This window comes from Pseudomonas sp. 39004 (assembly GCF_028682155.1).
GTDB lineage: Bacteria > Pseudomonadota > Gammaproteobacteria > Pseudomonadales > Pseudomonadaceae > Aquipseudomonas > Aquipseudomonas capeferrum.
Genome location: NZ_JANIAG010000005.1, coordinates 1 through 57,671 on the forward strand (window position 1 = coordinate 1; position 57,671 = coordinate 57,671).

48 protein-coding genes (1 of these 48 running past the window's edge) are annotated in these 57,671 nt (G+C 63.5%); 28 read left to right on the forward strand and 20 right to left on the reverse strand.

Annotation, left to right across the window (positions count from 1 at the left end):
* The first annotated feature begins 115 nt into the window (after window positions 1-115).
* Both NP534_RS01500 and NP534_RS01505 read left to right on the forward strand, forming a co-directional pair.
* On the forward strand, window positions 116-949 hold the full coding sequence (locus NP534_RS01500) for a DMT family transporter (protein ID WP_274097514.1): 834 nt from the start codon (window positions 116-118) through the stop codon (window positions 947-949).
* Between the two features lie 28 nt (window positions 950-977).
* A complete protein-coding gene (locus NP534_RS01505; RefSeq protein WP_033701891.1) occupies window positions 978-1,364 on the forward strand; it encodes an MAPEG family protein in 387 nt (128 codons plus the stop codon).
* A gap of 92 nt (window positions 1,365-1,456) precedes the next feature.
* Here NP534_RS01505 and mltA read toward each other — a convergent pair whose 3' ends face one another.
* On the reverse strand, window positions 1,457-2,608 hold the full coding sequence (gene mltA, locus NP534_RS01510; protein ID WP_033701889.1) for a murein transglycosylase A: 1,152 nt from the start codon (window positions 2,606-2,608) through the stop codon (window positions 1,457-1,459).
* Window positions 2,609-2,727: 119 nt separating this feature from the next.
* Here mltA and NP534_RS01515 point away from each other — a divergent pair, with 119 nt between their 5' ends.
* On the forward strand, window positions 2,728-3,174 hold the full coding sequence (locus NP534_RS01515) for a c-type cytochrome (RefSeq protein WP_274097515.1): 447 nt from the start codon (window positions 2,728-2,730) through the stop codon (window positions 3,172-3,174).
* A 71-nt stretch (window positions 3,175-3,245) separates the two neighbouring features.
* Here NP534_RS01515 and NP534_RS01520 read toward each other — a convergent pair whose 3' ends face one another.
* The 4 genes from NP534_RS01520 to NP534_RS01535 all read right to left on the reverse strand — a co-directional run bounded on the left by NP534_RS01520 (window position 3,246) and on the right by NP534_RS01535 (window position 7,840).
* Window positions 3,246-3,638 (reverse strand): DUF1090 domain-containing protein, encoded by a 393-nt coding sequence (locus NP534_RS01520; protein WP_274097516.1) that lies wholly within the window; start codon window positions 3,636-3,638, stop codon window positions 3,246-3,248.
* A 130-nt stretch (window positions 3,639-3,768) separates the two neighbouring features.
* A complete protein-coding gene (gene ligB, locus NP534_RS01525; protein ID WP_274097517.1) occupies window positions 3,769-5,469 on the reverse strand; it encodes an NAD-dependent DNA ligase LigB in 1,701 nt (566 codons plus the stop codon).
* A gap of 168 nt (window positions 5,470-5,637) precedes the next feature.
* Window positions 5,638-6,828, reverse strand: a complete 1,191-nt coding sequence (metK, locus tag NP534_RS01530; protein WP_033701884.1) for a methionine adenosyltransferase — start codon at window positions 6,826-6,828, stop codon at window positions 5,638-5,640.
* Between the two features lie 19 nt (window positions 6,829-6,847).
* Window positions 6,848-7,840, reverse strand: coding sequence for an ArsR/SmtB family transcription factor (locus NP534_RS01535; RefSeq protein ID WP_274097518.1), 993 nt, complete (start codon window positions 7,838-7,840; stop codon window positions 6,848-6,850).
* Window positions 7,841-8,088: 248 nt separating this feature from the next.
* On the opposite strand from NP534_RS01535, the gene tkt reads away from it, so the two are divergent.
* From tkt to NP534_RS01580, 9 genes are all read left to right on the forward strand, one after another.
* The gene (tkt, locus tag NP534_RS01540) at window positions 8,089-10,086 is read left to right on the forward strand and encodes a transketolase (protein ID WP_274097519.1); all 1,998 of its coding nucleotides are present in this window, start codon (window positions 8,089-8,091) and stop codon (window positions 10,084-10,086) included.
* A gap of 152 nt (window positions 10,087-10,238) precedes the next feature.
* Window positions 10,239-11,300: an erythrose-4-phosphate dehydrogenase gene (gene epd, locus NP534_RS01545; RefSeq protein WP_274097520.1), complete on the forward strand. Its 1,062-nt coding sequence runs from the start codon at window positions 10,239-10,241 to the stop codon at window positions 11,298-11,300.
* Between the two features lie 12 nt (window positions 11,301-11,312).
* Complete coding sequence (locus NP534_RS01550; RefSeq protein WP_274097521.1) at window positions 11,313-12,476, forward strand: phosphoglycerate kinase; 1,164 nt, start codon at window positions 11,313-11,315, stop codon at window positions 12,474-12,476.
* Window positions 12,477-12,508: 32 nt separating this feature from the next.
* Complete coding sequence (locus tag NP534_RS01555; RefSeq protein WP_033702581.1) at window positions 12,509-12,727, forward strand: hypothetical protein; 219 nt, start codon at window positions 12,509-12,511, stop codon at window positions 12,725-12,727.
* Window positions 12,728-12,791: 64 nt separating this feature from the next.
* Window positions 12,792-13,121 (forward strand): MliC family protein, encoded by a 330-nt coding sequence (locus NP534_RS01560; RefSeq protein ID WP_274097522.1) that lies wholly within the window; start codon window positions 12,792-12,794, stop codon window positions 13,119-13,121.
* Between the two features lie 100 nt (window positions 13,122-13,221).
* A complete protein-coding gene (gene fba / locus NP534_RS01565) occupies window positions 13,222-14,286 on the forward strand; it encodes a class II fructose-bisphosphate aldolase (RefSeq protein WP_016501943.1) in 1,065 nt (354 codons plus the stop codon).
* 214 nt (window positions 14,287-14,500) lie between these two features.
* Window positions 14,501-16,627 (forward strand): putative bifunctional diguanylate cyclase/phosphodiesterase, encoded by a 2,127-nt coding sequence (locus tag NP534_RS01570; RefSeq protein ID WP_274097523.1) that lies wholly within the window; start codon window positions 14,501-14,503, stop codon window positions 16,625-16,627.
* A gap of 39 nt (window positions 16,628-16,666) precedes the next feature.
* Window positions 16,667-17,167, forward strand: a complete 501-nt coding sequence (locus NP534_RS01575) for a M48 metallopeptidase family protein (RefSeq protein WP_227696501.1) — start codon at window positions 16,667-16,669, stop codon at window positions 17,165-17,167.
* Window positions 17,168-17,179: 12 nt separating this feature from the next.
* Window positions 17,180-17,476, forward strand: a complete 297-nt coding sequence (locus NP534_RS01580) for a winged helix-turn-helix domain-containing protein (protein WP_274097524.1) — start codon at window positions 17,180-17,182, stop codon at window positions 17,474-17,476.
* A gap of 29 nt (window positions 17,477-17,505) precedes the next feature.
* Here the strand turns inward: NP534_RS01580 and NP534_RS01585 are convergent, their stop codons facing one another.
* Window positions 17,506-17,958 carry a GNAT family N-acetyltransferase gene (locus NP534_RS01585; RefSeq protein ID WP_186652821.1) on the reverse strand — a complete coding sequence of 151 codons (453 nt, stop codon included), beginning with the start codon at window positions 17,956-17,958 and terminating at the stop codon, window positions 17,506-17,508.
* A 218-nt stretch (window positions 17,959-18,176) separates the two neighbouring features.
* Between NP534_RS01585 and NP534_RS01590 the strand changes: the two genes are divergently transcribed.
* The gene (locus NP534_RS01590; protein ID WP_274097525.1) at window positions 18,177-18,914 is read left to right on the forward strand and encodes a substrate-binding periplasmic protein; all 738 of its coding nucleotides are present in this window, start codon (window positions 18,177-18,179) and stop codon (window positions 18,912-18,914) included.
* Between the two features lie 17 nt (window positions 18,915-18,931).
* Here NP534_RS01590 and yccS read toward each other — a convergent pair whose 3' ends face one another.
* The 4 genes from yccS to mdtD form a co-directional block, all read right to left on the reverse strand.
* The gene (gene yccS, locus NP534_RS01595; protein WP_274097526.1) at window positions 18,932-21,115 is read right to left on the reverse strand and encodes a YccS family putative transporter; all 2,184 of its coding nucleotides are present in this window, start codon (window positions 21,113-21,115) and stop codon (window positions 18,932-18,934) included.
* 82 nt (window positions 21,116-21,197) lie between these two features.
* Window positions 21,198-22,379: an NAD(P)/FAD-dependent oxidoreductase gene (locus NP534_RS01600; protein WP_033701867.1), complete on the reverse strand. Its 1,182-nt coding sequence runs from the start codon at window positions 22,377-22,379 to the stop codon at window positions 21,198-21,200.
* 119 nt (window positions 22,380-22,498) lie between these two features.
* Window positions 22,499-23,836, reverse strand: a complete 1,338-nt coding sequence (dbpA, locus tag NP534_RS01605; RefSeq protein WP_236643895.1) for an ATP-dependent RNA helicase DbpA — start codon at window positions 23,834-23,836, stop codon at window positions 22,499-22,501.
* Window positions 23,837-23,948: 112 nt separating this feature from the next.
* Complete coding sequence (gene mdtD / locus NP534_RS01610; RefSeq protein WP_274097527.1) at window positions 23,949-25,376, reverse strand: multidrug transporter subunit MdtD; 1,428 nt, start codon at window positions 25,374-25,376, stop codon at window positions 23,949-23,951.
* A 198-nt stretch (window positions 25,377-25,574) separates the two neighbouring features.
* Here mdtD and NP534_RS01615 point away from each other — a divergent pair, with 198 nt between their 5' ends.
* Window positions 25,575-26,660, forward strand: a complete 1,086-nt coding sequence (locus NP534_RS01615) for an RHS repeat-associated core domain-containing protein (RefSeq protein WP_274097528.1) — start codon at window positions 25,575-25,577, stop codon at window positions 26,658-26,660.
* 112 nt (window positions 26,661-26,772) lie between these two features.
* Here NP534_RS01615 and NP534_RS01620 read toward each other — a convergent pair whose 3' ends face one another.
* From NP534_RS01620 to putA, 4 genes are all read right to left on the reverse strand, one after another.
* Complete coding sequence (locus NP534_RS01620; RefSeq protein ID WP_274097529.1) at window positions 26,773-28,104, reverse strand: TldD/PmbA family protein; 1,332 nt, start codon at window positions 28,102-28,104, stop codon at window positions 26,773-26,775.
* Entirely contained in the window at window positions 28,104-29,546 is a 1,443-nt protein-coding gene (locus tag NP534_RS01625) for a TldD/PmbA family protein (RefSeq protein WP_274097530.1), read from the reverse strand. Before NP534_RS01625 ends, NP534_RS01620 begins: the two co-directional genes overlap by 1 nt.
* A 31-nt stretch (window positions 29,547-29,577) precedes the next feature.
* Window positions 29,578-31,380: an acyl-CoA dehydrogenase gene (locus tag NP534_RS01630; protein WP_274097531.1), complete on the reverse strand. Its 1,803-nt coding sequence runs from the start codon at window positions 31,378-31,380 to the stop codon at window positions 29,578-29,580.
* 462 nt (window positions 31,381-31,842) lie between these two features.
* Window positions 31,843-35,796 carry a trifunctional transcriptional regulator/proline dehydrogenase/L-glutamate gamma-semialdehyde dehydrogenase gene (putA, locus tag NP534_RS01635; RefSeq protein ID WP_274097532.1) on the reverse strand — a complete coding sequence of 1,318 codons (3,954 nt, stop codon included), beginning with the start codon at window positions 35,794-35,796 and terminating at the stop codon, window positions 31,843-31,845.
* 356 nt (window positions 35,797-36,152) lie between these two features.
* On the opposite strand from putA, the gene putP reads away from it, so the two are divergent.
* Window positions 36,153-37,631 carry a sodium/proline symporter PutP gene (gene putP / locus NP534_RS01640; protein WP_274097533.1) on the forward strand — a complete coding sequence of 493 codons (1,479 nt, stop codon included), beginning with the start codon at window positions 36,153-36,155 and terminating at the stop codon, window positions 37,629-37,631.
* 126 nt (window positions 37,632-37,757) lie between these two features.
* Here the strand turns inward: putP and NP534_RS01645 are convergent, their stop codons facing one another.
* Window positions 37,758-38,015 (reverse strand): hypothetical protein, encoded by a 258-nt coding sequence (locus NP534_RS01645; RefSeq protein ID WP_274097534.1) that lies wholly within the window; start codon window positions 38,013-38,015, stop codon window positions 37,758-37,760.
* Between the two features lie 167 nt (window positions 38,016-38,182).
* Here NP534_RS01645 and NP534_RS01650 point away from each other — a divergent pair, with 167 nt between their 5' ends.
* The 8 genes from NP534_RS01650 (at window position 38,183) to NP534_RS01685 (ending at window position 47,316) form a co-directional block, all read left to right on the forward strand.
* Complete coding sequence (locus NP534_RS01650) at window positions 38,183-39,019, forward strand: 23S rRNA (adenine(2030)-N(6))-methyltransferase RlmJ (RefSeq protein ID WP_274097535.1); 837 nt, start codon at window positions 38,183-38,185, stop codon at window positions 39,017-39,019.
* 147 nt (window positions 39,020-39,166) lie between these two features.
* A complete protein-coding gene (locus NP534_RS01655; RefSeq protein WP_027592485.1) occupies window positions 39,167-40,924 on the forward strand; it encodes a carbamoyltransferase family protein in 1,758 nt (585 codons plus the stop codon).
* The gene (locus NP534_RS01660) at window positions 40,908-42,038 is read left to right on the forward strand and encodes a glycosyltransferase (RefSeq protein WP_274097536.1); all 1,131 of its coding nucleotides are present in this window, start codon (window positions 40,908-40,910) and stop codon (window positions 42,036-42,038) included. The genes NP534_RS01655 and NP534_RS01660 overlap by 17 nt, the downstream gene beginning before the upstream one ends.
* The gene (locus NP534_RS01665) at window positions 42,038-42,934 is read left to right on the forward strand and encodes an antimicrobial resistance protein Mig-14 (protein WP_274097537.1); all 897 of its coding nucleotides are present in this window, start codon (window positions 42,038-42,040) and stop codon (window positions 42,932-42,934) included. The genes NP534_RS01660 and NP534_RS01665 overlap by 1 nt, the downstream gene beginning before the upstream one ends.
* The gene (locus NP534_RS01670) at window positions 42,931-44,334 is read left to right on the forward strand and encodes a PIG-L deacetylase family protein (RefSeq protein ID WP_274097554.1); all 1,404 of its coding nucleotides are present in this window, start codon (window positions 42,931-42,933) and stop codon (window positions 44,332-44,334) included. The genes NP534_RS01665 and NP534_RS01670 overlap by 4 nt, the downstream gene beginning before the upstream one ends.
* 48 nt (window positions 44,335-44,382) lie before the next feature.
* Window positions 44,383-45,339: a glycosyltransferase family protein gene (locus tag NP534_RS01675; RefSeq protein WP_095063881.1), complete on the forward strand. Its 957-nt coding sequence runs from the start codon at window positions 44,383-44,385 to the stop codon at window positions 45,337-45,339.
* A gap of 65 nt (window positions 45,340-45,404) precedes the next feature.
* A complete protein-coding gene (locus NP534_RS01680; protein WP_033701853.1) occupies window positions 45,405-46,178 on the forward strand; it encodes a glycosyltransferase family 2 protein in 774 nt (257 codons plus the stop codon).
* Window positions 46,179-46,224: 46 nt separating this feature from the next.
* Window positions 46,225-47,316, forward strand: coding sequence for a glycosyltransferase (locus NP534_RS01685; RefSeq protein WP_274097538.1), 1,092 nt, complete (start codon window positions 46,225-46,227; stop codon window positions 47,314-47,316).
* 3 nt (window positions 47,317-47,319) lie between these two features.
* Here NP534_RS01685 and NP534_RS01690 read toward each other — a convergent pair whose 3' ends face one another.
* A complete protein-coding gene (locus NP534_RS01690; protein ID WP_033701851.1) occupies window positions 47,320-47,925 on the reverse strand; it encodes a lipopolysaccharide kinase InaA family protein in 606 nt (201 codons plus the stop codon).
* Window positions 47,926-48,026: 101 nt separating this feature from the next.
* Here NP534_RS01690 and NP534_RS01695 point away from each other — a divergent pair, with 101 nt between their 5' ends.
* From NP534_RS01695 to hldE, 3 genes are all read left to right on the forward strand, one after another.
* Window positions 48,027-49,202 (forward strand): O-antigen ligase family protein, encoded by a 1,176-nt coding sequence (locus tag NP534_RS01695; RefSeq protein ID WP_274097539.1) that lies wholly within the window; start codon window positions 48,027-48,029, stop codon window positions 49,200-49,202.
* A gap of 15 nt (window positions 49,203-49,217) precedes the next feature.
* Complete coding sequence (msbA, locus tag NP534_RS01700) at window positions 49,218-51,026, forward strand: lipid A export permease/ATP-binding protein MsbA (protein WP_274097540.1); 1,809 nt, start codon at window positions 49,218-49,220, stop codon at window positions 51,024-51,026.
* Window positions 51,027-51,156: 130 nt separating this feature from the next.
* Window positions 51,157-52,578, forward strand: coding sequence for a bifunctional D-glycero-beta-D-manno-heptose-7-phosphate kinase/D-glycero-beta-D-manno-heptose 1-phosphate adenylyltransferase HldE (gene hldE, locus NP534_RS01705; protein ID WP_033701849.1), 1,422 nt, complete (start codon window positions 51,157-51,159; stop codon window positions 52,576-52,578).
* A gap of 30 nt (window positions 52,579-52,608) precedes the next feature.
* Here the strand turns inward: hldE and NP534_RS01710 are convergent, their stop codons facing one another.
* The 4 genes from NP534_RS01710 to NP534_RS01725 are packed head-to-tail and all read right to left on the reverse strand — an operon-like array spanning window position 52,609 to window position 55,978.
* Window positions 52,609-53,577, reverse strand: a complete 969-nt coding sequence (locus tag NP534_RS01710; RefSeq protein WP_274097541.1) for a metal ABC transporter ATPase — start codon at window positions 53,575-53,577, stop codon at window positions 52,609-52,611.
* A 37-nt stretch (window positions 53,578-53,614) separates the two neighbouring features.
* The gene (locus NP534_RS01715) at window positions 53,615-54,427 is read right to left on the reverse strand and encodes an aldo/keto reductase (RefSeq protein WP_274097542.1); all 813 of its coding nucleotides are present in this window, start codon (window positions 54,425-54,427) and stop codon (window positions 53,615-53,617) included.
* Window positions 54,424-55,599 carry an NAD(P)/FAD-dependent oxidoreductase gene (locus NP534_RS01720; protein WP_274097543.1) on the reverse strand — a complete coding sequence of 392 codons (1,176 nt, stop codon included), beginning with the start codon at window positions 55,597-55,599 and terminating at the stop codon, window positions 54,424-54,426. Before NP534_RS01720 ends, NP534_RS01715 begins: the two co-directional genes overlap by 4 nt.
* Before the next feature lie 46 nt (window positions 55,600-55,645).
* Window positions 55,646-55,978, reverse strand: a complete 333-nt coding sequence (locus tag NP534_RS01725) for a DMT family transporter (RefSeq protein WP_033701845.1) — start codon at window positions 55,976-55,978, stop codon at window positions 55,646-55,648.
* An 85-nt stretch (window positions 55,979-56,063) separates the two neighbouring features.
* Between NP534_RS01725 and NP534_RS01730 the strand changes: the two genes are divergently transcribed.
* Window positions 56,064-56,954, forward strand: a complete 891-nt coding sequence (locus tag NP534_RS01730; protein WP_274097544.1) for a LysR family transcriptional regulator — start codon at window positions 56,064-56,066, stop codon at window positions 56,952-56,954.
* A gap of 11 nt (window positions 56,955-56,965) precedes the next feature.
* Window positions 56,966-57,671 carry the 5' portion of a lipid IV(A) 3-deoxy-D-manno-octulosonic acid transferase gene (waaA, locus tag NP534_RS01735; RefSeq protein ID WP_274097545.1) on the forward strand. It continues 566 nt past the right edge of the window, so 706 of the gene's 1,272 nt are visible here — the first part of the coding sequence; it begins with the start codon at window positions 56,966-56,968; its stop codon lies beyond the right edge, outside the window.

Sequence of the window (57,671 nt, forward strand, 5' to 3'; positions counted from 1 at the left end):
ACTTGAAGCCGGTGAGGTCCCTGTGGGAGCTGGCTTGCCGGCGATTGGGGCGCGCAGCGGCCCCCTGGAACGCTATATATTCAACCCTCGAGAAACCTCACAAGGATAAGAAGGCGTGTTGGCAACATCCCTGGTACTGGTCGCCGCCTTGCTGCATGCGACGTGGAATACCCTGATCAAATTCAGCGGCGAGCGCTTGCTGGTGATCGCCAGCATGGACACGGTGGCACTGGTGTTCGCGGTGCTGGCGGTGGCGTTCGTCGATGTGCCGCCGGCGCAGATATGGCCCTGGCTGATAGCCTCGGCGCTGGCCGAGCAGTTGTACCGCTACCTGCTGATCAAAGCCTACCGCGTGGGCGACCTGGGGCTGGTCTATCCTCTGATGCGCGGGCTGTCGCCGTTGGTGGTGCTGGGGCTGACCCTGGCGTTTGCTGGGGAGTCGCTGAGCCAGCAGCAGATCATCGGCATCCTGCTCATCCCTTGCGGCATGGCGTGCCTTCTATGGCAGGGGGGAGGGGGCGATCGCCTGCCCTGGTCGATGCTGCCGGTGGTGGCTCTGATCGGCCTGTGCATCGGTTGCTACACCTGGTTCGATGGCCAGGCGGTACGGCTGTGGGGCAAGCCGTGGGACTACCTGGTCTGGCTGACCTTGCTCAGTGCCTGGCCCTTCCCGCTGGTGGCCAGTGTGGCGCGGCGGGCCCCCTTCGTGCTGTTCTGGCGAACCCAGTGGCGGCTGGGGTTGGCCGTGGGGTTTTGCGTGTTGTTCAGTTACGCCCTGGTGCTGTGGGCCATGCACCTGGGATCGGTGGCCGAAGCGGCAGCGTTGCGAGAGTTGAGCGTAATCCTGGTGGTGCTGTTTGGCATGCGCTACCTCAAAGAACCTTTTGGCGGGCCAAGACTCCTAGCTTGCGGGCTGGTGCTGGCAGGTATGCTGGTAATGAAGCTCTAACCCGATTATTGAACAAGGAGTCCTGTCCATGACCGTTGCCCTGTGGTGCATCCTGATCGCGCTGGCACTGCCGCCGCTTTGTGCGTTGATCGCCAAGGTGAGCAGTGGCCGTTTCGGCCTCAAGGACAATCACGACCCGCGCGCCTTCCTCGACACGCTATCGGGCCTGCCGCGCCGTGCCCACGCCGCGCAGCAGAACAGCTACGAGGCGTTTCCGGCATTTGCGGCGGCCGTGCTGGTGGCCGATATCGTCGGCAATGCCGAACAAGTGACGCAGGACGTGCTGGGCGTGATGTACATCACCAGTCGGCTGCTCTACATCATCTGCTACCTGGCGGACTGGGCGGCGTTGCGCTCGCTGGTGTGGTTTGCCGGGTTGGCGCTGATCGTGTCGTTCTTCGTCGTTTCGGCCTGAGTCGTCGCGCTTTTCGCGGGTAAACCCGCTCCCACAGCGGCCATTGCGATCCCTGTGGGGGCGGTTTTATCCGCGCAGCATTCAGCACCGTATCAAAGGACTTTCGGCACTTCAGGCAGCGGTTTGCCTTTCGGCCACAACATCCAGATCTGCCCCTGCTGCTTCATGTTACCGGCCAGCTCGCCTGCTTCAGGCCCGGTGCCCCAGAACAGGTCCGCACGTACTTCGCCAGCAATAGCTCCACCCGTATCCTGAGCGCCTACCGGCCGCACCACCGGCGTACCGTCCGGGCGCGTGGTCGACAGCCAGAGCAGGCTGCCCAGCGGAATCACCTTGCGGTCGATCGCCACACTGTAACCGGCCGTCAATGGCACATTGAGCGAGCCGCGCGGGCCTTCGTTACTGTCGGGGCGGGTGCTGAAGAACACGTAGCTGGGGTTGCTGGCGAGCAATTCCGGTACCCGCTGTGGGTTGGCCTGGGCCCAGGCGTGAATGGCGCCCATACTCACCTCTTCCTTCTTCAATTGGCCCTGCTCCACCAGCCAGCGGCCGATCGGCCGATAGGGGTGGCCGTTCTGGTCGGCGTAGCCCAGGCGCAGTTGGCGGCCATCTTCCAGTTGTACCCGGCCCGAACCCTGGATCTGCAGGAACTGCAGGTCCATCGGGTCGGTCAGCCAGGCCAGCACCGGGGCCTTGACGCCCTCACGGTTGATCACCTCGGCGGTGTCGTAAGGCTTGAGCACGCGGCCGTCCAAGCGCCCACGCAAGCGCTTGCCCTTGAGCTCTGGGTACACGCTGGCCAGGTCGACCACAATCATGTCGTCGGGCACGCCATAAACCGCGACGTGGTTGGCCTCGGTAGGCTTCAGGCTGCCGGGGTAGACCGGCTCGTAGTAACCGGTGATCAGGCCGTTGGCATTGTTTTCGGCCGAGCGCAGGCCATAGACCTGCAGGTTCTGCTGCAGGAAGGCGCGTATTTGCAGGGCGTCGTCGGGCACGCTGGCAGCGGCCTCGCAGGTGGCGGCCCAGACTGTGTCGCGCTTGAGCTTCTCGCAACCATTACGCCACGCGTGGAAGCCGGCAACCAGATCGGCGTCGCTGACGCTGGGCAGGTCCTGCCAGGTGGCGTTGGCATAGGTGGCAATGGCATGGGGCTCTGGCTTGGCGCTTTCGCCGCCGTTGCAGCCGGCCAGCAGGGCCAGCGCCGGGAGTGTCCAGGCCAGGTGGCGCAGGGCAGATTTCATGTGTGGGTTCCTGTCACGGGCGAAGATGAATATTCGCCCCTGTTATTTATGTGGCTATTGGTCTTTGGCCCTCGGGCGGCGATACTGGCTGCCCATTTTCGTAGGCCGTATTGACCGTGATGTTCAAGCGATTGACCGTTGTTCTGCTCGCAGCCCTGGCCCTGAACGCCTGTGACCGTGTTGACCCGAATTCGCCGTTGGGCAAGCGTAAGGTGATCTTCAAGGACATGCTCAAGACCAGCGAAGACCTGGGTGGCATGTTGCGCGGTCGTTTGCCCTTCGACGGGGAGAAGTTTGCCGAGGGGGCCGTGAAGCTCGACGCCCTGTCGCAGCAGCCGTGGCAGCACTTCCCGCAGGCGCGCGATGGCGGCGACAGCAGTGCACGAGCAGAGGTGTGGGAGCGTCAGGCGCGTTTCCATGACCTTGCCCGGCAACTGGAGGGCGTGACTGGCGAGCTGGTCGATGCGACTCGGGGCCAGCCGCTGGACGCCGCGCAATTGAAAGGGCCGATGGACAAGGTCGAGGCAGCATGCAAGGCCTGTCATACCGAGTTTCGCAATCATTGAGGGTAAATGCCTTGGCCCCATCACCGGGAAACCGCTGATGGAGCCAGGGCAGGCAGCATAAGCAGGGCCTGTCAGCGGTCCAGTTCGTCCACTGCTTCCTGCAGTTCCTTCCTGGACTCTGCGAGCTTGTCTTTACGCTTGTTTATCCTTTCGGCGTCGCCTTTTTTCTCGGCTTTTTTCAGGTCTTTTTCGCGCTGTGCGACTTCATGGCGTGCATCGAGCACTTTTTGTTCGCGCTCTTTGCGCAGGCTGTTATCGGTGCAGTTCTTGGCGCCTTCCAGTGCCTGTTCGAGCCCCGCGACCTGGTCGCTGTTGCCATGTTCACGGGCAATCTTCAGCTGGTTCTCGATGGCACTGCGTTTGGCGTCGCAGCCCGTCAGGCCGGCATCCGGCTGGGCGGCCTGCACGGCGCCAGCGGTCAGACCAAGGGTTGCGAGCAGGAAAAGAGTCGAAATACGTTTCATGAAAAGCCTCCTGAACGGGGCGGGCAGAAAAGTTGGGGGAAATCCTGCCTTGGTTTTTCCTATTTAGAAACCCTTGTTGGTTTTTTCTGGTCGATACTCAGACTTTGCTTACATGGATTTTGGTAATAATTCATTGCGCGGGGGCTTTGTCGCTGAATTGGAATGCGTTGACGCCGGCCTCGTTCAACCGCGCTGCGATGGCTTGAACCTCGTTGGCCATGAAAAATGCCTCAAGCTGATGCGCGCGTACGGCGCCGATACCCGGCAATGCCTGCCAGTCACCGGCAGTACGCAAGGATAGCTGAGCCCACTCACCTTCCAGTTGCATGCCGCCGGGTGCGGGTACGCCAAGCGCCCGCAACCAGCGGGCAAAGGGTTGGGAGCGCGCGCTTTCGAAGCTGTTCATCAGCTGTGTGGCAGTCGCTTCGCTGATACCCGGCACCTCACCCATTCGCTGGGTATCGAGGTGCAGCCAGTCAGTCATCGAGGTAACTACCCCCGCATCGACCAGGCGCCGCCACGTACCCGGCCCGGTGCGTGGCATGGCCAGCCCCTGCTTGCCACTGAGCCATGTGAGCCGTGCGATGAACTGCTCGTTGCAGCCATCGCCTGCGTGCCAACAGCTGTGCGGGTGATAGCGCCCTGGCGGCGGCACCGCCACCGGCTGGCGCAGGGCCGCGCGATGCACCACGCGCTCGAAACGCGGGATGGTCAGCCCTGCCAGGCTGATTGCCACCTGGTCACCCGGGGCAATGTCGAGGCGCTGCCAGCGGTCCAGTGAGCCCAGGCTTACCTGGGTGATCAGTCGGTCGTCCAGTTTGACCGGTTGAAGCTGCAGCACCGGTGTGATCCTCCCGGTGCGGCCGACCCGCAAGCGGACTTCGCGTACGTCTGCCAGGGCCTGGGCGTAGGGGTGCTTCCAGGCTGCGAGCCAGTAAGGCGCCTTGGCCTGCCAGCGCTCAGCGGGTGGCCGTGCGTCCTGGCGCAGAATCACGCCATCGGTGGCGAAGGGCAGGGGTGAGCGGTACCAGTGCTGGCGCCAGTGCGCGGCCTGGGTGGCGGAGTCGATCGCGATGCTGTAGCGCTGGCTGTCGGGGAAGCCCAGTTGCGCCAGTTGCGAAACCCGTTCGGCCTGGCTATCGGGGCCTTGCGGCCAGTCCCAGACGAACAGGCCGATGCCGGCCCCTTGTTCTGCGCTGAACAGCTTGCGGGCGAGTAGCCCGGCCACGGTCCCGCGCGCATTGACGCTGCCAGCCTGGGCTTGGATATGTGCGTCCAGGCGCAGGTAGAGTTCACCTTGCAGCACCAGGTCACGCGCTTGGGGCAGTTGCCGGGTGATGGCGCCGAGCTGAGCGATATGGCGACTCCAGTCGTGCCCTTGCACCCCATCACCGCGGCTCAGCAACTGCACCAGTTGCCCCTGCCGATAGCGAACAGAGACCGCCACGCCATCGACCTTGGGCTGTATCCACAGGCCCGTCTTGCCAGCCATCCAGCGGCCCACGGCCTGCTCGTCGGCGAGCTTGTCGACGCCGGTATGCGGAATGGGGTGGGGAACCGGGCCACGTGCCGTCGTCAGGGGGGCAAGTCCTGCCAGCAGGCCGAAACATTGCTGCAAGTGGTGCAGGCGTTGTCGGCTTTGGTCATACAGCTCATCTGCCACCAGCGCGATGCCCTGGCGGTGGTAGTGGTCATCCCAGTGGGAAAGCGTATCGCGCAGGTGGGCAACTTCGGTTTCGGCTTGTTGCATGGGCCAGTCGGGGCATGAGGCGGCCCTTGCAAGCGAGGCCTGCAGTGAGAGCAGCAGTGCAAATAGCAGCATGAACGGCATGGCCAGCATCCTTGCATGGCGGGAGGAGCCTTCAGCCTAGGCAGGTAGCGCGCTGGTTGCTGTGAGCAGTTGTCAGTCGATATGTCACAACGCTCACGGCGGAAACCTGAAAAGCAAAAGCCCCTGCCGATCGCTCGGCAGGGGCTTTCGTTTACCGCTGTAGGAAAATTACAGCCCGGCAGCGTCACGCAGCGACTGGGCGCGGTCGGTGCGCTCCCAGGTGAAGGTGGTGAAGGTGTCGTCGCCGACAGTCTTCTGCTGTGGCGTGCGGCCGAAGTGGCCGTAGGCAGCGGTTTCCTGGTACATCGGGTGCAGCAGGTCGAGCATCTTGGTGATGGCGTACGGGCGCAGGTCGAAGCACTCGCGCACCAGTTGTACGATCTTCTCGTCCGACACTTTACCTGTGCCGAAGGTGTTGATCGAAATGGAGGTCGGCTGGGCCACGCCGATGGCGTAGGACACCTGGATCTCGCAGCGCTCGGCCAGGCCGGCAGCAACGATGTTCTTGGCCACGTAGCGGCCGGCATAGGCGGCCGAACGGTCGACCTTGGACGGGTCCTTGCCGGAGAACGCGCCACCACCGTGACGGGCCATGCCGCCGTAGGAGTCGACGATGATCTTGCGGCCAGTCAGGCCGCAGTCACCCACCGGGCCACCGATGATGAAGTTGCCGGTCGGGTTGATGTGGTACTGGGTGCCCTTGTGCAGCAGCTCGGCCGGCAGGGTGTGCTTGACGATCAGCTCCATCACCGCTTCCTGCAGGTCTTTCTGCGAGACCTCAGGGTTGTGCTGGGTGGACAGGACGACGGCGTCGATGCCGACCACCTTGCCATTTTCGTAGCGGCAGGTGACCTGCGACTTGGCGTCCGGGCGCAGCCACGGCAGCAGCTTGGACTTGCGCGCTTCGGCCTGGCGCTCGACCAGACGGTGCGAGAAGCAGATCGGCGCCGGCATCAGCACGTCGGTTTCGTTGCTGGCGTAGCCGAACATCAGGCCCTGGTCGCCCGCGCCCTGGTCTTCCGGCTTGGAGCGGTCGACGCCTTGGGCGATGTCGACCGACTGCTTGCCGATGATGTTCATCACGGCGCAGGTGGCACCGTCGAAGCCGACGTCGGAGCTGTTGTAGCCGATGTCGATGATGACCTTGCGTACCAGCTCTTCGAGGTCGACCCAGGCGGAAGTGGAGACTTCGCCGGCGATGATGGCGACTCCGGTCTTGACCAGGGTTTCGCAGGCTACGCGGGCGTATTTGTCCTGAGCGATGATGGCATCAAGGACAGCGTCCGAAATCTGGTCGGCGATCTTGTCCGGATGCCCTTCGGACACGGACTCGGAGGTGAAAAGGGAGTATTCGCTCATCTCGAAGGGTTCCTAAAATTTACCGATGGTGTATGTCGCCAGTCGCCCGCTGAAAGTGGCGGACCTGTATCTGGAAACCGTTACGCAAGCCCACGTAGAGGCTGTCCCCGGGGACCAGCCCGGCAACGTTGGCCCAACGGGCCAGGTCGTCCTGTTCGAAGCCCAGCCAGAGGTCGCCGCAGGCATCCCGCGCCCACCCCTGGTCATGGCTGCACAGCTCGGTGACCAGCAGGCTGCCGCCCGCTTTCACCCGTTTGGCCAGCAGGCGCAGGGCCAGGGCCGGGTCGCTGAAGTGGTGCAGGACCATGTTCAGCACAACGCAGTCGGCTGCCACATCCGTTGCATCCAGTGCATCGGCCAACTGCAGGTTCACATTGTCCAGGCCTTCACGCTGGCAGACCTGGCGGGCCAGCTCGAGCATGGTCGGGCTGTTGTCCAGCGCGGTCACCGTGCCGAAGCGCCGCGCCAGGTCCGGCAGGAAGCCGCCGTCGCCGGGGCCTACCTCCAGTGCACTGGCAGCCGGGCCGAAATTCAGTTTGTCGAGCATGGCCAGCAGGCTTTCGCGGTACTGCGGCAGGCCGGCGATCAGGTCTTGCTGGGCGCGGAATTTTTCTTCCACGCGCTGGAAGAAGTCCTGGCTGGTGGCCGCACGACGCTGCTGCACCTGGGCGATCCGTGCCTGTACCGCCGGCGGCAAGGTCAGGTCGTCGACCTCGTCGAGCAGCGCCGTGTGCAGGCGCCCGCCAAGGCGCAGGCTGTCGGGCAGGGCGCGGCGGTAGAAGATGGCGTTGCCTTCGCGGCGGGTAGCCACCAGTTCGGCCTGGGCCAGTACCTTGAGGTGGTGGCTCATGCCGGACTGGCCGATGTCAAAGATTTGCGCCAGTTCCAGCACGCCAAACGAATCGCTGGCCAGCGCGCGCAAGACATTCAGGCGCAGCGCATCGCCACTGGCTTTGCACAGGGCAGCCAGTGTGTCGCTTCGCTCGGGGATCGATTGCGCACGGAGGTTCATGGGGCGGCAGTCTAGACAGGCATCGTTGCCCCCGCAAGACCAATATCAAAAAGTTTTGATATTGGCGATGAGCTGCAAGCCGCAAGGCTCAAGCTGCAAGAATAGAGCGTTCCGCGCGCGGGTCTGCTTTCGCTTGCAGCTTAAAGCTTGCCGCTCGCAGCTTTAATGTTTGCCCCCAGCCCCCCCAGTGGGCGAAAATGGCCGCCTTTTTTCGTTTCACTACTTATTCAAGCCCCAGGAGATCAGCGATGCCCAGCCGTCGTGAACGTGCCAACGCCATTCGTGCACTCAGCATGGATGCCGTGCAAAAGGCCAACAGCGGCCACCCAGGTGCCCCTATGGGCATGGCGGATATCGCCGAAGTGCTTTGGCGCGACTATCTGAAGCACAACCCGAGCAACCCGAGCTTCGCCGACCGTGACCGCTTCGTGCTGTCCAACGGCCACGGCTCGATGCTGATCTACTCGCTGCTGCACCTGACCGGCTACGACCTGTCGATCGACGACCTCAAGGCCTTCCGCCAGCTGCACAGCCGTACCCCGGGCCACCCGGAATACGGCTACACCCCGGGTGTCGAGACCACCACCGGCCCGTTGGGCCAAGGCCTGGCCAACGCCGTGGGCTTTGCCCTGGCAGAAAAAGTGTTGGGCGCGCAGTTCAACCGTGACGGCCACAACATCGTCGACCACAACACTTACGTGTTCCTCGGCGACGGCTGCATGATGGAAGGCATCTCCCACGAAGTCGCCGCCTTGGCTGGCACCCTGGGCCTGGGCAAGCTGATCGCGTTCTACGACGACAACGGTATCTCCATCGACGGCGAAGTCGAAGGCTGGTTCACCGACGACACGCCCAAGCGTTTCGAAGCCTACAATTGGCAGGTGATCCGCAACGTCGACGGCCACGATGCCGAAGAGATCAAGATGGCGATCGAGACTGCGCGCAAGAGCGAGCAGCCGACCCTGATCTGCTGCAAGACCATCATCGGCTTCGGTTCGCCGAACAAGCAGGGCAAGGAAGACTGCCACGGTGCCCCGCTGGGCAACGACGAAATCGCCCTGGCCCGCAAAGCACTGAACTGGAACCACGGCCCGTTCGAAATCCCGGCCGACATCTATGCCGAATGGGACGCCAAGGCCGCCGGTGCCAAGGCTGAGGCCGAGTGGAACCAGCGCTTCGACGCCTACGCCAAGGCGCACCCGGAGCTGGCTGCCGAGTTCAAGCGCCGTGACAGCGGCGAGCTGCCGGCCGACTTCTCGGAAAAGGCCCAGGCCTACATCAATGAAGTCGCTGCCAAAGGCGAGACCATCGCCAGCCGCAAGGCCAGCCAGAATGCCCTGAACGCTTTCGGCCCGCTGCTGCCTGAGTTCCTCGGCGGTTCGGCTGACCTGGCCGGTTCCAACCTGACCCTGTGGAAAGGCTGCAAGGGCGTCGAAGCCCATGACGCCAGCGGCAACTACGTGTACTACGGCGTGCGCGAGTTCGGCATGACCGCGATCATGAACGGCGTTGCCCTGCACGGCGGCCTGGTGCCTTACGGCGCGACCTTCCTGATGTTCATGGAATACGCCCGCAATGCAGTGCGCATGTCGGCCCTGATGAAGCAGCGCGTGATCCATGTCTACACCCACGACTCCATCGGCCTGGGCGAAGACGGCCCGACTCACCAGCCGATCGAGCAGCTGACCAGCCTGCGCAGCACGCCGAACCTGGACACCTGGCGCCCAGCCGACGCGGTCGAAGCGGCCGTGTCCTGGAAAAACGCCCTGGAGCGCAACGACGGCCCATCGGCGCTGATCTTCTCGCGCCAGAACCTGCAGCACCAGGACCGCGACGCCCAGCAGATCGCCGACATCAGCCGCGGTGGCTACATCCTCAAGGACTGCGCTGGCGAGCCTGAGCTGATCCTGATTGCCACCGGTTCCGAAGTGGGCCTGGCGGTTCAGGCCTTCGACAAGCTGACCGAGCAGGGCCGCAAGGCCCGCGTGGTCTCCATGCCGTGCACCAGCGTGTTCGATGCCCAGGACGCTGCCTACAAGCAGTCGGTACTGCCACTGGAAGTGGGCGCGCGCATCGCCATCGAAGCTGCCCATGCCGACTTCTGGTACAAGTACGTCGGCCTGGAAGGTCGTATCATCGGCATGACCACCTACGGTGAGTCGGCCCCGGCCTCTGCCCTGTTCGAAGAGTTCGGCTTCACCCTGGAGAACATCCTGGGTACCGCCGAAGAGCTGCTGGAAGACTGATACAGGCAAAGTGAGGGCCGCAGGCCCTCATTCGCGGCACAAGGCCGCTCCCAGAGGATCTGCATAAACCGCAGTACCCTGTGGGAGCGGCCTTGTGCCGCGAATGGGCCGCATGGCGGCTCCGTTCAACCGCCGGAGTTCAAGAGCTACCTATGTCCCACCCGCGTCCCTACAAAGTTGCACTCAACGGTTATGGCCGCATCGGCCGCTGTGTCCTGCGCGCGTTGTTCGAGCGGGGGGCGAAGGCCGGTTTCGAGATTGTCGCGCTGAACGACCTGGCCGATCAGGCCAGCCTTGAATACCTGACACGCTTCGACTCCACCCACGGGCGTTTCCCCGGTGAGGTGAAGGTCGACGGCGATTGTCTGCATATCAATGGTGACTGCGTGAAGGTAATGCGCAGTGCCACCCCGGAAGGCATCGACTGGGCCGCCCTGGGCATCGACCTGGTGCTGGAGTGCTCCGGCGCCTACAACACCCGCGCCGATGGCCAGCGTTTTCTGGATGCCGGCGCGCCACGGGTACTGTTCTCGCAGCCCATGGCCAGTGAGGCGGACGTGGACGCCACGGTGGTCTACGGCATCAACCAGGCGTGCCTGACCGGCAGCGAGCGCCTGGTGTCCAACGCGTCGTGCACCACCAACTGCGGCGTGCCGCTGTTGCGCGTGCTGGACCAGGCGTTCGGCATCGAATACGTGCAGATCACCACCATCCACTCGGCGATGAACGACCAGCCGGTGATCGACGCCTACCACCACGAAGACCTGCGCCGCACGCGTTCGGCGTTTCAGTCGGTGATCCCGGTGTCCACCGGGCTGGCACGCGGCATCGAGCGGTTGCTGCCGGAACTTGCCGGGCGAATCCAGGCCAAAGCGGTACGCGTGCCGACCGTCAACGTGTCGTGCCTGGACATCACCCTGCAGACCGCCCGCGACACCAGTGCCGCCGAGGTCAACCGGGTGCTGCGCGAGGCAGCGCTGGAAGGCCCGCTCAAAGGATTGCTGGCCTACACCGAGCTGCCCCACGCCAGCTGTGATTTCAACCACGACCCGCATTCGGCGATCGTCGATGCCAGCCAGACCCGTGTTTCAGGCCCCCGCCTGGTGAACCTGCTGGCCTGGTTCGACAACGAATGGGGGTTCGCCAACCGTATGCTCGACGTCGCCGAACACTATCTGCACGTCGTTCACCCAACCCGCAACAAACAGCCCTGAAGGACTGCATTCATGACCGTGTTGAAGATGACCGACCTCGACCTGCAAGGTAAACGCGTACTGATCCGCGAAGACCTCAACGTGCCTGTGAAGGACGGTGTGGTAACCAGCGACGCGCGTATCCTGGCAGCGCTGCCGACCATCAAGCTGGCCCTGGAAAAGGGTGCGGCGGTAATGGTCTGCTCGCACCTGGGCCGCCCTACCGAAGGTGAATTCTCGGCCGAAAACAGCCTCAAGCCGGTCGCCGAGTACCTGAGCAAGGCCCTGGGCCGAGACGTGCCGCTGGTCGCCGACTACCTGAACGGTGTCGAGGTCAAGGCCGGTGACCTGGTGCTGTTCGAGAACGTGCGCTTCAACAAGGGCGAGAAAAAGAACGCCGACGAACTGGCGCAGCAATACGCTGCCCTGTGCGACGTGTTCGTGATGGACGCCTTTGGTACTGCCCACCGCGCCGAGGGTTCGACCCATGGCGTGGCCAAGTTCGCCAAGGTCGCCGCTGCTGGCCCGCTGCTGGCTGCCGAGCTGGATGCCCTGGGCAAGGCGCTGAAAGCCCCGGCCAAGCCGATGGCGGCCATCGTTGCCGGCTCCAAGGTTTCCACCAAGCTGGACGTGCTGAACAGCCTGAGCAGCGTCTGCGACCAACTGATCGTTGGTGGCGGTATTGCCAACACTTTCCTGGCCGCTGCTGGTCACCCTGTGGGCAAGTCGCTGTATGAGCCTGACCTGGTCGACACCGCAAAAGCCATCGCCGCCAAGGTCAGCGTGCCGCTGCCAGTCGACGTGGTGGTCGCCAAGGAATTCGCCGAAAGCGCCGAAGCCACCGTCAAGGCTATCGCCGACGTTGCTGCTGACGACATGATCCTGGACATCGGCCCACAGACTGCAGCCAATTTCGCCGAGCTGCTGAAGTCGTCGAAGACCATCCTGTGGAACGGCCCGGTCGGCGTGTTCGAGTTCGACCAGTTCGGCAATGGCACCAAGGTGCTGGCCAAGGCCATCGCCGAAAGCCCTGCGTTCTCCATCGCCGGTGGCGGTGACACCCTGGCGGCCATCGACAAATATGGCGTCAGCAAGGAAATCTCCTACATTTCTACCGGTGGTGGTGCCTTCCTCGAGTTCGTCGAGGGCAAGGTACTGCCGGCTGTGGCGATCCTGGAAGAGCGGGCTAAAGCCTGACAATGGCGGCGCCTGGCAAAGGGAGCGACCTGATGGTCAAGCAATTGCCTGTGATGATCCTGGCCGGCCTGCTGAGCGCCTGCTCCGGCAGCCCCTCTTCGGACGATGACCCGGCGCAGCCGCCCAAGGGCGGTTGCTACCAGTCCGAGTGGCAGGCCGAAACCGTGCCGGTCATCAACAAGCGCGTGGGCCCTGAAGGCCTGGAGAAGTATGACGAAGACCACCAGCGCAAGGCTCCAGGCTGCCCTTGAACCGATGCGCTTCGTCGGAGCAGGCAACCAAGCGACCGTTGTGTGGTCATCTAGAGGATACGTAATGAAAGCGCTGATGGCCTTGATGGCCCTGGCGACACTGGCAGGATGCTCACTGCTGCAGCCGGCGCAACCCGCCCCGGCAGACGACTGGACCCGTTGGGTCTGTGACAGCCAGGCCGAGGTGCTGTGGCGCTTCGCTGACCCGCAGCAGGACTCGGTCGACGTCCGCCTCGGTGGCGGCGACCAGGTCTACCGGCTCAAATCCGAGCCGAGCGCGTCGGGGGCGATGTACAGCGATGGCATGCTGGCCTTCCACACCAAGGGCGAAGAAGGCCTGGTGTACTGGGTGGCAACCAACGATCTGATTGGGCGGGGCTGCAAGGCACCGTGACTGGCCGGGCCGCCATGGTGGCCCACACTACTTGAACAGCAACCGCCCCTGCGGCAGGCTTGCACGAAACAAACGACGCTTGTCGGGAGAGAGATACACAATGGCACTCATTAGCATGCGCCAGATGCTGGACCACGCCGCCGAGTTCGGTTACGGCGTTCCAGCTTTCAACGTCAACAACCTCGAGCAGATGCGCGCCATCATGGAAGCGGCCGACAAGACCGATTCCCCCGTGATCGTCCAGGCTTCGGCCGGTGCCCGCAAGTACGCCGGTGCACCCTTCCTGCGTCACCTGATCCTGGCCGCCATCGAAGAATTCCCGCACATCCCGGTGTGCATGCACCAGGACCACGGCACCAGCCCTGACGTGTGCCAGCGTTCGATCCAGCTGGGCTTCAGCTCGGTGATGATGGACGGCTCGCTGGGCGAAGACGGCAAGACCCCGACCGACTATGAGTACAACGTCCGCGTTACCCAGCAGACAGTTGCCATGGCACACGCCTGTGGCGTTTCGGTAGAAGGCGAGCTGGGCTGCCTGGGTTCGCTGGAAACCGGCATGGCGGGTGAAGAAGACGGTATCGGCGCCGAAGGCGTGCTGGACCACAGCCAGATGCTGACCGACCCGGAAGAAGCGGCCGACTTCGTCAAGAAGACCCAGGTCGATGCCCTGGCCATCGCCATCGGTACCAGCCACGGTGCGTACAAGTTCACCAAGCCACCTACCGGTGACGTGTTGGCGATCGACCGCATCAAGGAAATCCACAAGCGCATCCCCAACACCCACCTGGTCATGCACGGTTCGTCCTCGGTACCGCAAGAGTGGCTGGCGATCATCAACCAGTACGGCGGCGACATCAAAGAGACCTACGGTGTACCGGTCGAAGAGATCGTCGAAGGCATCAAGCACGGCGTGCGCAAGGTCAACATCGACACCGACCTGCGTCTGGCGTCCACCGGTGCCATGCGTCGCCTGATGGCGCAGAACCCAAGTGAGTTCGACCCGCGCAAGTTCTTCGGTGAAACCGTCAAGGCCATGCGTGACGTGTGCATCGCCCGTTACGAAGCCTTCGGTACTGCCGGCAATGCCTCCAAGATCAAACCGATCTCCCTGGAAGGCATGTACCAGCGCTACCTGAAAGGTGAGTTGGCCGCCAAGGTCAACTGATTCGCAGGCCGCACTGAAAAAACCCGCAGCGATGCGGGTTTTTTTATGCCTGCGCTCAAGCGCGCAGATATTCACGGCAGAGCAACCGTTAGTCGGCTACCGTACAGTTTAGGCACTGATAGCGTTCTGATTGCATTACTTGTTACAAACTCGGGTCTAGAGTAGTTATCGGATCCAACCGCGATGTGAAGTCGGTCACAAATAGAGAAGCAGCATGGATGGCGCTCACCCTCAACCTCAGCCAGTGGATGGCAGCTCGGTTCTGCTGGTAGTAGACGATTACCCCGAAAACCTCATCAGCATGCGGGCCTTGCTGGCCCGGCAGGATTGGCAAGTGTTGACTGCAAGTTCAGGGACAGAAGCCTTGAGCGCCTTGCTCGAACACGACGTCGACCTGGTTTTGCTGGATGTACAAATGCCGGAAATGGACGGCTTCGAAGTCGCTCGGCTGATGCGTGGCAGCCAGCGCACACGGCTGACGCCGATCATTTTCCTCACCGCCAACGAGCAGTCCGATGCCGCTGTGCTCAAGGGTTACGCCAGTGGCGCCGTGGACTACATGTTCAAGCCGTTCGACCCGCAAATTCTCAAGCCCAAGGTCCAGGCCCTGCTCGACCAGCAGCGTAACCGGCGCATGCTGCAACGCCTGAGTCGCGAGCTGGAAGCGGCGAGGGCATTCAACGCCTCGATTCTGGAGAACGCTGCAGAAGGCATTCTGGTGGTGAATGCCGCAGGTACCATCAGTTTCGCCAACCCGGCCATTTCACGCTTGCTGGCCGCTGCGGTGGAGCAATTGCAGGGCGCCCAGTTGCTTGATCTGGTGCAGATGGCCAATGCCAATCTGTGGAACGAGTCGGACTTCTACCAGGCCTACCTGGGGCGGCAGATCTTTCGCGTGCACGATGCCCAGTTGCGCACCCTGGGTGGCCAACTGGTGCCGGTCGCGCTGTCCTGTGCGCCGTTGCCGGCCGATCAGCAAGCGATGGTGGTGACCGTGCTGGACATGTCGGTGGTGCGCAACCTGCACCAACAGCTTGAGTACCAGGCGGTGACCGACCCACTCACCGGCCTGCTCAACCGCCGCGGCTTCTATCAGTCTGCCGAGGGCGTGCTGCTGCGCAACGAGCGTTCGGACAAGGCCCAGGCGCTGATGTACATGGACCTGGATGGCTTCAAGCGGATCAACGATTCGTTGGGCCATGAGGCGGGCGATCGCGTGCTGCGCTGGGTGGCAGAACAGCTCAAGGACTGCCTGGGCAGCGAGGCGTTATTGGCGCGGATGGGCGGTGACGAGTTCACGGCGTTGTTCGACAGCCTGCCGTACCCCGAGCAGGCCGGGCGTTACGCCGAGCGACTGCTCGAGCGCGTTTCGATCAGCCAGCAGATAGAAGGGCTGGATGTATGCCTTGGGGTCAGCATTGGCATCGCCACCTTTCCCGACTGCGGCGCAACCGTCGAAGGCCTGCTGCGGGCTGCCGATGCGGCGATGTATGCGGCCAAGCAGGCCGGGCGGCAGCAGTATCGCTTCTATGACCAGGAGCTCAATGGCCGGGCGCGGTCACGGCTGATGCTCGAAGACAGCGTGCGCGCCGCTATCGAGCAGCACGATTTCAGCCTGGTGTATCAGCCCCAGGTGGCTTTTGCCGACGGCCACCTGCGCGGTTTCGAGGCGTTGCTGCGCTGGCAGCACCCCAGTGTCGGCGATGTGCCACCGGGGCTGTTCATCCCCTTGCTGGAAGAGGCGCGGCTGATCAACCGGCTGGCCAGCTGGATCTATCGCCAGGGCGCGGCCCAGCGCCAGGCCTGGTGCGATCGTTTTGCCCAGGGGCTGGTGCTGGGCATCAGCCTGAGCCGCGCCCAGTTCGTCATGCCGGGCCTGGTCGATGAGCTGCAGCGGGTGATCCAGGACTACCAGCTGGACCCGGCGCAGCTAGAGGTCGAGGTGGCAGAGACGTCGTTGATGTACAACATCGACGCGGCCGTGAAGCAGATACACCGCCTGCGCGAACTGGGCGTGCGGGTGGCGCTGGATGATTTTGGCGCGGGTGACTGCTCGTTGCGTATGCTGCGTGACTTGCCGATCGACACCCTCAAGCTTGACCGCCACCTGGTTGCGCGCTTGCCGGGCTCTGCGGTAGACGCCGCGCTGGTACGCAGTGTGATCGGCTTGTGCGCCGACTACCGCATCACGGTGATAGCCGAAGGCGTGGAAACCCCGGCCCAGGCCGACTGGCTCAAGGCCAATGGCTGTGCCTACGTGCAGGGGTTTCTGGTGGCACACCCGATGACGGCGGCGGATGCCAGCGGCTTCCCGGCGATTTTCTCCTGGCCCCGGCCATGATTGGCTAGAATCGCCATTCGCCCCGCCGAATGCAGTGCCATGACCGTATTACGTTACTTGCAAGCTTACCCGCCGCACCTGCAGGAGCAGGTACGGCAGATGATCGACAGCGACCGCCTGGGGGACTACCTGCAGCGTCGCTACTCCGACCGCCATGACGTGCAGAGCGACAAGGCGTTGTACAGTTATGCCCAGGACTTGCGCCAGCAGTACCTGCGCAGCGCGCCCGGCCTGGACAAGGTGCTGTTCGACAACCGCCTCGACCTGACCCACCGTGCCCTGGGGCTCAACACGGCGGTATCGCGGGTTCAGGGTGGCAAGCTCAAGGCGAAGAAGGAAATCCGCATCGCCTCCTTGTTCAAGGAGGCCGCGCCGCAGTTTCTGCGCATGATCGTGGTGCACGAGTTGGCGCACCTGCGTGAGCGCGACCATAGCAAGGCGTTTTACCAGCTCTGTCAGCACATGGAGCCGGACTACCACCAACTGGAATTCGACCTGCGCGTCTACCTGACCTATCGGGAGCTGCCGGGCAACTGTTAAGGACCACGCAGCATGGAAGTGAGCAAGACCAAGAGCAGCTTCTACCGGCGCCTGTACGTGGCCTGGCTGATCGACAGCCAGACTGCGACCAGCGTGCCGACCCTGATGGAGGCCACCGGCATGCCACGGCGCACCGCCCAGGACACCATCGCCGCTCTGGCAGACCTGGATATCATCTGCGAGTTCGAGCAGCAGGAGGGCGCGCGCAATCATGCCGGGCACTACCGCATTCATGACTGGGGCGCGATCGACAAGCAGTGGATCATCCAGCATTTGCGGCAGATCCGAGAAGTGCTGGGGTATCGGTGATTGTGGGGGCGCAAAGCGCCCCGGCTTTCTCAGCCCTTACGCATGCCGATATGCGGTATGTCATCCTCCAGGTATTGCTCGCCAACCGCTTCGAACCCATGCCCTGCGTAAAACCCTTGCAGATGCGCCTGCGCCGACAGATACACCGGCGTCCCCGGCCAGCAATGTTCGGCAGCCTCCAGCCCTTTCAGCAGCAACGCATGCCCAAGCTTCAGCCCACGCGCCGCCGGTGAGGTCACCACGCGCCCGATCACCACATCACCGCCCTGGGATTGCGGGTCGAGCAGGCGCAGGTAGGCCACCAGCTTGTCGTCCTGCCACGCCATCAAGTGCAGGGTATCGCCGGCCAGGTCCTGGCCATCGACTTCCTGGTAACTGCAGCGCTGCTCGACCACGAACACTTCGGTGCGCAATTGCAGGATGGCGTAGAGCTGGTCCTTGCTCAGGTCGGTGTGGTGCTTGCAGAGCCAGTCGATAGACATTGGCGAACTCCTTGAATGGGCCGTCGATCATCGCAAATCCCGGGGCTGTGGACGAGTGGATGATTGCTGCAGGGCATTGCCTGCGCGCCTCGGCCAAAATAGAGGCAAAATGACACTATTGTCCGCTGCCGTGAGCCATGGCTTTGTGTACTCTCATCCGCAGTCGCGGCGAAGGCCGCCTACACAGTGTGCGCCCTCCATTGCAAAAGGACTTGAGCATGCGGCCACTGCTTGGTGTTCTGGGATTGCTGGCAGCCCTGCTGGCTGCGCCAGCCCTGGGTGAAGACAAGCTGCGGCTGGTGGCAGACAAATGGCCACCGTTCACCGATGCAAGCATGCCGGGCGGCGGTTTGGCGACCAGCATCGTTACCACCGCACTGACCCGGGCCGGTTACGCCAGCGGGTTCGAGGAGGCGCCATGGGCACGGGCCTTGATGGGCGTGAGCGAAGGGCGCTACGACGTGTTGATCAATGCCTGGTACAACGACTCACGTACACGCATCGGGCATTTTTCCAACGCTTATCTGAACAACAAGATTCGCCTGCTCAAACGCAAGGGTGAGGCCTTCGCCTACCAGCAGGCGTCCGACTTGTACCCCTACAGCATCGCCGTGGTGCGCGATTATGCCTATTCACCTGAATTCGACAGCGACACCCGCTTGCACAAGGTGGCGGTGCGCAACTTCTCGTCGGCCGTGCGCATGCTGGCGGCCGGCCGGGTGAACCTGGCGGTGGAGGATGAATACGTGGCCCGTTACAACCTGCAACGTGAACCGCAGGCGGTGCGCGATGGCGTGGAGATGGTCGAGCCGCCTCTGGGGGAGAACAGCCTGCATATTCTGGTCAGCCTGAAACACCCCCAGCACCAGCAGATCGTCGAACGTTTCGAGCGGGCGATAGCGGCGATGAAGGCGGATGGCAGCTATGCGCGCCTGCTGCGCCAGCATGGTTTTTGACCCAGGCCACAAAGCACTCAGCCCGTAGGGCTTTCCTTGACCAGGTGCGCCGCCAGCGTGCGCAACGGCGCCAGTTGCCGGCAGATCAGCGCCAGCTGGGTCTGCACCAGCCGCTGATGTTCATCCAGCTCTTCCGGCATCTGCTCCAGGTCGTTGGCCAGCGCCTCTTCAGCATCACTGTGGATGGCGACCGGTAGCCGCGCTGCCAGGCCGTTGGCGATTTCGTCCAGGCTGTTGGCCAGGCTTTGCCCGGCGCCCTCGATCAATTGCTCCTGAACCTCCGCCGGCAGGGCGGTATCACGGTGCGCGCCCAGCCCGGAAAGGTAGCTGAGCAGGGTATGCGACAACACCAGGAAGCGGAAGCCGACGTCCGCCTCCTTACGGAAGTGCCCCGGCTCCATGAGCATGTTCGCCAGCGTGGTGGACAGGGCTGCATCGGCGTTGTGGGCGTTGCGCCGGGCCAGGCGGTAGGCGAGGTCGTCGCGCTTGCCATGGGCATACTGCTGCATGATCTGGCGCAGGTACACGCTGGCGCAGGCCAAGGTGTTGGCCAACGCCTTGTTCAGGCGCCGGCCCTGCCAGTCGGGCAGGAACAGGAACACCGCCAGAATGGCGATCAGGCTGCCCACCAGGGTGTCGAACAGGCGTGGCAGGAACAGGCCGTAGCCGTCGCCGATCTGGTTGAAGCAGAACAGCACCATCAAGGTGATCGCCGCCGTGGCCAGGGCGTAACGGGTAGTCCGGTTGACGAAGAACACCACCCCGGCGACCACGGCGAACATCGACTGGATGATCGGGTTGGGGAACAGGTCGAACAGCGCCCAGCCGACTGTGAGGCCGATGGCCGTGCCGAAAATCCGCTGCACCAGCTTGCGCCGGGTGGCACCGTAGTTGGGTTGGCAGACGAACAGTGTGGTGAGGATGATCCAGTAGCCCTGGGTGGGGTGGATCAGGTGCACCATGCCGTAGCCGATCGACAGCGCCAAGGGTAGGCGCAAGGCATGGCGGAACAGTAGCGAGGTGGGTGTGAGCTGGGTGCGCAGGCGGCTCCAGACATCCTTCAGGGAGCGTGGCGAACGGTCGAGCAGGCTGCTGTCACTGGCATCGGCCAGGCTGTCCGGGTTGCTGGCGGCGCCCAGCAGGCGGTCCAGGGTGGCCAGGTTGGCCGCCAGGGCCCGCAGCGAGCGCAGCAGGCTGCGCCAGGCAGGGTTGTTCTGGTTGCGCAGGTGCTCCAGGGAGGCGTTGAGGTCTTCCAGGGTGTCGGCAAATCGGCTGTCGAGGACAAACGGCTGACGCATTCGGATCGAGCGCGCCAGGTCCTGGCAGGCCGAGCCTTGATGGCGCAGCAGGCGCTGGCAGCGGAACATCACGTCGCTGTGGAAGAACGCTTCGGCCAGGGCGTTGTAGGGATAGTGCGAGGCGCTCACCCGCTCGTGGATGTCCTGGGCCAGGAAGTACAGCTTCAGGTAGCGGCTGACCTTGGAATTTGGCTGGCTGTTGCCGACCCGGTGCAGGATGATTTCCTTGGCGGCATTGAGCGCCGCGACCACCTTGCCGTTTTGCTGGGCCAGCTCCAGGCGGCGGGCCTCCAGGTCGTGGTGGCGGATCGGCTCGAACAGGTTGGCCTTGAGCTTGAGGTAGCGCCCCAGCTCGAAAAACAGCTTGGCCAGGCTTTGCTGCACCGGCTGGTTGGAGAACAGCGCCTGCCATAGCACCGACAGCAGGCCGTACCAGGCCGCGCCCGCCACCAGCAGCATCGGCTCGTGCCAGAAGTCGGTGACCAGGCCGCCGCGTTGGTCCACGCCGATCATGGTGTACACCGCCGTGATCAGCGTTGCCGAGGCGATTGCGCCATAGCGCTCGCCCAAGGCGCCAAGCATGGTCAGGCCGAACGCCGCCAGGGCCAGGGCAATGGCGAACACCCACGGGTAGGGGAACAGCAGCTCGACGGCCAGGGCGGCGATGGCAAAGCACACCAGGGTCACAGCCAGGGCACTGAGGCGGCCCTGCCAACTGTCGTCGGTCTCGGCCAGTGCGCTGGCGATGATGCCCAGGAACAACGGGATCAGCAGGGCCATTTCATCCTGGTACCAGCACAAGGCCATGCTGCCGGTGAGGGCGACCGTTACCCGGATGCTATAGCTGAACTTGTCTTGGCCCCACAGGCGACGCAGTGACTGACGGAACGAGCTCGATGACATGATGGCCTTGGGCTGTGATCGAATGAATACATTGCCGCACGGACCAGCAAGAAGCGTTCCGTGCTGCTGAATGGATTCTACTCTACACGAACTGTGCCGCTGCGTTAGCCGATGCCCACGCCCACTGGAAATTGAACCCGCCCAGGTGGCCGGTCACATCCAGCACCTCGCCAATGAAGTACAACCCTGGGCTCTTGAGCGACTCCATGGTCTTGGACGACACCTCGCGGGTATCCACGCCGCCTAGGGTCACTTCGGCGGTGCGATAGCCCTCGGTGCCGGCAGGTACCACCTGCCAGGCCGCCAGTTTGTCGGCGATCTGCGCCAGTTCGGCCGGAGTGTACTGCTTCATCGGCTTCGATTCGAACCACTGCTCGGCCAAGAGGTTGGCCAGCTTGCGGGTGAACACTTCGCCGAGCACGGTCTTGAGTTCTGCATTGGCGCGCTCGGCCTGCTGCTGTTGCAGCCAGGTCAGGGCGTCACGGTCGGGCAGCAGGTTGATCTCCACCGTGTCGCCCGCCTCCCAGAATGAAGAAATCTGCAGGATCGCCGGGCCACTCAGGCCGCGGTGGGTAAACAGCAGGTTTTCGCGGAAATGGGTGCCGTTGCAGCTGGCGGTGCAGTCCAGCGAGGTACCCGACAGTTCTGTGCACAGTGCCTTGAGTTGGGGCTCGGTGATGGTGAAGGGCACCAGCCCGGCGCGGGTCGGCAGCAGGGTGTGGCCGAACTGGCGAGCCACCTGGTAGCCGAAACCGCTGGCGCCCAGGGTCGGGATCGACAGGCCGCCGGTGGCGATCACCAACGACTGGCAGGCAAACTGCCCGGCACTGGTTTGCAGCAGGTAGCCGGTTTCGGTCTTTTCGATGTGCGAGATGCTGGTGTCCATGCGCAACTCGGCACCGGCCTCGTCGCACTCGGCCAGCAGCATGTTGAGGATGTCGCTGGCCTTGTTGTCGCAGAACAGCTGGCCGAGCTTTTTCTCGTGGTAGGGCACGCCGTGCTTGGCCACCAGCTCGATGAAGTCCCACTGGGTGTAGCGGGCCAGGGCCGACTTGCAGAAGTGCGCATTGTGCGAGAGGAAGTTGGCCGGCTCGGTGTACATGTTGGTGAAGTTGCAGCGCCCGCCGCCGGACATGAGGATCTTCTTGCCTGGCTTGTTGGCGTGGTCGAGCAGCAGCACCCGGCGGCCACGGCGGGCGCTGAGCTGGGCGCACATCAGGCCGGCGGCGCCGGCGCCGAGGATGATCACGTCGGTGGAATGCACGGGGTACCTCTTGGAGATTGCTGGGGCTTTTGCGCAGCCCTTTCGCGTACAGGGATATGCATGCCCCTGTAGGAGCGGCCTTGTGTCGCGAACGGGCCGCAAAGCGACCCCAAAGGATTTCAGAGAATACGAACTTTCAGAACGCGGCCCTTGATCTTGCCGCTGTTCAGCCGCTGCATGGCCTGCTTGGCCAGTGCTCGCTCTACCGCCACAAAGGCCTGGAAGTCGAAGATGGCGATCTTGCCCACTTGCTTGCCCGGGATGCCGGCATCACCGGTCAGCGCCCCCAGGATGTCACCCGGGCGCAGCTTGTCCTTGCGTCCGGCAGCGATGCACAAGGTGCTCATCACCGGCAGCAGCGGCTCACCGCCCTTGTTTTTCAGGCTGTCGAGCTGGTCCCAGCGCAACGGGCTCTTCTGCAGTGCCTCGATGGCCTGGGCGCGATGCCCTTCGGCCGGGGCCACCAGGCTGACCGCAACGCCTTTCTCACCCGCACGGCCGGTGCGGCCGACGCGGTGCACATGGATTTCGGCATCCCGCGCCAGTTCGACGTTGAGCACCATGTCCAGGCCGTCGATGTCCAGGCCGCGTGCGGCCACGTCGGTCGCCACCAGCACCGAGCTGCTGCGGTTGGCGAACATCGCCAGCACCTGGTCGCGGTCGCGCTGTTCGAGGTCACCGTGCAGGGCCTGGGCGACGATACCTTTGGCCGTGAGGTGGGCGACCACGTCTTCGCACTGCTGCTTGGTGAAGCAGAACGCCACGCACGATTGTGGGCGGTAGTGGCCGAGCACGCGGGTCACCGCATCCAGGCGCTGCTGTGCGTCGATTTCGATGAAGCGTTGTTCGATCTGGTTGTCGGTGTGCAGGCTTTCGACCTTGACCTGCTGCGGCTTGCGCATGAAGTCTGCGGCCAGTTGCTCGATGCCGGCCGGGTAGGTGGCCGAGAACAGCAGGGTCTGGCGACGCGCCGGGGTCTTGCCGATGATGCTGGCGATGGCGTCGAAGAAGCCCATGTCGAGCATGCGGTCGGCTTCGTCCAGCACCAGGGTGTTGAGCCCGTCGAGTACCAGCGTGCCCTTTTCCAGGTGCTGCTGGATGCGCCCTGGGGTGCCGACGATGATGTGCGCACCGTGCTCCAGCGAGGCGATCTGCGGGCCGAGCGAGACGCCGCCACACAGGGTCAGGATCTTGATGTTGTCCTCGGCACGGGCCAGGCGGCGGAGCTCTTTGGCGACCTGGTCAGCCAGTTCGCGGGTCGGGCACAACACCAGTGCCTGGCAACCGAAGTAACGCGGGTTGATCGGGTTCAGCAGGCCGATGCCGAACGCAGCGGTCTTGCCGCTGCCGGTCTTGGCCTGGGCGATCAGGTCCTGGCCCCTGAGGATGACCGGCAGGCTCTGGGCCTGGATCGGCGTCATCGAGGCATAGCCGAGGGCGTCCAGGTTGGCCAGCATGGCGGCGGACAGCGGCAGAGTGGCAAAGGCGGTGGTTTCGGTGGTCACGAGGCGGGCCTGTGTAGCGAAGCGAAAAATGCCGCACAGTCTACCAGCCTCATGGCCATTCGCCCTACGACTCCATGTGTTGTTCCGGACGACGGGCACGCCTTCCGTCTGTCGGCGCCAGTTGCAGGAAGATCGCCGCTGCCAGCATCGACATGATGCCGATGGTGACGAAAGTCAGCTGGAACGCCCCCAAGGTGCTTTCCACGCCATCGGCACTGCCCGCGGCGGTGAAGCCGCCGAGCAATGCCCCGGCGCAGGCCACGCCCAGGCTCAGGGCCAGCTGGGCGACCACCGATAGCAGGCTGTTGCCGCTGCTGGCGCTGGCATCGTCGAGGTCGATCAGGGTCACCGTGTTCATGGCCGTGAACTGCATGGAGTTGACCGCGCCGAGCAGGCCCAGGTGTATCAGCAGTACGGCGTAGGGGGTCTGTTCGTCGATCAGCCCCAGGCTGGCCAGCAGCATCCCCAGCAGCAGGGTGTTGCCGGTGAGGATGATGCGGTAGCCAAGGCGCTCGATCAGCGGCCGGGCGATGGACTTGGCGAGCATCGCCGCCGCTGCCAGCGGGATCATGCTCATGCCGGCCTGGGCCGGCGAATAGCCCAACGCCACCTGCAACAGCAAGGGCACCAGGAACGGCAGGGCACCGCTGCCCAGGCGGGCGAACAGGTTACCGAGGATGCCGATGGCAAAGGTGCGTACACGGAACAGGCTGGGCGAGAACAGCGGCTCTGGGTCGCGCCCGGCACGCAGCCAGTACGCGGCCAGGCAGGCCATGCCGGCGAACAGCAGCAACATCACCCGCAGGTGCGGCAGGTGCAACTCGCCCAGGCCTTCCATGGCGATGGTGATCAGCACCATCGCCGCGCCGAACAGCAGAAAACCCGGGCCATCGAAGCTGGTGCGCTCGGCACCGCGCAGGTCGGGGATGAACTTCCACACGGCATAGCAACCGATGGCGCCCACCGGCAGGTTGAGCAGGAAGATCCAGTGCCAGCTGAGGATCTCCACCAGCCAGCCGCCGACCGTGGGGCCGAGCAGGGGGCCGAGCAGGCCGGGGATGGTGATGAAACTCATGATGCGCACCAGTTCGGTGCGTGGATAGGCGCGCAGCACCACCAGCCGCCCGACCGGCAGCATCAGCGCGCCGCCCAGGCCCTGGACGACCCGCGCCAAAATCAGAAAGCCCAGGCTGTTGGCGGCCGCGCACAGCAGCGAGCCGAAGCTGAACAGCAGGATGGCGCTGAAGAAGATGCGCTTGGTGCCGAAGCGGTCGGCGATCCAGCCGGAGGCGGGGATCAGCAAGGCCACGGTGAGCATGTAGGCGATGATCACGCCTTGCATGCGCAGCGGGTCCTCTTCCAGCGAGCGGGCCATGGCCGGCAGCGCGGTGTTGAGGATGGTGCCGTCCAGGGACTGCATGAAGAAAGCGATGGCCACTACCCACGGGATCCAGCGGGCGGTGACGGGGTCGAGCGGGGTGCGTTCGGGCATTTGATCCTCAAATCATGTCCTGGGTTGGCCTAGGCAGTCTCACGTGCCAATGTGAATGGCGGTGAAATCTCCTTGGAACATAGCGGGTTTCTGGACTGTGACTGCATTACGTTGCGCCAGATAAATCAGGTGGCCCCATCACTTTTGCTAGTTGAACCCTCGACGATATAGGTTGATTGTAGAAGGCGGTGTGATGGCATGCAGGTTACCACCTCACGACTGCATGCGAGGGGACGCGGGACTGAGCTGGCGAGGGCTGATCACATGCTTTTTTTTTATCAAAATGGGTACTTGTGCGTGCTGATGGGCGATAGAGGGGCTGAACGCGTTCTGCGGTCTGGTCGAATACCGCTTGCGCTGAGCGACAGAGGTCGTAGGCAATTGATGGCGACAGACGTTTCTACATCAGTGATCAGGGTGATCAGTACTGATACAGGCTATCAGGTGCTCTGTTACGACGCTTACGGCTGCGACGGAGTGGCTAAAGGGCGTGAGCTTGTTTTGGGCTTTAATGGTGAGCACTGCGTACCCCTGCAGAAGACCTACGTGCTAGGTAATGGCGAGCGTTTTTACAGTCCCAACCTTCGACGCTTCTGCTCGCCCGATAAATCTGGCCCCTTCACCTTGGCAGGTACTAATGGCTACGCTTATTGTCGAGGAGACCCCATCAATCTTATTGATCCGAGCGGACGGGCTGGAGTTCCTAATCTTCAATTCTTAGCAGGTCAACAGCTGGGGAAAATGAATAGCCTAGCAATAAAATTGCACGGCAGCTCCGCAGTGATCAAGTCTTTGGATGGCAGTGAATTCAATTTCGGGTATTTGGATAAGCGCTTTTTGTCGAGTGGGATGGCTGGGCTGAGTTCCGGGGCGATTCAGTTTGATTCTATTGCAAATAAAACGGCTAGTTTTTTTTCAAGGTCTTTTGATAAATACATGAAACAGACCGTATTGGAAAATCCAGGTTTGGCGGCTGGTGTTTCAGCCCAAGCTGTAGAAAGTGTCATTGGCGCTGTAGTGAAAGGGCAAGCTTCCAGGCATATTTCTATTTACCAAACGCTGCCAACTTCCAGTCGGGGTCGCAGCGAAGTTAGCCTGTTTTACACCGGGATGACGGTTGCGCATGAAACGAAACTTCAGGCGGCACTTTCTGAATTCAAGAGCAATATTTTACAAACGAACCAGCCTGTTAGACGTCTGCAGCCCATACCTGAAATTCTTAACTCGTCTAGAGTACAGGCGCTGTTGAAGGACATAGAAACCATTCGAAAAACGTACGGTTAGGCAAAAAGTCAGGAGGCTATGATATTGCTCGGCGAGGACACGCATTCTGTGTGGCCCGGTTTCGAAACCTCTTCGTGGGCTGCTTGAGCCCGCGAAGAGGTACATCTCTTCTTCACAATGTCAGGGTAAGGCCTTTGACCAGAGCCCCCGGCAAATGACTCGACCCGGTGCTGCGCTGTCCATAGGTACTGGTGGAAAGGATCATCTTGCGCTCGCGGGTCAAGTCTTCCAGTTGGTTGCCCAGCAGGCTGTACAGGCTGTCATCGAAGCGCATGGTGCTCACCGGCCCCTGAACCTCGCCATTCTCCACCCAGAAGGTGGCAAAGCGGGTCAGGCCGGTCATGCGCGCCGCTGGCAGGTCCGAGTAGTTCAGGTACCACAGGTTGCTGATATATAGCCCGGTGCCAAGCCGTTCGAGGATCGCCTCACTGGCCAGGTTACCCGGCGCCAGGCTCAAGGCGCAGGGCGACTCGTAGCTGTCGGCGCCATTGGCCTGCAGTGCGAACTCGGCCGCGCTACGCGCGCTGATCAAGCGCTGTACGGCCTGGCCTTGGGTGATCAGCGGCACATCGACGCGCGGTGAGCCCTCATCCGAGAACGCCGGGCTCAGCGAGCCGCTGACCTGCTCGTCGAAGCTGACCAGCGGGCTCAAGCGGGCATCGCCGTTGTACAGACGCTGCAGGGCGCTGTTGCCAGTGACCAGCGCCTGCGCGGAAAAACCGCCCCAGCACAGCATGCCGGCAATTTCGTCCATGGCCGCAGGCGCCAGGTAGGCGCGGTAGCTGCCCGGCTTCAAGGTAATCGCCGGGCGGCCGAGGAAGGCCAGCTGTTCGCGGGCCTGGCGCAGGCGGGCGGTGAAGTCGTCGGCGTGCCACACCTGCCCGGCATAGTTGGCTTTCACTGCTTGGCCGTTGCTGTGGAACAGGCTCCAGTCCATGTTGAAACTGTTGGCCTGGTGCCAGCCGAAGGCGCCGAACGAGCTGGCGAAACCGCGACAGATCGGCCCGGCGGCATAGATACCGACCAAGTCCAGGTCGCCGGCTTCACGTTCGATCAGGGCAAGGACCTCATCCAGTTCCGGCAGTGGGTGATCCTGCTGGCTATGGCTGTGCCATGGGGTATCGTCCAGGCGCAGGTAGGGGTCGACCGGCAACAGCGGCAGGGTCTGGCGCAGTTGACTGAGGGCATCGGCCAGGCGCGTGCGGTCCAGCACGGCATCATCGCCCAGGGTGATCTGCTGCTCGGCCTGGCGGCCGTCACGCATCAGGCGCAATTGCACGCTGGCCTGGCTGACCTCGCCGGCCTGACGCACCTGGGCGTGGTTGAAGCGGATGAACTGCGACTGTTCGGCGCTGTAACCAAGGGTGAACTGCTCGCCCACCTGAAGGGTGTCGCGCAGGGCGCCAAGCAGGGTTTCGAAGCGTTGCTGGGGTGTGGCGCTCATCAGGCGTCGCCTCCGAATACGTCGATCTGGCGGAACACGCAGGCCGGCGAGGCGTGGCCGACCCGTACCACCTGGTTGGGTTCGCCTTTGCCGCAGTTGGGCGTGCCCAGCACCTGGAAGGTGCTGCGGTCGCCGACTGCCGACAGGTTGCGCCAGAACTGCGCCGAGATGCCGCGGTAGTTGGGGTTTTTGACGATGCCCTTGAGTTCGCCGTTCTCGATCAGTTGGCCCCACTCGCAGCCGAACTGGAACTTGTTGCGTGCATCGTCGATGGACCACGAGCGGTTGGTGCGCATCAGGATGCCGTGCTCGATGCCCTTGACCAATTGTGCCAGCGAGCAGTCGCCTGGCTCGATGTTGAGGTTGGCCATGCGGTCGATCGGTGCGCGGTTCCAGCCACAGGCACGGCTGTTGGCCACGCCGTCCAGGCCCGAGCGGAACTGCGACAGGGCGCCGCCCAATGGGCGCAGCAGCAGGCCGTCGCGGATCAGGAATTGCTTGCTGGCCTGGGTGCCGTCATCGTCGTAGCTGTAGCTGGCCAGCTCTTCGTCGATGGTAGGGTCGAAGGTCACGTTGAGCAGCGCCGAGCCGTATTGCAGGTGGCCGAAGTCGCTGGCTTTGACGAAGCTGGTGCCGGCGTAGTTGCGCTCGTCGCCGAGAATGCGGTCCATCTCCAGCGGGTGGCCGATGGACTCGTGAATCTGCAGCATCATCTGGTCGGGCATCAGCAGCAGGTCGCGCGGGCCGCTGGGTGTATTGGGTGCCAGCAGCAGTTGCAGCGCTTCGTCGGCGACGCGGCTGGCGGCGCCGACCAGGCCGCAGCGCTCGACGATCTCGAAACCGCCCTGCTGGCCGAAGTTGTCCCGGCCCAGGCTGCGGCTCTGGCTGTCCTGGCCGTCGCTGGCGGTCACGCTCAGGCCTGGGAACAGGAAGCGCTGGGCGTGGCGCAGTTCGGCGCCGGCAGAGTTGAGGTAGCTTTGCTCGACCACGCTCATGCCCAGGCCGGCCTGCCAGTCCACCAGGCGGCTGTCGCTGGGCACGCTGGCCGATTCGGCGGCGAGCAGGCCGAGGCAGTCGGCAAGGCTGGGCAAAGGCTGATCGAAGTGGGGCGAAACGTGGTCGTGGCGCGCGCTGGTCACCGGTTGCTCGCGCAGGTCCAGCAGGCTATGCCCGGCGAGCTGCCGGGCCAGGGCTTCGGCGCGTTCGAGTGCCTGTTGCAGACCGTGCTGGGACAAGTCTGCGGTGGCTGCATAAGCCTCCACGCCATTGACCCGCACGGTGAGCATGGCGCCCTCGTCCTGGCTGAAGAACGGTGGCTCGGTAACATTGCGGCGCACCGACAGCGCCTGGTGCGACTGTTTCACATGGCGCAGGGAAAACAACTCCGCCGTGCTGCGCAGCGCGGCGAACCGCTGGCGCAGCAGGGCGCTGGAATCGAACATGCGGGAACCTCCGAGTCAGTGGTGGCTCCCCCTAGAACCACTCCTCTCGCATGCTCAGGCACGTATCGTCGCGGGCCTCGAGCAATGCCAGCTCATTATGGCAGCCAGGCACTTCCCAGGTGAGGAAATAACGGGCGGCCTGCAGTTTGCCCTGGTAGAAGTCGCGGTCTGCGGCATTGCCCTTGAGCAGGCCAAGTTCAGCGTGGATGGCTTGCTCCAGCCAGCGCCAACCGATCACGCAATGGCCGAACGCCTTCAGGTACAGGGCCGAGTTGGCCAGGGCGGCGCTGACCTTGCCCTGGGCCAGATCGCCCAGCAGGGCGAGGGTGACGGCTTGCAGGCGATTGACCAGTTGCTCCAGTGGCTGGCGCAGGGTATCGAGGCCGGGGTGGTGGCTGGCGCGCTCGGCCGTGCTGGCGATCAGGCGAATCAGATGCTTGAGCCCGGCGCCGTTGTGTTGCGCCAGCTTGCGGCCGAGCAGGTCGAGTGACTGGATGCCCTCAGTGCCCTCGTGGATCGGGTTCAGGCGGTTGTCGCGGTAATACTGCTCGACCGGGTATTCGCGGGTGTAGCCGTGCCCGCCGAGGATCTGGATGGCCAGTTCGTTAGCTTTGAGGCAGAACGCCGAGGGCCAGGATTTGACGATCGGGGTCAACAGGTCGAGCAGTGTCTGGGCCTGTTGCCGGGTGCTCTGGTCGTCGGCGGTCTGGGTGTCGTCGAACAGGCGCGCGGCGTACAGGCCCAGGTCGAAGGCGCCTTCCACGTAGGCTTTTTGGGTCAGCAGCATGCGCTTGACGTCGCTGTGCCCAATGATAGGGACGGCGGGGCTCTGCGGGTCCTTGCTGTCTGGCAGGCGCCCCTGCGGCCGTTGGCGGGCGTACTCCAGCGAATACAGGTAGCCGGCATAACCGAGCATCACCGCGCCCATGCCGACGCCGATACGTGCCTCGTTCATCATCTGGAACATGCAGGCCAGGCCCTGGTGCGGCTGGCCGACCAGGTAGCCGACGCACTGGCCGTTGTCACCGAAGTTGAGCGCGGTAGAGGTGGTGCCGCGCCAGCCCATCTTGTGGAACAGGCCAGCCAGCAGCACGTCGTTGCGTTCGCCACGGCTGCCATCCGGATTGACCAGGTACTTGGGCACGATGAACAGCGAGATGCCCTTCACGCCGGGCGGTGCGTCCGGCAGCTTGGCCAGGACCATGTGCACGATGTTTTCCGACAGTTCGTGGTCGCCGCCGGAGATGAAGATCTTGTTGCCCTTGATCCGGTAGCTGCCATCGCCGGCGGGTTCGGCGCGGGTGCGGATATCGGCCAGTGAAGACCCGGCATGCGGTTCGGTCAGCGCCATAGTGCCGAAGTAGCGGCCTTCGATCATCGGCTGCAGGAACAGGCGCTTTTGCTCCTCGCTGCCGAAGCTCTCGATCAGGTTGGCCGCGCCCATGGTCAGGAACGGGTAGGCCGTGGTGCCGGCGTTGGCAGCCTGGAAGTGGGCGAAGCAGGCTTGCGAGACCAGGCTGGGCAGTTGCATGCCGCCGGCTTCGAAGTCGCGGTTGGCGTTGAGAAACCCCGCATCGAGGAAGGCATCGACTGCCGGTTTGACCTCCGGGATCAGCTCGGCGCGGCCGTCCACATAGCGCGGCTCGTTTTCGTCGGCCTTGCGGTTGTGGGGCGCGAAGTACTTTTCGGCGATGGTGCGGGCGGTGGTCAGGGCAGCGTCGAAGGTTTCGCGGCTGTGCTCGGCGAAGCGCGGGCGCTGGGTCAGGGCTTCGGCGTCGAGCACTTCGTAGAGTTCGAAGGCGAGGTTGCGGGGGCTGAGCAGGGTCTCGGGCATCGGGGCGGTCCTTGGGCGGGGTTGGACCGAGTCTAGGATTTAAATAGAGGTGGGAGACAGGTTAATAGGTGGGGGTGATATGGGTTTAGAAGGTTTGGGGGCGGGCAGGCGCTAGCCGTGACGTATTTGCTGGTCCTGAGATCGAGCGCCGCCCGCGCGGCGCATCGCGAGCCAGCTCGCTCCTACATTTGTTTCGGGCCAGTGAGGCCTGTGGCATTTGCGCGCGACCGCCTTGTTTGTACGACGCGATATCGAGACAGGCACCAAGGGGCCGCGCGCCAATACCTCAGGAATAATTGGCCCGAAACAAATGTAGGAGCGAGCTGGCTCGCGATGCGCCGCGCGGGCGGCGCTCGATCGCGAGCGCGCCCGAGAAGCCGGTGGCATGCACCTGGTGGCCGTAACACCAAACCCATAAAAAAAGGAGAGCCTAAGCTCTCCTTCTTCACCAACCGTCAGCTATCAACCAATGGTCATCAAGCTGGCATTACCCCCAGCAGCAGCGGTATTCACACTCACCGCCCGCTCAATCACCAACCGCTCCAATGCAATCTGATGATCCCCGCTGGACAACCCGTGCACCCCGACGATCGCCCCGGCGCGCTTGGCCACCTGCTGGCAAACGCCACGCAGCTGGTCCGAGTCGCCATGGTGGATCACGGCATCGAACGCCACGTCATCCTTGTTCCAGTCCGCCACCAGCTTGACCTTGCCCTGCAGCTCCTTCGGCAGGCGGCCGCGCAGGCCTTTGCCTGGCTCGCCATCCACCCACACCGCCGAGCTGCCAACGGCCAGCACCGCGGCAAACTGCGCCAGCAGGTCAGCCTCGTTGTCCGCCAGGCACAGCACGTGCTCGCGCGGCAGGATGGTGTAGCTGTTGCGCTCGCCGGTAGGCCCTGGCAGCAGGCGGGCGATGCCGCTCTGCGACTGGCCGGCGAACTGTGTGCACAGCGCGGCCAGGTCGGCCTGCTGGTTGCTCTCGGCCCAGGCCTTGAGGCTGTGCAGCGGCTTGATCAACTGCTCGTGCAGCGTACGGTCCGGCTTGCCTTCGCCATCCTGATGCTGGAAGTGACGGCCAATCGCGTCAGCCGGGCGGGTCGACAGCAGGCGGTACAGGTACAGCGGGCCACCAGCTTTCGGGCCGGTACCAGACAGGCCTTCACCACCGAACGGCTGCACGCCCACCACCGCACCAACGATGTTGCGGTTGACGTACATGTTGCCGGCGTTGGCGTTCTCCACCACCTTGGCGATGGTCTCGTCGATGCGGGTGTGCACGCCGAGGGTCAGGCCGTAGCCGGAGTTGTTGATCTGCTCGATCAACTGGTCGAGGTTGCGGCGGTTGTAGCGCACCACGTGCAGCACCGGGCCGAAGATCTCGCGCTTGAGCTCATCGAAGCTGTCCAGCTCGATCAGGGTCGGCATGACGAAGGTGCCGCGCTTGACCTCGCCAGCATCGGCGATGGCGACCTGGTACACCGAGCGGCCTTTTTCACGCATGCCCTGGATGTGTTTTTCGATACCCGCCTTGGCTTCGGCATCGATCACCGGGCCGATATCCACGGCCAGGCGGTCCGGGTTGCCCAGGCGGTTTTCGGCCATGGCACCCTTGAGCATTTCGATCACGCGGTCGGCAGAATCTTCCTGCAGGCACAGCACGCGCAGGGCCGAGCAACGCTGGCCGGCGCTGTCGAAGGCCGAGGACACCACATCGATCACCACCTGCTCGGTCAGTGCCGAGGAGTCGACAATCATCGCGTTCTGGCCGCCGGTTTCGGCGATCAGCGGGATCGGCCGGCCCTGGTTGTCCAGGCGCCCGGCGACGTTGCGCTGCAGCAGGCGGGCGACTTCGGTGGAGCCGGTGAACATCACGCCTTTGACGCGCTCGTCACCGACCAGGCCAGCACCCACGGTCTCGCCACGGCCTGGCAGCAGTTGCAGGACGCCTTCGGGAATACCGGCCTCAAGCAGCAGGCGCACGGCCTGGGCCGCGATCAGCGGGGTCTGCTCGGCAGGCTTGGCCAAGACCGGGTTACCGGCTGCCAGGGCTGCGGCCACCTGGCCAGTGAAGATCGCCAGCGGGAAGTTCCACGGGCTGATGCACACCACCGGGCCCAGCGGGCGGTGGGCGTCGTTGCTGAAATCATTGCGTGCCTGCACTGCGTAGTAGCGCAGGAAGTCCACGGCCTCGCGCACTTCGGCGATGGCGTTGGCGAAGGTCTTGCCGGCTTCGCGGATGAGCAGGCCCATCAGCGGCTGGATCTCGGCCTCCATCAGGTCGGCGGTGCGCTCAAGGATCGCAGCGCGCTCTGCGGGCGGGGTGGCCTGCCAGATCGGCGCGGCGTTGAGTGCGCATTGGATGGCGCTGTCGACGTCGGCAACGGTGGCTTCCTGAACATGGCCGACCACGTCGCGATGGTCTGCCGGGTTGAGTACCGGTGCTGCGGCTGCTTCACTGGCGGCGCAGGCCAGCAGCGGGGTGGCTTTCCAGTCGTTGTGGGCGGTGGCCAGCATGGCGCAGGACAGCGACGCCAGGCGGTGTTCGTTGGCCATGTCGATACCGGCCGAGTTGGCCCGCTCGCTGCCATACAGCTCACGCGGCAGCGGAATGCGCGGGTGCGGCAGGCCGAGGCTGCCTTCCTGGGTGCCCATGCGCTCGATGCTGGCGACCGGGTCGGCGACCAGTTCCTGGATAGAGATGGAGTGGTCGGCAATGCGGTTGACGAACGAGGTGTTGGCGCCGTTCTCCAGCAGGCGGCGGACCAGGTAGGCCAGCAGGGTTTCGTGGGTGCCGACCGGCGCGTACACGCGGCACGGGCGGTTCAGCTTGCCTTCGGAGATCTTGCCGACCACTTGTTCGTACAGTGGCTCGCCCATGCCGTGCAGGCACTGGAACTCGTACTGGCCTGGGTAATAGTTCTGGCCGGCGATGTGGTAGATGGCCGACAGGGTGTGGGCGTTATGCGTGGCGAACTGCGGGTAGATGGCTTCGGGTACTGCCAGCAGCTTGCGTGCACAGGCAACGTAGGAAACGTCGGTGTACACCTTGCGGGTATAGACCGGGTAGCCTTCCAGGCCTTCAACCTGGGCGCGCTTGATCTCGCTGTCCCAGTAGGCGCCTTTCACCAGGCGGATCATCAGGCGGTGGCGGCTGCGCTTGGCCAGGTCGATGACATAGTCGATGACGTACGGGCAGCGCTTCTGGTAGGCCTGGATAACGAAACCAATGCCGTTCCAGCCAGCCAGCGAAGGCTCGAAGCACAGGCGCTCGAGCAGGTCGAGCGACAGCTCCAGGCGGTCGGCCTCTTCGGCGTCGATGTTCAGGCCGATGTCGTATTGCTTGGCCAGCAGGGTCAGCGACAGCAGGCGCGGGTACAGCTCTTCCATCACGCGCTCGTACTGGGCGCGGCTGTAGCGTGGGTGCAGCGCCGACAGCTTGATCGAGATGCCCGGGCCTTCATAGATGCCGCGGCCATGGGAGGCTTTGCCGATCGAGTGGATGGCCTGCTCGTAGGACGCCAGGTACTTCTGGGCGTCGTGCTCGGTCAGTGCGGCTTCGCCGAGCATGTCGTAGGAATAACGGAAACCCTTGGCCTCGAAACGGCTGGCGTTGGCCAGGGCTTCGGCGATGGTTTCGCCGGTGACAAACTGCTCGCCCATCAGGCGCATCGCCATGTCGACGCCCTTGCGGATCATCGGCTCGCCGCTTTTGCCGATGATGCGGGTAAGCGACGAGGTCAGGCCGGACTCATTATGGGTAGACACCAGCTTGCCGGTCAGCAACAGCCCCCAGGTGGCGGCGTTGACGAACAGCGACGGGCTGTTGCCCAGGTGCGGCTGCCAGTTGCCGTTGCTGATCTTGTCGCGGATCAGCGCGTCACGGGTGCCTTTGTCGGGGATGCGCAGCAAGGCTTCGGCCAGGCACATCAGTGCCACACCTTCCTGGGACGACAGCGAGAACTCTTGCAGCAGCCCCTGGACGATGCCGGCACGCCCGCCTGCGCTCTTCTGGTTGCGCAGTTTCTCGGCGATGCCGGCGGCCAGTTTGTTGGTGGCCTCTGCCAGCGGCGCGCTCAGGCGAGCCTGCTCCAGCAGCATTGGGATAACTTCCTGCTCGGGGCGGCGATAGGCGGCAGTGATGGCCGAACGCAGGACCGATTGCGGCAGGATGCTCTCGGCGAACTCGAGGAAGCACTGGTGAGCATGGTCGGGCTGGATTTCACCGGCGTCGTCGGCCAGGTTGCTGGCCTGACCGTTGAGTTCGGTCAGGGTGGCGCCACCCTCGAGCTTCTCCAGGTAGTTGAAGATCGCTTGCTTGATCAACCAGTGCGGCGTGCGGTCGATGGACTGCGCAGCTGCTTTGAGTCGCTCACGGGTAGGGTCATCAAGTTTGACCCCAAGGGTGGTCGTCGCCATTTCTTATCCTCGTTATTGCCACGGTTGTGGCCTAAGCTGACGCCAAGAGTATCTGTAGGACAATTCGGGTGCAACCAGGTGCAACCCGTTTTTTTGGCAGAAAAGGTGCAACTCGTCCGGCGAACATTCCTACACTTAATAAAGGGTTGTTTATGGTGCGTTTTAATCTGAAAAACGCGGTTTTTGCTCCAAAAAGGAGCAAAAAGTAGGCAATAACTGAAAATGCATAAGTAGGTGCAACTAGAAGAAGAAAAATGGTTGCACCTCGTTTGGGTTGTTGCATAGGATTCGTCGCCTGGGTGCAACCACCTCGTTGTGGTTGTGCATGAAATAAAAACAAACGCCAGGGCACACGCATGGGCAATCCACTAACGATCACCTTCGTGATCTACATCGCGGCAATGGTGCTGATCGGCTTCGCCGCCTATCGCGCCACCAATAACCTTTCCGACTACATCCTTGGCGGGCGCAGCTTGGGCAGTGTGGTTACCGCGCTTTCCGCCGGTGCCTCCGACATGAGCGGCTGGCTGTTGATGGGCCTGCCGGGCGCCATCTACTTCTCGGGCCTTTCCGAAGCCTGGATCGCCATCGGCCTGACCGTTGGTGCCTACCTGAACTGGCTGTTCGTTGCCGGCCGCCTGCGGGTGCAAACCGAGCACAACGGCGATGCACTGACGCTGCCGGACTACTTCGCCAGCCGTTTCGAAGACCAAAGCGGCCTGCTGCGGATCATCTCGGCCATCGTCATCCTGGTGTTCTTCACCATCTATTGCGCCTCTGGCATCGTGGCCGGTGCTCGTCTGTTCGAAAGCACCTTCGGCATGCCGTATGAGACCGCGCTGTGGGCCGGTGCTGCGGCGACCATCGCCTATACCTTCGTCGGTGGTTTCCTGGCGGTGAGCTGGACCGATACCGTGCAGGCATCGCTGATGATCTTCGCGCTGATCCTTACCCCGATCATCGTGCTGATCTCCACCGGTGGCGTCGACACCACCTTCCTGGCCATCGAGGCGCAGAACCCGGCCAACTTCGACATGCTCAAAGGTGCAACCTTCGTCGGCATCATCTCGCTGATGGGCTGGGGGCTGGGTTACTTCGGGCAGCCGCACATCCTGGCGCGCTTCATGGCCGCCGATTCGGTCAAGTCGATCGCCAAGGCACGTCGCATTTCCATGACCTGGATGATCCTGTGCCTGGCCGGCACTTGCGCCGTGGGCTTCTTCGGCATCGCCTACTTCTCGGCGCACCCTGACCTGGCAGGCCCGGTCACCGAGAACCGCGAGCGCGTGTTCATCGAGCTGGCGAAGATCCTGTTCAACCCATGGATCGCCGGTGTGCTGCTGTCGGCCATCCTGGCGGCGGTGATGAGCACCCTGAGCTGCCAGTTGCTGGTTTGCTCCAGTGCCTTGACCGAAGACTTCTATAAAGCCTTCCTGCGCAAGAATGCCTCGCAGCGCGAGCTGGTCTGGATTGGCCGCCTGATGGTGCTGGCCGTGGCGCTGATCGCCATCGCCATGGCAGCCGACCCGGACAACCGTGTACTGGGCCTGGTGGCTTATGCCTGGGCAGGCTTCGGTGCTGCCTTTGGTCCGGTGGTGCTGATCTCGGTACTGTGGAAGGGCATGACCCGTAACGGTGCCCTGGCCGGTATCGTGGTGGGTGCGCTGACCGTGATCGTGTGGAAGCAGATCGATGTCTGGGGTCTGTACGAAATCATCCCGGGCTTCCTGTTGGCCAGCATCGCCATCATTCTGGTGAGCAAGCTGGGTAGCCCATCGCAGGCGATGGTGCAGCGCTTCGAGACTGCTGATGCGGCGTATCACGCTGACAAGTAACCCTTGTGCCGACAGTCAGCTTTGCTGCTGACTGCCTGGTTAGGATCCGCTGGGCGTTGGCCCGGTAAAAGCAAGCGGCCCGAACAATCAGATTGTTCGGGCCGCTTGCTTTTCAGTGAAGCCTGCTTACAGCGAGAACTTCACTCGGGTTGCTTCAAACGCGTTTGCTTCCCTTGGGCGGATCAGCGCGTCGTAATCGCCAGGAGCGTAACTATCCAGGTTCATCGACCACTTTGTGCTTTGCGAGGACCCTACGACCAGGTTGTCGGTCGTGCCATCGGGCTTGGTGATTTCGAGTACAGCGGTGTACGGCACATTGGCGATACCGAGGTCGCCGTGTACCAGTGGTGTTTCGGTGTTGTCGAACGTGATGGAAGCTTTCATGTCAGGTACTCCTTGATAATGGAAGCGCTAGTTTGAGCTCCATGCCTGAGGTGAAGAACGAGGAATGGCTACCTGACATGGGGTGAGGTGGGTGGATGAACTGTGCGTGCCCGTACCTGACTCCGCCGGTCTTACGAGGTAAACTTGCCACCCCCGCAGGAGTTGCCATGAACTATCGTCACGCCTTCCACGCCGGCAACCATGCCGACGTTCTCAAGCACATCGTGCTGACCCGCCTCATCGCCCTGATGTCGCGCAAGGAGCAGCCGTTCGCCTATATAGACACCCACGCCGGCCTCGGTCTGTACGACCTGCAGGGCGACCAGGCGACCCGTACCGGTGAATACCTCGAAGGTGTTGCACGCTTGTGGAATCGCGATGATGTCCCGGCGATGGCCGCCGACTACCTGCGTGTCATCAAGCGCCTGAATGCCGATGGCGAATTGCGCTACTACCCTGGGTCGCCAGAACTGGCTCGCCGCCTGATGCGTCAGCAGGACCGGGCGTTGCTCAACGAGAAGCACCCTGAAGACGGGCCGCTGCTCAAAGAGAACATGAAGAAAGACCCGCGCGTGGTGGTGCACCTGGGTGAGGGTTGGCATGTACCGCGGGCGTTGCTGCCGGTGCAGGAAAAGCGCGCGATCATGCTGATCGACCCGCCATTCGAGCAGGCTGACGAGCTCAAGCGCTGCACCAGCTCGCTGAAAGAGGCGATTGGCCGCATGCGCCAGACCGTCGCTGCCATTTGGTACCCGATCAAGGACCAGCGCTCGCTCACCCGGTTCTACCAGGACCTCACCAGTACCGGTGCGCCGAAGCTGCTGCGGGTCGAGTTGTACGTGCACCACCAGGACAGCCCGCAGGGGCTGAATGGCTCTGGCCTGGCCATTGCCAACCCGCCGTGGGGCCTTGAAGAGGAGCTCAAGGAGCTGCTGCCTTGGCTGGCCAAGGAGCTGGCGCAGACCGCTGGCAGCTACCGGATGGACTGGCTGATCGCCGAATAAGGCACTGCCCACCGCTGCAGATTTGCCGCGCCGCCGCCCCTACAAGGGGCGGTGTGTCGTTCTGGTTTGCGTTATAATCCCGCCTTTTAGCCGCCACCTGCCCATGAGGCCGCTGGCGCATCTCTACCGAATGAAGAGGCTAATCCCTTGGCATTGACGATTCTTGGCCTGTCCGGCGCCCTTAGCCATGACCCTTCCGCGGCCCTGTACATTGACGGCAAGCTGATTGCCGCCGCCGAAGAAGAGCGCTTCGTGCGTGACAAGCATGCGAAGAACCGCATGCCCTACGAGTCGGCGAAGTTCTGCCTGGAGCAGGCGGGCATCAAACCGTCCGACGTCGACGTGGTAGCCATTCCGTTTGCCCCGATCAGCCTGTTCGGCAAGGCCCGCTGGCACTATGCCAAGCGTTACTGGTACGCCCCGGACCGCGCCCTCGACGCGATCCTGATGGGCAACCGCCGCTACAAGCGCTACCGCAAGAAGATCGTCTGGTGCCTGGAGCAACTGGGCTTCGACCCGAAAAAGGTCAAGATCGAGCCGGTCGAGCACCACCTGGCCCACGCCTCCAGCGCCTACCACTGCTCGGGCTTCAAGGAAAAGACCGCGATCCTCGGCATCGACGGTAAGGGCGAGTACGCCACCACCTTCTTCGGCTACGGCGAAAACGGCAAGATCCACAAGATCAAGGAGTTCTTCGACCCGGACTCCCTGGGCGGCCTGTATGGCGCGATCACCGAGTTCCTCGGTTTCGAGATGCTCGACGGCGAGTTCAAGGTCATGGGCATGGCGCCGTACGGCGATGCCAGCAAGTATGACTTCTCGCGCCTGGCCAGCTTCGAGAACGGCGAGTTGGTGATCAACACCGAATACGCCAACGTCATCGGCCTGCGCCGCTATAAAGAGAAGGGCAAGGGTTTCTACTTCTCGCCGAAGCTGATCGAATGGCTGGGCCCCAAGCGCGAAGGCGACATTGCCGACGAGCCGTACATCCACTACGCAGCCAGCATGCAGGCGCTGTTCGAAAAGCTGGCCCTGCAGATGATCGACCATTACCTGGGCGACACCTTGAAGCAGACTGGCAAGCTGGCTTTCGCCGGTGGCTGCGCGCTGAACGTCAAGCTCAACCAGAAGATCATCGCCCGCCCGGATGTGAAGGAGCTGTTCGTCCAGCCCGCATCCGGTGACGCCGGTACTGCGGTGGGTGCTGCTGCTTATGTTTCCCACGCCCGTGGCGTGCCGGTCGAGAAGATGGAACACGTCTACCTCGGCCCGTCGTACTCCAACGAGGACGTGATCGCCGCCTGCGCCCGTCACCCGGACCAGCCGAAGTGGCGCAAGCTCGACAACATGCCAGAGCAGATCGCCAAGATCATGGTCGACGGCAACCCGGTGGCCTGGTTCCAGGGCCGTATGGAGTTCGGCCCGCGCGCCCTGGGCGGTCGTTCGATCATCGGTTGCCCGAGCGTCGAAGGCGTGGCTGACCGTATCAACCACCAGATCAAGTTCCGCGAGCGCTGGAGGCCTTTCTGCCCGTCGATGCTCGACACCGTCGCGCCGCAGATGATCAAGGTCGACCACCCGGCGCCATTCATGACCTTCACCTTCGAAGTGGCTGAAGAGTGGAAAACCCGTGTGCCGGAAGTGGTCCACGAGGACGGCACTTCGCGTGCTCAGGTGCTCAAGCGCGAGTACAACCCGCGCTACTACGACATGATGAAGGCGCTGGAAAACCTGACCGGCAACGGCGTCTCGCTGAACACCTCGCTGAACCGCCGTGGTGAACCGATGATCTGCTCGCCGACCGATGCCTTGAACATGTTCTTTGGCTCGGACCTGCAGTACCTGATCATGGAAGACATCCTGGTAGTGAAGGACGGCGCGGCCGCGTATGACCAGCCGCTCTGAACCGCGCATCCTGCAGTTCTGCCATGGCTATGACGGGCCGTTCCTGGACTGTGCCCGTCAGTACGCCAGCCTGTTTCAGGGGCGTGGCTACCAGGTCACCACGGTATTTCTCACCGGCGCCGCCGACCCGCAGGTTGCGGCGGGCTGCGCGTCGGACGAGGTGCTGTTCCTGGAGTTCAGCTCCAAGGCTGTGCGTGGCCTGAAGCTCGGCGCCATCCGCGCCTTGCGGCGGATTGCTACCGAGCGCAATTTCAGTTTCTGCATCGCCCACCGGTTCAAGCCGATCTATGTGGCATTGCTGGGTACCGGCCTACCGGTAATCGGTGTGCACCATGCCTTTGGCGACTATCAGCGCAAGGGGCGGCGGCTGTTTGCCAACCTGTTCAGCAAGCGCCTGAGCCTGCTGGGTGTTTCGGATGCGGTGCGTGACGACATGCGCCGTTGCCTGCCGCAGTGGCCGGCCGAACGCATCCAGACTCTGTACAACCGTATCGACATCCAAGCCCTGCAAGCGGCATTGGTGCCGCGTGAAGCGGCGCGCCAGGCCCTTGGCCTGGACCCTCAGGCGTGGATTGTCGGCAATGTCGGGCGCCTGCACCCGGACAAGGACCAGGCCACGCTGTTGCGTGGTTTTGCCGAAGCGCTGCCGGGGCTCCCCGCAGGCGCGCGCCTGGCGATTCTGGGTAAAGGCCGCCTCGAAGCCCAACTCAAGGCATTGGCGGCCGAGCTCGGCATTGCCGGCCAGGTGGATTTCCTCGGCCAGGTGCCGGACGCGCGGCGCTATTTCAAGGCGTTCGATGTGTTTGCCCTGAGTTCCGACCATGAGCCGTTCGGCATGGTCCTGCTCGAAGCCATGGTCGCGGGCGTACCACTGCTGGCCACGGCCTGTGGTGGGGCACGCGAAGTGGTCGAGGGTGTGGGTGTGCTGTTCCCGCTTGGCGATGCTGCGCAGCTGGCTCAAGGCCTGAAGCACATGGCCGCGCTAGACGACCAACAGCGCGAGGCGTGCGCCGAGCACATGCTGCAACGCCTGCACCAGCGCTTCTCCGATTCGGCGGTACGCGAAGCCTTCTGGCAACTGCCGCAGGTGCGTGCCTTGGTGGCGAAGGCGTGATGCTCAATCGTATTCAAGCCTTCCGCGAGCGCGGCTGGCAAGTCATCGACGCCAAGGCATATGCCGAGGCATGGGCGCGGTTTGGTGGCAGCGTTGCCACTCATCCGCGGGTGGTCGAGCAGTTGGCCGAGTTGGCGCAGATCCCCGTGCGCTACCTGGGTTGGCTGCAAGACGGCGAGCTGAAAGCGGCGATCCCGACCTGGGGGCGCCACCTGGCGCTGTCCAAGGACGTGCTCAAGCGCGCGGGCAAGAAAGGCCTGTTCGACCTGGGCAATGCCGAGATCATCCTGCCGGCCGCCGCCGATGCCAGCGCGCCGCTGCGCCATGCCGCGCGTTACCTGTCCGAGCTGAACCAGGGTCGTTTCACTGGCCTCAAGGCACAGACCGAGCAGTTGGCCATGGCCCGCGCTCATGAAGACCTGTCGAAAAAGTTCCGCTACAACCAGCGCCGCGAGTTGCGCCTGCTGGAAGAGGCGGGCGGGGTGGTGCGGCCGATCAGTGACTTCGACGCCAGCCAGATCGCCGCCATGTACCGTGACCTGTTCCAGCGCCGCTGGGGCTTCCCGGCTACCGGCGCCGAGCGCCTGGCCGAGGTGCTCGAGCGTTTGCGCGAGCTGCTGATCGGTTCGGTGCTGCTGCTGGACGACAAGCCGATCGCGATTCAGCTGGTGTACCGGGTCGAAGCGCCCGAGTGGATCAGCGTCGAGTACGTCAACGGCGGCGTCGACCCCGAGACCAAGGCATTCAGCCCCGGTAGCGTGCTGAGCTTCCTCAACACCCAGGCAGCCTGGGAAGACGCCCGCGCATGTAACAAGCCACTGCGGTTCTCGTTCGGCCGTGCCGACCGTGAGTACAAGGATCGCTGGTGCAACCCCGTGCCGGTGTTCCAGGCGTGAGCCGCAAGCAGCAATTGCTCAAGCGCCATCGGCGCAACAAGCGCCTGGGCCTGCTTGCCGGCCTGGTCGCACTGATCGCGCTGGGGGTACTGGCCTGGTGGTGGCTGCCGCTGTTGTTGCTGCCGTTGGTCTGGGCCGCCCATGAGGCCTGGTTCGCCGATCACTTGTTCTACGCACCCGGTGAGGATTACGCCTACAACTTCGGTGAGCAAACTCGCGCGGCGGCGGCCAGCCTGCAGGGTGGGCTGCTGCAGGCCGATGCGACACTGCAAGGTGACGAGACCCTCGTCCTGGAGCTGCGGATAAAGAGCACCTGGCTGGGGCGCTTTCTCGACCCGCGGGTGGAGCTTTCTGCGGATGCGCTGAGTGATCGGCAAACTTTCGAGCGCGGCGTCGACGGGGTTCGCTTCCTGAACCTGACCGGCATGGCCTTGCCGCTCAAAGCCGGCACGCTGCGTGTGCGTGGCCGCCATTGCCGGCTGCAGGGCGAACCGCGCCTGTGGATAACCCCCAGGGTCGAATTGCAGCGCCGCCGCGTGATGGTGATTGCGCCGCATGCCGATGATGCCGAGCTGGCGGCTTATGGGCTGTACAGCCAGGCTGACGAAACCTGGGTGGTCACCCTGACTGCCGGCGAGATCGAAGCCGAGCACTATCAGAAAATGGGCCTGGGAAAGGCCGAGGCGGCGCGCCTGAAAGGGCGCTTGCGCGCCTGGGACAGCATTGCCGTGCCGCGCTGGGCTGGTGTGCCGCAATCGCGCTGCGTGCAGTTGGGCTACTTCTGCCTGCAACTGCCCACCATGCAGGCCGCGCCAGATGTACCGGCGGCTTCACGCGAAGCCGACATGGCCGATATCCGCCCGTTCCGCCAGTTCAATCCGTTCCCGCTGCCGGCCGACAATGACGGTGCGCCGACCTGGCACAACCTGCTGGCCGACCTGCGTGCGCTGTTGGCAATGGCCAAGCCCGAGGTGCTGGTCATGCCGCACCCGCAACTCGACCCGCACCCCGATCATGTCTGTGCCCAGGCGGCCGTGCTGGAAGCCTTGCAAGGCCTGGCGTGGCAGCCGCAAACGCTGCTGTGCTACGCCAACCACCTGCATGACAACGACCGCTGGCCGATGGGTGACAGCGGCGACGGTGTGGCCTTGCCGCCACAACTGAGTGCCGAGCAGCCGTGGGCACCGTGCTCGCTGGTGCTGGACGTGTCGACCCAGCACGACAAGGCCATGGCCCTGGGCATGATGCACGACCTGCAGCCCCCCGCGCCGTTCAAACGCCGCCTGCGGCGATTGTTGCAACGCTGGCTGGCCGGGCGCAGGCCGTCGCCCTATGGCGAAAACGAATTCTTCCGCAAGGCTGTGCGCCGGCATGAACTGTTCTGGCGCCGTGAGCTGTAAACAATGCCCATGGTTGACCGCGATGGCGCAGCGCGCCCAAGGAAAGCAATGAAAGTCTTATTTCTGGTGCAGAAGGAACAGCGGGCGATCCTCGACCGCCTGTACGATGGCGTCGCGGCCAACTGCGAATGTGACCTGCGCTGGCTGACCAGTGAAGACCAGCGTAACCTGCGCCGCTACTTCAAGCGTGAAGTGCAGGTGGAGCGTTACGACCGCATCGTGTTCTTCCTGCGCTTCAAGCAGGAAATCCGCCAGGTGGCGTTCATCCAGACGGTGCCAAACCTGGTCATCCTCGAACATGACGCCTATCAGAACTACATCCCCTGCAAGTACACCGGCAAGTTCAGCGCGCATTACCGCAAACTGCCGTGGGCGCGGGTGATCAGTTCGGGCTACATGGTCAGCGAGCGCCTGCGCCAGGAAGGCTTTGACGCGGTATTCGTGCCCAAGGGCTACGATGAGCAGCTGCTGACCGACCAGGGGCGTGAGCGCGATATCGACCTGGCGTTCGTCGGCAGTACCAACAGCGTTGCCTACAGCGGGCGCAAGGCGCTGCTGGACGAGTTGGGGCGGGTCGAGAACCTGGTGGTGACCCGCACCAAGTCGGGCGAGGACTATTGCAACACGCTCAACCGTATTCGTTTCTTCGTCAGTGCCGATGTCGGCATGGGCGAGTACATGATCAAGAACTTCGAGGCCATGGCCTGTGGCTGTGTGTTGCTGGCGTTCGACCAGGGCGAGGAAGAAAACCGCGCCCTGGGCCTGCAGGACATGCACAACGTGGTGTTCTATGACAGCATCCCGACCCTCCAGGAAAAGCTGCGCAGTTTGCGCGCCGACCCTGCGCTGGCCCAGCGGATTGCTGAAAATGGCCGCCATCTGGCGGTTTCTCGTTTCAGTTTCGGTGAAGTTGGACGTAGCATCGTCGACCACATGCGCCCTGCGCTCAGGCCTCATCCGCCGTTGTCTGCCTGGCAGCGGCTACGCCTGAAACTGGGCATTTAATAAAGCACTTTCGTGCCTACGGAGCGGGTGCTGGAAGTCGATTGTCGCAATGCGGAGGGAGTCCGGTGCGCTTTTCAAATGAGAGTGATGTCACGCTGGTCGTGACCAGCTGTGGGCGGTTCGATCTGCTCAAAGACACCCTTGAGAGTTTCGATCGCTACAACACCGCGCCCATTCGCGAAGTCTTCATCACCGAAGATTCCGGTGACGATGCCGTGCATGGGGCAGTGCCAGAGCACTGGAAACCGCATTGCAAGGTGTTCGTCAATCGGCCGAAGCTGGGCCAGCTGCCGTCAATCGACCTGGCTTACAGCCACGTCAAGACGCCTTACATCTTCCATTGCGAGGATGACTGGCATTTCTACCGGCAGGGCTTTGTCGAAGATTCCCGGGCGATCCTGGAGGTCAGCCCCAACCTGCTGCAGGTCTGGCTGCGCAGCCATGCCCATGACCTGTCCGTGCACAGCCCTTACATCCACCTGGGCGACCGTCAAGTAATTGCGGGCGTGCCTTGCTACCCCCTGCTTTCCGAAAAAGCGGAGTGGCAAGCGTTTTCGCTCAACCCCGGCCTGCGTCGTTTGAGCGATTATCAGCGCTGTGCACCATTTGCCGCCTATGCTGGAGAAAAGGCGCTTTCCCGTCGTTATGCTGAGTTAAATCTGACAGCGGTCACCTTGGAGGGTGATGCAGTATTGCACACAGGATTTGGTAATCACGTGACCTTGCCCATAGAAGTGGAGCGCAAGGCCAAACGTCGTCAACGTGATCGGATAAAGCTGGCATTGACGCTGGTGGCAGGTGCCGTGATTGGCATGGGTATCACCATTTTTGTTCAATGAAGTCGCAGTCCCACCTGACCTTGAGCGGGAGAGGGGCGCTAACCCCATGAACATCGTCAATATGATGTGGGCAGGCGGTTCGCCGTACATGTCCATCCACAAGGTTCACCGACAGGTGCTGTCGCACGCCGGCCCCGATGCCAGGATCAGCAACTGGCTGCTGTTGGGCAGCGGGCTGTGCTGTGGGCTCGGCTCGACCCGGGAGTGGCACATGCCGCCGCGTGCGCTCAAGGGCCGGCACCTGTGGCGCCTGCTGCGGCCGTGGCTGCGCATGCGCCTGCGCAAGGCGCTGGCCGAGGCCCAGGCCGAGATCGTGCTGCTCGACGGTGTCGGCGTGGCAAGGCTGGTGCTGCCGCTGCTGCAGCAGATTCCCGAGGTGCGTGCCAAGGTACTGTTCCACGGCAAGACGCGCCTGACGGCGAGTGATATCCGCCTGTTGCGCGCATTGCCCGCCGAGCGCTTGAGCATCGCAGCGGTTTCGCACACGCTTGCCGAAGCCCTGGAGCATGACCTTGGGCGGCCGGTACAGACCCTGCGCATGGCGCTCGACCCTCGGGCCTTCGTCGAACCGCTGTTGAGCCGCGAGCAGGCCAGGCAGGCACTGGCGTTGCGGCCAGGCAACGGCCAGGTGCTCGGTGCGGTGGGGCGGCTGGTCGAAAGCAAGGGCTTTGAAATGCTGATCGAGGCGTTTGCCAAGGCCGTTGTCGACAAGCCCGATCTGCAGATGGCAATCATTGGTGAAGGCCCTCTGCATGCCGTGCTGCAAGCGCGTATCGACGAACTGGGCCTGGCCGGGCAGGTCCACCTGTGCGGCCACCGTGAAGACCTGCAGCGGCTGTACCGGGCATTTGACTGGCTATTGGTACCTTCGCGCTCGGAGGGCCTGGGGCTGGTGGTGCAAGAGGCGGTGATGGCCGATGTACCGGTGGTGTGCAGCGACCTGCTGGTGTTCCGTGAGCAGTTGCTGGACACCGGTGGCTACCTGCCCATTGCCGATGAGCATGCCTGGGCCGAGGCGATAGCGCGCTGCAGCCTGCCAGACGCCGCAGCCGTGGCCGCCCGGCAACGCCAGGCGCTGGCGCCGGAGCAGGCCTGGCAAGCCTTCCAGAATGGCTCGCAAAGCCTGCTGCGGGGTTGACCCTCAGCGGGCCAGCAGGGCTGCCTCGAAGTCGGCGAGGGGGAACTGGTCACCCAGGTTCTCCCGCTCGATGTAGCGCACCATGTGCTGCACGTTGCGACGAATCATGCGGGCAGACAACGGCGGGCGCAGGAACCGCATGTCGGCCACATCAATCAACCCCAGGCGCTGATCGGGGGTCACCACGACATTGCCCAGGTGCAGTGAGCGGAAGTAGACACCCGCGCGGTGCAGTTGGCGTATGAGTTCGATCAATCGCGGCAGATAGGTGTCCCAGCTGAAGTCGGCGTCGCGCGACATCTGCAGCAGGGTCCGCCCGGGCAGCGGGCGATACAACACCGCGGTTCTGCCGGGCAAGTCGAGCTTGTGCTGGCTGATCACCTCGAGGGTGGGAATGCCCAATTGCGCCAGGCGCGCGGCGTTGTCGACGAAGCGCTGCGAGTAGGGGCGCAACAGGGCAGATGAAATCAATCGCTTACGGCGAAAAACCTTAAGGAAATTACCATCCTTGAGCAGGTAGACTTTGGCGCCATGGCTGTCTGCCTCTAGCACCTGTGCGCCTAGTGTCAGCTGATCGAAGTCGATCTGGGTGAGCCGGGAGCATTGCATGAATAGAGCCTTGTCGTCTGGCGAGCAAAATGACCGGCAATAATGCCGAAAATAATGCGGTAGCACCATGGATGGTGTCTTTGATTCATCGGGGGAAAAGGATGTTGTATGAAAAACGCTGGGCTCGGGCCTGGTTAGGTTTGGGTCTGGTCTGGTTCCTGGCGGCGATTGCATTGGCGCCCAGCAACAAGGTCTACCAGCAAGGGCTGGTGTTGTTTTTGTGGTTACCGACGCTCGTGCTGGCGTGGTCTGCCCGGCAGGTGTTTGCCCAGGCCTGGCGGCGTCAGCCGGCATTGTGGGGCAGTATCTTGTTGCTGCTGGCCTGGAGCGGGTTGAGCCTGGCCTGGTCGCCGGCCGAAGAGCCGGGGCGTGAAATCAAGCGCCTGATCTACATTCTGGTCTTCCTGATGGCGTTCCCGTTGCTGGCCCAACTGGGCCTGGCCCGGGTGCGCCAGTTGTTGCTGCTGGGGAGTGGCCTTTTGGCCTTCGCCGCGCTGGTATCGATCATCAACTTCTACGGGTTGCAGGGCAAATCGCTGCTGGCCCGGCTGGCAGGTATCGGTGAAATTTCACACCCCATCCTGGGTGCCTATGTGGTCGGTGCTGCCGCGCTGTTTCTGTTGTACGAGCCGCCGCAAAAGCGCGGCATGCAGTTGCTGTGGCTGGCGGCGCTGGCCTGCCTGGGCGCGTTTGCAGTGCTCAGCCAGAGCCGCGGGGCGATCCTGGCCCTGGTGATCACGGTGGTGATGGCGCCGCTGTGGTTCCGTGATCGTCACAGCCGGGTGTTCTCGATCCTGGCTGTCATCGCCACGGGCACTGCGTTCTATGTGATGTACGACCTGATCGCCAAGCGCGGCTCGTCCTACCGACCAGAGATCTTCCATGCGGTGGTGGACATGATTGCCGCCCACCCGTGGACGGGCCTGGGCCTGGGCGCCGGGTACGACGTGAGCGCAGTCGGCAAGCACTTCGACCATACCCACAACATGTTCACCCACGTTGCGGTGGAAATGGGCCTGCCTGGCATGCTGCTGTGGGTGACCGTGTGGCTGTACACCCTCGGTGAAATCGTCCGGGCCCGTGCCACACTGTTCGGCAAGGTACTCTTGTGCTTCTGGGTCTACTCGACCCTGGCCATGCAGTTCGATGCCGCCAGCCTGACCGGTACGCCGCGTGCGGAGTGGTTCATCAGCTGGTTGCCGGTCGGCCTGGCCATGTTGTTGCCCTGGGGGCGTGCCGAAAATGAAGCCTGTGGTAAAATTTCCGGTTCAACCTGAACAGCGAGCTCGATGATGGCCGAAACACCGCGAACCGCGGAGCACACCTCCAGCCTGAAGATCTACTTCCGGCTGTTGAGCTACGTGAAACCCTATGCCGGCATTTTCCTGCTGAGCATCGTCGGTTTCGTGATCTTCGCCTCGACCCAGCCAATGCTGGCCGGCATTCTCAAGTATTTCGTCGATGGCCTGAGCAATCCGCAAGCGGTGTTGTTCCCTACCGTGCCCTACCTGCGCGACCTGCAGCTGCTGCAGGCGGTGCCACTGCTGATCATTCTGATCGCAGCCTGGCAGGGGTTGGGCTCGTTCCTGGGCAACTACTTCCTGGCCAAGGTGTCGTTGTGCCTGGTGCATGACCTGCGGGTCGAGTTGTTCAACAAATTGCTGGTGCTGCCCAACCGCTACTTCGACAACCACAATTCGGGCCACCTGATCTCGCGCATCACCTTCAACGTGACCATGGTCACCGGTGCCGCGACCGATGCGATCAAGGTGGTGATCCGCGAGGGCCTGACGGTTGTCTTCCTGTTTGCCTACCTGCTGTGGATGAACTGGCACCTGACCCTGGTCATGGTTGCCATCCTGCCGGTGATCGCGGTGATGGTCAGCGTCGCCAGCAAGAAATTCCGCAAGCAGAGCAAGAAAATCCAGGTGGCCATGGGGGATGTGACCCACGTCGCCTCCGAGACCATCCAGGGTTATCGCGTGGTGCGCAGCTTTGGTGGCGAGGCCTACGAACAGCAGCGTTTTGGCCGCGCCAGCCAGAGCAACACCGACAAGCAGCTACGCATGACCAAGACCGGCTCGCTGTACACGCCGATGCTGCAGCTGGTGATCTACAGCGCCATGGCCGCCTTGATGTTCCTGGTGCTGTACCTCCGTGGTGACTCTACCGCCGGTGACCTGGTGGCCTACATCACCGCAGCGGGCCTGTTGCCGAAACCGATTCGCCAGCTTTCCGAAGTCAGCTCGACCATCCAGAAGGGCCTGGCAGGCGCAGAAAGCATCTTCGAGCAGCTCGACGAAGAGCCTGAAGTGGACAGCGGCACCATCGAGAAGGCGAAGGTCGAAGGCCGTCTGGAAGTGCGTAACCTCAGCTTCACCTACCCAGGCACCGACCGTGAGGTGTTGAGCGACATCAGCTTCGTCGCCGAGCCGGGGCAGATGATCGCCCTGGTGGGCCGCTCTGGCAGTGGCAAGTCGACCCTGGCGGCATTGATTCCACGCTTCTATCACCACGACAAGGGGCAGATTCTGCTTGATGGCGTGGAGATCGAAAACTATCGCCTGCGCAACTTGCGTCGCCATGTTTCCCAGGTTACCCAGCACGTCACCTTGTTCAACGACACCGTCGCCAACAACATTGCCTACGGCGATCTGGCCGGTGCCCCGCGTGAACACATCGAGGCTGCGGCTGCAGATGCCTACGCCAAGGAGTTCGTCGACAAGCTGCCGAAGGGCTTCGACACCGAGGTCGGCGAGAACGGCGTGCTGCTCTCCGGCGGCCAGCGCCAACGCCTGGCCATTGCTCGGGCGCTGCTCAAGGACGCGCCGTTGTTGATTCTCGACGAGGCGACCTCGGCGCTGGATACCGAGTCCGAGCGGCACATCCAGGCGGCACTGGACCATGTGATGGAGGGCCGCACCACGCTGGTGATCGCCCACCGTCTGTCGACCATCGAAAAGGCCGACATGATCCTGGTCATGGACCAGGGCCGCCTGGTCGAGCGTGGCACCCATGCCGAGCTGCTTCAGGCTAATGGCCATTATGCCCGCCTGCATGCCATGGGCCTGGATGAGCCGGCCAAGGCCGATATCACCTGAACCTCTTTGATCGGGGCCGTGCCGGCCCCGATTGTCACCGGAATTTTCAAGGGCCCGATCTGGCCGTAAAGCCGTCGCTTGCCCTGTGCTAATATCCTGCCCCTGTTCATTATTTTCATATGGGTTGCCCATGAAGTTGTCCATGCCGCGTTTCGATCAAGCCCCGGTACTGGTGGTCGGCGATGTCATGCTCGACCGCTACTGGCATGGCGGTACTTCGCGTATCTCGCCTGAAGCGCCAGTCCCGGTGGTCAAGGTCGATCAGATCGAGGATCGCCCCGGCGGCGCGGCCAACGTTGCCTTGAACATCGCCGCCCTGGGTGCGCCGGCGTCGCTGATCGGTGTTACCGGCCAGGACGAGGCGGCCGACAGCCTGGCCAACAGCCTGCAAGCTGCGGGCGTGCGCTCGGTGTTCCAGCGCATCGCGCACCAGCCGACCATCGTCAAGCTGCGGGTCATGAGCCGCCACCAGCAGCTGCTGCGTATCGATTTCGAAGAACCGTTCGCCACCGACCCGCTCTCGCTGGGTACGGAGGTCGACAGCCTGCTCGATGGCGTCAAGGTGCTGGTGTTGTCCGACTACGGCAAAGGTGCCCTGAAGAACCACCAGAGCCTGATCCAGGCTGCACGCGCCAAGGGTATTCCGGTATTGGCCGACCCCAAGGGCAAGGATTTCTCCATTTACCGCGGCGCCAGCCTGATCACCCCGAACCTCAGCGAGTTCGAAACCATCGTTGGCCGTTGCGCCGATGAGGCAGAGCTGGTCGCCAAAGGCCTGCAGTTGCTGCTGGACCTGGACCTGGGCGCTTTGCTGGTGACCCGTGGCGAGCACGGCATGACCCTGTTGCGTACGGGCCACCCCGCACTGCACCTGCCGGCCCGCGCCCGCGAAGTGTTCGATGTGACCGGCGCCGGCGACACGGTGATCTCCACCCTCGCGGCGGCCATCGCGGCCGGTGAAGACCTGCCGCACGCGGTTGCCCTGGCCAACCTGGCGGCGGGTATCGTGGTCGGCAAGCTGGGTACCGCCGCTATCAGTGCGCCTGAGCTGCGCCGCGCGATCCAGCGCGAAGAGGGCTCCGAGCGCGGGGTGCTGGGCCTGGAACAGTTGCTGCTGGCGATCGATGATGCGCGTGCGCACAACGAGAAGATCGTCTTCACCAACGGCTGCTTCGACATTCTGCATGCCGGCCATGTCACCTACCTGGAGCAGGCGCGTGCGCAGGGCGACCGGCTGATCGTCGCGGTCAACGACGATGCGTCGGTCAGCCGCCTGAAAGGCCCGGGCCGCCCGATCAACAGCGTCGACCGCCGCATGGCGGTGCTGGCAGGGCTGGGGGCAGTGGATTGGGTGATCAGCTTCCCCGAGGGTACGCCGGAAAACCTGCTGAGCCAGGTCAAGCCCGATGTGCTGGTCAAGGGCGGCGACTATGGCATCGACCAGGTGGTGGGTGCCGACATCGTCAAGGCCTATGGCGGCACCGTGAAGGTGCTGGGGCTGGTCGAGAACAGCTCGACCACGGCGATTGTCGAGAAAATCCGCAAAAACTGATGTTACCGGGGCCGCTTTGCGGCCCCGGTGTTACTTGTGCAACGAAGTCCGCGCCCTGGCCAGCAATGCCCGCGCCTTGTCGCCAAACCGCTGCAGATGTGAAGCCCGCCCGGGCTTGGCCTCCACCAACCCCTGCTGCTTCACCCAATCCCGCCAGCGAATCCGCTCATCCCTGACCACCCAACCTTCCTGCCGGGCAAAGCTCTCGGCCAGGTACAGCCCGCGTGTGCTCGCCGGCACCAGCTCGTCCTTTTTCAGCGTGTAGAGTTCGGCCAACGGTTGCCCGTCCTTCAAGGGCATCAGGTACAGGTCCGGCCGTTTGCGATTGAGCCGAGCCACCAACTGGTCGCCTTCCAGGCGTTCATCGACATGGAACAGGCTGAGCTTCTTGGCGTCCCTGGGCACTTGCAGGCGCATGTCATAGATGAGCTGCAACGAGGCGGTCGGCAAGTGCACATAGGCCCGTGGCCGTTCGAGCAGCATCAGGTTGGCGCAATGCACTGGCCGTGCGGCACCAGACTCCGGCGTCAGCACAAACGGCAGCGCTTCGCGGTAATGCAGTGCGGCGGCGTAGGGTGCCGGTAGCCAGGTGTCATTGAAACGCCCACCCAGCCAGCCTTCCGGGGTTTCCAGCAGGCACTCTTCAGCCACTTCCTGCACGGCGGTGTGCAGCGGCAAGTTGAGTTCTTGAGCGGGGACATAGCCGGAAATCAGTTTCAGCACCACGTCGCCGCGGTCCTGGCGTCGCTGACGGACCAATACCCAGTAGTCGCGGTTTTGCCAGTGCAGGGTCAGGCGTACCGAGACCCCCAGGTTGGCAAGCTCGGCCACGAAGCGCTGTGTGTCGGGCAACTGGATGGCCCGGCGCCGCTGTTGGGTCTGGGCGAAGTTCAGCGGCATGCCGATGCTTTGGTAAACCAGGCCTTCGGCGGTGGCCTCGACATGCAGCGGCAGTGTCTTGAAGTTGCTCGGGTTCTTGCGGATCAGCGTTCGCGGCACGAGGTTCCTCCTCCTGTCGGACGCCCGCGAGGGCGGCTCAATGCTGGCCCAGAATTCGGGCGACGGTGGCCACGTTATGGGCCAGGTGCAACGGATTGATGGTGCCGACGATAGCACTGCTGACGCCCGGGTGGGAAAACAGCAGCTCGAAGCTGGCCTGCACCGGGTCGACTCCGGGTGCCAGGCAGATGTGCCCGCTGGCCAGGGCCTTCTTCACCAGGATCGCCTTGCCGTGTTCGGCAGCGTAGTCCAGCACCGGGCGTTCTGCCTGCTCGTTCAGGTTATAGGTGACCATGGCGCAGTCGCCCTGTTCCAAGGCCTTGAGGCCACCTGCGACGGTCTTGCCCGACAGCCCGAAGCCGAGGATCTTGCCCTCTTGCTTAAGGGCCGCAAGTGTCTGGTAGACCTCTTGCTGTTCGAGGATCGCCAGGTCGTTGCCGTCGGAATGCACCAGCACCAGCTCGATGTGGTCGGTTTCCAGGCGGCGCAGGCTGCGCTCCACAGAACGGCGGGTGTGGGCGGCGCTGAAGTCGAAGTGCGAGTTGCCGTTGTCGAACTCTTCACCCACCTTGCTGACGATCACCCACGCATCACGCTGGCCGCGCAGCAGCGGGCCAAGGCGCTCTTCACTGCGGCCATAGGCCGGCGCGGTGTCGATCAGGTTGATGCCCAGTTCGCGGGCCTGGGCCAGCAGCATGCGAGCTTCGTCATCATCGGGGATGGTGAAGCCGGTGGGGTATTTCACGCCTTGGTCGCGGCCAAGCTTGACCGTGCCCAGGCCCAGGGGCGAGACCTTGAGGCCGGTACTGCCCAGGGGGCGATGGAAGTCGTGCAGGGTCGGCAGGCTCATGGCAGCAGTCGCTCCCAGGCTGGCACGCCCAGCGCAGGGCGCGGCAGGCCACTGAGGTCGGCCTGGGCGGCTGGGCGGATGCCGTCGCGTTCAAACATGGCGATTACCCGGTCGCTGAAGTCCGGGGCCAGCGCCAGCTTGGTCGGCCAGCCCACCAGCAGGCGTTGCTGGTCGGCGATAAAGGCGTTGTCCGGGCGTACCAGGCCCGACTGCGCGGGCTCGGCGCGGTCCACGCGCAGGGTTGCCCAACGGACCTGGCCCTGGTCGACCCAGGGCAGCAGGTTGGCGATTTCCTTTTGCGCCGCGGCTATCTGCGCGGCCGGCTCGCGCGCCACGCCATCGGCCTCGGCCAGGTCGCCGCCAAGGTACCAGACCCACTGGCCATCGGCCGCCGGGTGGGTGGTGATGGTGACCCGTGGTTTGGGCCCGCCGCCCAGGCAGTGCGCATACAGCGGCTTGAGGTTCGGCCCCTTGGCCATGACCATGTGCAAGGGGCGGCGCTGCATGGCCGGCTGGCTCAGGCCCAGCGCATGCAACAGGTCTTCGGTGCCGGCGCCGGCGCTGAGCACGATACGCTGCGCGCGGATTTCACGGTCGTCCACGCGCAATCCCACCAGCTCATCGCCGTCACGCAGGGGTTCGATGCGCTCGCCGGCGAGCAGGCTGTCGCCGGCCAGTTCGGCCAGGTTGGCCAGCAGGCTGGGCACGTCGATGACCAGTTCCGCCAGGCGATAGACCTTGCCCTTGAAGGCGCGGTCCTGCAGGGCCGGCGGCAGTTGCTCGCCCTTGACCTGATCGACCCGGCCGCGCACGGCCTTGCTGGCAAAGAAACTGGTGAGGTTGCCGGCCAGGGTGCCGGGGGACCACAGGTAGTGTGCCTCGGACAGCAGGCGGGTGTTGCCCAGCGGCAGTTCGCCATTGCCCGCCAAAGCCTCGCGCCAGCGCCGCGGCATGTCGGCGATGGCTTCCGAGGCGCCGGTCAGGGCGCCGTGCAGGGCGTACTTGGTGCCGCCGTGGATGATGCCCTGAGACTTGATGGTCTGCTCGCCACCGAGGCTGGCGCGTTCCACCAGCACGGTCGAAAAGCCCTGACGACGCAACCGGGCATTGAGCCAGAGGCCTGCGACCCCGGCGCCGACGATCAGCACGTCAGTGGAAATGGCGGTTGGCATGGCGGTACCTCTAAGACTGGGACAGCTGGCAAGTATACAGCCCGTATCAATGCCCGGCAGTCTTCGAGAACAGCTGAATCACCACCACCCCACCGACGATCATCGCCATGCCCAGCATTGCCGGTACATCCAGCTTCTGCCCATAGATCACCAGTGCCGCCACGCTGATCAGCACAATGCCCAGCCCCGACCAGATGGCATAGGCGATCCCCACCGGAATGCTGCGCACCACCAGGGTCAGCATCCAGAACGCGATGCCGTAGCCGACCACCATCAGCAGCAACGGCAGAGGCGTGCTGAACCCCTTCACCGCTTTCATGGAGGCAGTGGCGATGACTTCGGCGCAGATGGCGATGGCGAGGTAGGTGTAGGCATTCATGGCGGTTCTCCGGTGACTGGTCGGGCATTCTAGACGTTGCCTGGATGGGGTAAAGTCATTACCTATCACCCCTGGAGATAGGTTGATGGCCGAACAGTGGAACCTCGAGCAGCTGCGCACCTTCGTGCGCGTCGTTGAACTGCGCTCGTTCTCCGCCGTTGCCCGTGAACAGCGCAAGGCCCAGTCGGCGGTGAGCAACGCCATCGCTCTGCTAGAGGCGGACCTGGGCGTAACCCTGTTCGAACGCAGCAGCGGCCGCCAGCCCAAGCTGACCGAAAACGGCACCGCGCTGCTGGAGGACGCCCGCGAACTGCTGCGCCAATGCGAACGCCTGGACGGTCGCGCCTTGGCCCTGATGCGCGGGCAGGAGGCCCTGTTGCGGGTCGCCCAGGACGAGGCGATGCCTTATCAGCCCGTCATCGACAGCCTGGACGAGCTGGCCAGCCGCTACCCGTACCTGGAAGTGCAACTGGCCAGCGCCGCCCAGGGTGATGTGGCGCGCAAGCTGGTGGAGCGGCGCGCCGACCTTGGTCTGTTTTTTCATCATGAAAGCATGCCGTCGTCGCTGGAGCGCCGTGCCCTGGGCAGTGTGGAAATGGTCACGGTGTGCGCGGTCGGCCATCCGCTCGCGCAGCAGGCAAGGGTCAGCCGCCAACAGTTGGCACGCCACCGGCAGTTATTGATCACCCCGCAGCAGAGTGGCTACCCTGGCGGCGAAGCGATCAGCCCGCAGGTCTGGCGTGCCGACAGCTTCTACGCCATGGCTGAACTGCTGATGCGCGGCCTAGGGTGGGCCTGGCTGCCCCGGCATGTGGTGCAGTACCCCACCTACCAGGCGCAAATGGTCGAGCTTGCCAGCGAGTGGCGGCCGCCGGCGCTGGTCGTCGAGCTGGCCTGGCGCCGTGACGAGCCGTTGGGGCCGGCCGCGCAATGGCTGGCCGAGCGCTTTGCGGTGCACCTGCGCGCGATCGGGTAAACTTCGCCGCCATGAACAGAACTCTCTATACCTTGCTGTTTCACCTGGGCCTGCCACTGGTTGCGCTGCGCCTGTTCCTGCGGGCGCGCAAGGCACCGGCCTACGGCCAGCGCATCGGCGAGCGCTTCGCCTTCAACCTGCCGGCCATGCAGCGGGGCGGCATCTGGGTGCATGCCGTGTCGGTGGGTGAAAGCATCGCCGCCGCACCCATGGTGCGGGCGCTGCTCAAGGCCTACCCAGGCCTGCCGATCACGCTTACCTGCATGACCCCGACCGGTTCCGAACGCATTCGCGCCATGTTTGCCGACGAACCGCGCGTGCAGCATTGCTACCTGCCCTACGACCTGCCATGGGCCGCCGGGCGTTTTCTCGACCATGTGCAGCCGAAGCTGGGCATCATCATGGAAACCGAGTTGTGGCCCAACCACATCCATCAGTGTGCCAAGCGGGGCATCCCGGTGGCGCTGGCCAATGCCCGGTTGTCCGAGCGCTCCGCCCGTGGTTATGCGCGCTTCGCCAAGCTGACCCGGCCGATGCTCGCCGAGATGAGCCTGATCGCGGTGCAAACCGACACCGAAGCGCAGCGCTTTCGCAACCTGGGCGCGCTGCCTGCGTGTGTGCAGGTGACCGGTTCGATCAAGTTCGACCTGAAGGTCGATGAGCAACTGCTGCCGCGCGCCAGGGCGCTGCGCGAGCAATGGGGCGCAAGCCAGCGCC

Coding starts and splice junctions, on each gene's coding strand:
- ligB (WP_274097517.1), bottom strand. CDS start 5,469: ATGCCGTTCATGCTGCTATTTGCACTGCTGCTCTCACTGCAGGCCTCG.
- NP534_RS01520 (WP_274097516.1), bottom strand. CDS start 3,638: ATGAAACGTATTTCGACTCTTTTCCTGCTCGCAACCCTTGGTCTGACC.
- NP534_RS01650 (WP_274097535.1), top strand. CDS start 38,183: ATGAACTATCGTCACGCCTTCCACGCCGGCAACCATGCCGACGTTCTC.
- NP534_RS01505 (WP_033701891.1), top strand. CDS start 978: ATGACCGTTGCCCTGTGGTGCATCCTGATCGCGCTGGCACTGCCGCCG.
- mltA (WP_033701889.1), bottom strand. CDS start 2,608: ATGAAATCTGCCCTGCGCCACCTGGCCTGGACACTCCCGGCGCTGGCC.
- NP534_RS01625 (WP_274097530.1), bottom strand. CDS start 29,546: ATGTTCGATTCCAGCGCCCTGCTGCGCCAGCGGTTCGCCGCGCTGCGC.
- NP534_RS01645 (WP_274097534.1), bottom strand. CDS start 38,015: ATGAAAGCTTCCATCACGTTCGACAACACCGAAACACCACTGGTACAC.
- NP534_RS01560 (WP_274097522.1), top strand. CDS start 12,792: ATGAAAGCGCTGATGGCCTTGATGGCCCTGGCGACACTGGCAGGATGC.
- dbpA (WP_236643895.1), bottom strand. CDS start 23,836: ATGCTGGCCAACCTGGACGCCCTCGGCTATGCCTCGATGACGCCGATC.
- NP534_RS01585 (WP_186652821.1), bottom strand. CDS start 17,958: ATGTCTATCGACTGGCTCTGCAAGCACCACACCGACCTGAGCAAGGAC.
- NP534_RS01730 (WP_274097544.1), top strand. CDS start 56,064: ATGGCCGAACAGTGGAACCTCGAGCAGCTGCGCACCTTCGTGCGCGTC.
- NP534_RS01555 (WP_033702581.1), top strand. CDS start 12,509: ATGGTCAAGCAATTGCCTGTGATGATCCTGGCCGGCCTGCTGAGCGCC.
- NP534_RS01695 (WP_274097539.1), top strand. CDS start 48,027: ATGTTGTATGAAAAACGCTGGGCTCGGGCCTGGTTAGGTTTGGGTCTG.
- metK (WP_033701884.1), bottom strand. CDS start 6,828: ATGAGCGAATACTCCCTTTTCACCTCCGAGTCCGTGTCCGAAGGGCAT.
- hldE (WP_033701849.1), top strand. CDS start 51,157: ATGAAGTTGTCCATGCCGCGTTTCGATCAAGCCCCGGTACTGGTGGTC.
- NP534_RS01550 (WP_274097521.1), top strand. CDS start 11,313: ATGACCGTGTTGAAGATGACCGACCTCGACCTGCAAGGTAAACGCGTA.
- NP534_RS01725 (WP_033701845.1), bottom strand. CDS start 55,978: ATGAATGCCTACACCTACCTCGCCATCGCCATCTGCGCCGAAGTCATC.
- epd (WP_274097520.1), top strand. CDS start 10,239: ATGTCCCACCCGCGTCCCTACAAAGTTGCACTCAACGGTTATGGCCGC.
- NP534_RS01580 (WP_274097524.1), top strand. CDS start 17,180: ATGGAAGTGAGCAAGACCAAGAGCAGCTTCTACCGGCGCCTGTACGTG.
- NP534_RS01715 (WP_274097542.1), bottom strand. CDS start 54,427: ATGAGCCTGCCGACCCTGCACGACTTCCATCGCCCCCTGGGCAGTACC.
- NP534_RS01590 (WP_274097525.1), top strand. CDS start 18,177: ATGCGGCCACTGCTTGGTGTTCTGGGATTGCTGGCAGCCCTGCTGGCT.
- NP534_RS01615 (WP_274097528.1), top strand. CDS start 25,575: ATGCAGGTTACCACCTCACGACTGCATGCGAGGGGACGCGGGACTGAG.
- NP534_RS01665 (WP_274097537.1), top strand. CDS start 42,038: ATGCTCAATCGTATTCAAGCCTTCCGCGAGCGCGGCTGGCAAGTCATC.
- tkt (WP_274097519.1), top strand. CDS start 8,089: ATGCCCAGCCGTCGTGAACGTGCCAACGCCATTCGTGCACTCAGCATG.
- putA (WP_274097532.1), bottom strand. CDS start 35,796: ATGGCGACGACCACCCTTGGGGTCAAACTTGATGACCCTACCCGTGAG.
- NP534_RS01535 (WP_274097518.1), bottom strand. CDS start 7,840: ATGAACCTCCGTGCGCAATCGATCCCCGAGCGAAGCGACACACTGGCT.
- NP534_RS01675 (WP_095063881.1), top strand. CDS start 44,383: ATGAAAGTCTTATTTCTGGTGCAGAAGGAACAGCGGGCGATCCTCGAC.
- NP534_RS01690 (WP_033701851.1), bottom strand. CDS start 47,925: ATGCAATGCTCCCGGCTCACCCAGATCGACTTCGATCAGCTGACACTA.
- NP534_RS01685 (WP_274097538.1), top strand. CDS start 46,225: ATGAACATCGTCAATATGATGTGGGCAGGCGGTTCGCCGTACATGTCC.
- mdtD (WP_274097527.1), bottom strand. CDS start 25,376: ATGCCCGAACGCACCCCGCTCGACCCCGTCACCGCCCGCTGGATCCCG.
- yccS (WP_274097526.1), bottom strand. CDS start 21,115: ATGTCATCGAGCTCGTTCCGTCAGTCACTGCGTCGCCTGTGGGGCCAA.
- NP534_RS01720 (WP_274097543.1), bottom strand. CDS start 55,599: ATGCCAACCGCCATTTCCACTGACGTGCTGATCGTCGGCGCCGGGGTC.
- NP534_RS01620 (WP_274097529.1), bottom strand. CDS start 28,104: ATGAGCGCCACACCCCAGCAACGCTTCGAAACCCTGCTTGGCGCCCTG.
- msbA (WP_274097540.1), top strand. CDS start 49,218: ATGGCCGAAACACCGCGAACCGCGGAGCACACCTCCAGCCTGAAGATC.
- putP (WP_274097533.1), top strand. CDS start 36,153: ATGGGCAATCCACTAACGATCACCTTCGTGATCTACATCGCGGCAATG.
- NP534_RS01630 (WP_274097531.1), bottom strand. CDS start 31,380: ATGCCCGAGACCCTGCTCAGCCCCCGCAACCTCGCCTTCGAACTCTAC.
- NP534_RS01515 (WP_274097515.1), top strand. CDS start 2,728: ATGTTCAAGCGATTGACCGTTGTTCTGCTCGCAGCCCTGGCCCTGAAC.
- fba (WP_016501943.1), top strand. CDS start 13,222: ATGGCACTCATTAGCATGCGCCAGATGCTGGACCACGCCGCCGAGTTC.
- NP534_RS01575 (WP_227696501.1), top strand. CDS start 16,667: ATGACCGTATTACGTTACTTGCAAGCTTACCCGCCGCACCTGCAGGAG.
- NP534_RS01570 (WP_274097523.1), top strand. CDS start 14,501: ATGGATGGCGCTCACCCTCAACCTCAGCCAGTGGATGGCAGCTCGGTT.
- NP534_RS01660 (WP_274097536.1), top strand. CDS start 40,908: ATGACCAGCCGCTCTGAACCGCGCATCCTGCAGTTCTGCCATGGCTAT.